This window comes from Hydrogenophaga sp. (assembly GCF_018780075.1).
GTDB lineage: Bacteria > Pseudomonadota > Gammaproteobacteria > Burkholderiales > Burkholderiaceae_C > Hydrogenophaga.
This window is the reverse complement of the sequence record NZ_JADMKB010000098.1, coordinates 1-55163: the sequence shown is the minus strand read 5'-3', so window position 1 is coordinate 55163 and position 55163 is coordinate 1. Positions and strand designations below refer to the sequence as shown.

57 protein-coding genes are annotated in these 55163 nt (G+C 70.1%); 50 read left to right on the top strand and 7 right to left on the bottom strand.

Annotation, left to right across the window (positions count from 1 at the left end; translation table 11 throughout):
* Nucleotides 1–8: 8 nt before the first annotated feature.
* Together IV088_RS16090 and IV088_RS16085 are read left to right on the top strand one after the other, a co-directional pair.
* A complete protein-coding gene (locus IV088_RS16090) occupies nt 9–548 on the top strand; it encodes a helix-turn-helix transcriptional regulator (protein ID WP_291104138.1) in 540 nt (179 codons plus the stop codon).
* A gap of 11 nt (nt 549–559) precedes the next feature.
* Nucleotides 560–979, top strand: coding sequence for a VOC family protein (locus tag IV088_RS16085; RefSeq protein WP_291104179.1), 420 nt, complete (start codon nt 560–562; stop codon nt 977–979).
* Nucleotides 980–1011: 32 nt separating this feature from the next.
* On the opposite strand, the gene IV088_RS16080 is transcribed toward IV088_RS16085, so the two are convergent.
* A complete protein-coding gene (locus IV088_RS16080) occupies nt 1012–1947 on the bottom strand; it encodes a LysR family transcriptional regulator (RefSeq protein WP_291104135.1) in 936 nt (311 codons plus the stop codon).
* Nucleotides 1948–2161: 214 nt separating this feature from the next.
* Here IV088_RS16080 and IV088_RS16075 point away from each other — a divergent pair, with 214 nt between their 5' ends.
* The 15 genes from IV088_RS16075 to IV088_RS16005 all read left to right on the top strand — a co-directional run bounded on the left by IV088_RS16075 (nt 2162) and on the right by IV088_RS16005 (nt 18652).
* On the top strand, nt 2162–3826 hold the full coding sequence (locus IV088_RS16075) for a DUF1302 domain-containing protein (RefSeq protein ID WP_291104132.1): 1665 nt from the start codon (nt 2162–2164) through the stop codon (nt 3824–3826).
* A 14-nt stretch (nt 3827–3840) separates the two neighbouring features.
* Nucleotides 3841–5193, top strand: a complete 1353-nt coding sequence (locus IV088_RS16070) for a DUF1329 domain-containing protein (RefSeq protein ID WP_291104129.1) — start codon at nt 3841–3843, stop codon at nt 5191–5193.
* Between the two features lie 12 nt (nt 5194–5205).
* Nucleotides 5206–6243 (top strand): hypothetical protein, encoded by a 1038-nt coding sequence (locus IV088_RS16065; protein ID WP_291104126.1) that lies wholly within the window; start codon nt 5206–5208, stop codon nt 6241–6243.
* The gene (locus IV088_RS16060) at nt 6240–8711 is read left to right on the top strand and encodes an MMPL family transporter (protein ID WP_291104123.1); all 2472 of its coding nucleotides are present in this window, start codon (nt 6240–6242) and stop codon (nt 8709–8711) included. The genes IV088_RS16065 and IV088_RS16060 overlap by 4 nt, the downstream gene beginning before the upstream one ends.
* Nucleotides 8708–9205 carry a nuclear transport factor 2 family protein gene (locus IV088_RS16055; protein ID WP_291104120.1) on the top strand — a complete coding sequence of 166 codons (498 nt, stop codon included), beginning with the start codon at nt 8708–8710 and terminating at the stop codon, nt 9203–9205. Before IV088_RS16060 ends, IV088_RS16055 begins: the two co-directional genes overlap by 4 nt.
* A 5-nt stretch (nt 9206–9210) precedes the next feature.
* A complete protein-coding gene (locus IV088_RS16050) occupies nt 9211–10377 on the top strand; it encodes a prolyl oligopeptidase family serine peptidase (protein ID WP_291104176.1) in 1167 nt (388 codons plus the stop codon).
* A gap of 26 nt (nt 10378–10403) precedes the next feature.
* A complete protein-coding gene (locus tag IV088_RS16045; RefSeq protein ID WP_291104117.1) occupies nt 10404–11312 on the top strand; it encodes a VOC family protein in 909 nt (302 codons plus the stop codon).
* Between the two features lie 237 nt (nt 11313–11549).
* Nucleotides 11550–11900: a Rieske (2Fe-2S) protein gene (locus IV088_RS16040; protein WP_291104114.1), complete on the top strand. Its 351-nt coding sequence runs from the start codon at nt 11550–11552 to the stop codon at nt 11898–11900.
* Nucleotides 11897–13027: an FAD-dependent oxidoreductase gene (locus tag IV088_RS16035; protein WP_291104111.1), complete on the top strand. Its 1131-nt coding sequence runs from the start codon at nt 11897–11899 to the stop codon at nt 13025–13027. The genes IV088_RS16040 and IV088_RS16035 overlap by 4 nt, the downstream gene beginning before the upstream one ends.
* Nucleotides 13028–13126: 99 nt before the next feature.
* Nucleotides 13127–14281 carry an MFS transporter gene (locus IV088_RS16030; protein WP_291104108.1) on the top strand — a complete coding sequence of 385 codons (1155 nt, stop codon included), beginning with the start codon at nt 13127–13129 and terminating at the stop codon, nt 14279–14281.
* Nucleotides 14278–15081, top strand: a complete 804-nt coding sequence (locus IV088_RS16025; RefSeq protein WP_291104105.1) for a cyclase family protein — start codon at nt 14278–14280, stop codon at nt 15079–15081. The genes IV088_RS16030 and IV088_RS16025 overlap by 4 nt, the downstream gene beginning before the upstream one ends.
* Nucleotides 15082–15103: 22 nt before the next feature.
* Nucleotides 15104–16042: an MBL fold metallo-hydrolase gene (locus IV088_RS16020; RefSeq protein WP_291104103.1), complete on the top strand. Its 939-nt coding sequence runs from the start codon at nt 15104–15106 to the stop codon at nt 16040–16042.
* A gap of 30 nt (nt 16043–16072) precedes the next feature.
* A complete protein-coding gene (locus IV088_RS16015; protein WP_291104173.1) occupies nt 16073–16663 on the top strand; it encodes a cupin domain-containing protein in 591 nt (196 codons plus the stop codon).
* 37 nt (nt 16664–16700) lie between these two features.
* Nucleotides 16701–17693, top strand: a complete 993-nt coding sequence (locus IV088_RS16010; protein WP_291104100.1) for a fumarylacetoacetate hydrolase family protein — start codon at nt 16701–16703, stop codon at nt 17691–17693.
* The gene (locus tag IV088_RS16005; RefSeq protein ID WP_291104098.1) at nt 17693–18652 is read left to right on the top strand and encodes an NAD-dependent epimerase/dehydratase family protein; all 960 of its coding nucleotides are present in this window, start codon (nt 17693–17695) and stop codon (nt 18650–18652) included. The genes IV088_RS16010 and IV088_RS16005 overlap by 1 nt, the downstream gene beginning before the upstream one ends.
* Before the next feature lie 9 nt (nt 18653–18661).
* Here IV088_RS16005 and IV088_RS16000 read toward each other — a convergent pair whose 3' ends face one another.
* Nucleotides 18662–19168 carry a low molecular weight protein-tyrosine-phosphatase gene (locus tag IV088_RS16000; protein WP_291104095.1) on the bottom strand — a complete coding sequence of 169 codons (507 nt, stop codon included), beginning with the start codon at nt 19166–19168 and terminating at the stop codon, nt 18662–18664.
* Nucleotides 19169–19354: 186 nt separating this feature from the next.
* Here IV088_RS16000 and IV088_RS15995 point away from each other — a divergent pair, with 186 nt between their 5' ends.
* Nucleotides 19355–20215 carry a hypothetical protein gene (locus tag IV088_RS15995; protein ID WP_291104092.1) on the top strand — a complete coding sequence of 287 codons (861 nt, stop codon included), beginning with the start codon at nt 19355–19357 and terminating at the stop codon, nt 20213–20215.
* Between the two features lie 9 nt (nt 20216–20224).
* On the opposite strand, the gene IV088_RS15990 is transcribed toward IV088_RS15995, so the two are convergent.
* The 3 genes from IV088_RS15990 to IV088_RS15980 form a co-directional block, all read right to left on the bottom strand.
* Nucleotides 20225–20611, bottom strand: a complete 387-nt coding sequence (locus IV088_RS15990; protein ID WP_291104089.1) for a VOC family protein — start codon at nt 20609–20611, stop codon at nt 20225–20227.
* 28 nt (nt 20612–20639) lie between these two features.
* Nucleotides 20640–21092 (bottom strand): NADAR family protein, encoded by a 453-nt coding sequence (locus tag IV088_RS15985; protein WP_291104086.1) that lies wholly within the window; start codon nt 21090–21092, stop codon nt 20640–20642.
* Nucleotides 21093–21158: 66 nt separating this feature from the next.
* Complete coding sequence (locus tag IV088_RS15980; RefSeq protein WP_291104083.1) at nt 21159–22073, bottom strand: LysR family transcriptional regulator; 915 nt, start codon at nt 22071–22073, stop codon at nt 21159–21161.
* A gap of 144 nt (nt 22074–22217) precedes the next feature.
* Here IV088_RS15980 and IV088_RS15975 point away from each other — a divergent pair, with 144 nt between their 5' ends.
* From IV088_RS15975 to IV088_RS15955, 5 genes are all read left to right on the top strand, one after another.
* Nucleotides 22218–23888 carry a GMC family oxidoreductase gene (locus IV088_RS15975; RefSeq protein ID WP_291104081.1) on the top strand — a complete coding sequence of 557 codons (1671 nt, stop codon included), beginning with the start codon at nt 22218–22220 and terminating at the stop codon, nt 23886–23888.
* 180 nt (nt 23889–24068) lie between these two features.
* Nucleotides 24069–24797: a response regulator transcription factor gene (locus tag IV088_RS15970; RefSeq protein ID WP_291104078.1), complete on the top strand. Its 729-nt coding sequence runs from the start codon at nt 24069–24071 to the stop codon at nt 24795–24797.
* Nucleotides 24794–25975, top strand: a complete 1182-nt coding sequence (locus tag IV088_RS15965) for an ATP-binding protein (protein WP_291104076.1) — start codon at nt 24794–24796, stop codon at nt 25973–25975. Before IV088_RS15970 ends, IV088_RS15965 begins: the two co-directional genes overlap by 4 nt.
* 178 nt (nt 25976–26153) lie before the next feature.
* Entirely contained in the window at nt 26154–26810 is a 657-nt protein-coding gene (locus IV088_RS15960; protein ID WP_291104073.1) for a hypothetical protein, read from the top strand.
* Nucleotides 26811–26846: 36 nt separating this feature from the next.
* Nucleotides 26847–27689, top strand: coding sequence for an intradiol ring-cleavage dioxygenase (locus IV088_RS15955; RefSeq protein ID WP_291104071.1), 843 nt, complete (start codon nt 26847–26849; stop codon nt 27687–27689).
* Between the two features lie 66 nt (nt 27690–27755).
* Here the strand turns inward: IV088_RS15955 and IV088_RS15950 are convergent, their stop codons facing one another.
* Nucleotides 27756–28076 (bottom strand): hypothetical protein, encoded by a 321-nt coding sequence (locus IV088_RS15950; RefSeq protein WP_291104068.1) that lies wholly within the window; start codon nt 28074–28076, stop codon nt 27756–27758.
* A 96-nt stretch (nt 28077–28172) separates the two neighbouring features.
* Nucleotides 28173–30095: a tetratricopeptide repeat protein gene (locus IV088_RS15945; RefSeq protein ID WP_291104065.1), complete on the bottom strand. Its 1923-nt coding sequence runs from the start codon at nt 30093–30095 to the stop codon at nt 28173–28175.
* Nucleotides 30096–30634: 539 nt separating this feature from the next.
* Here IV088_RS15945 and IV088_RS15940 point away from each other — a divergent pair.
* From IV088_RS15940 to IV088_RS15810, 27 genes are all read left to right on the top strand, one after another.
* Nucleotides 30635–31723, top strand: a complete 1089-nt coding sequence (locus IV088_RS15940) for a hydrogenase small subunit (protein WP_291104170.1) — start codon at nt 30635–30637, stop codon at nt 31721–31723.
* Between the two features lie 24 nt (nt 31724–31747).
* Nucleotides 31748–33619 carry a nickel-dependent hydrogenase large subunit gene (locus tag IV088_RS15935; protein WP_291104062.1) on the top strand — a complete coding sequence of 624 codons (1872 nt, stop codon included), beginning with the start codon at nt 31748–31750 and terminating at the stop codon, nt 33617–33619.
* Nucleotides 33620–33645: 26 nt separating this feature from the next.
* Entirely contained in the window at nt 33646–34248 is a 603-nt protein-coding gene (locus tag IV088_RS15930; protein ID WP_291104059.1) for a HupE/UreJ family protein, read from the top strand.
* Nucleotides 34249–34289: 41 nt separating this feature from the next.
* The gene (cybH, locus tag IV088_RS15925; RefSeq protein WP_291104056.1) at nt 34290–35021 is read left to right on the top strand and encodes a Ni/Fe-hydrogenase, b-type cytochrome subunit; all 732 of its coding nucleotides are present in this window, start codon (nt 34290–34292) and stop codon (nt 35019–35021) included.
* A 118-nt stretch (nt 35022–35139) separates the two neighbouring features.
* On the top strand, nt 35140–35481 hold the full coding sequence (locus tag IV088_RS15920) for a HigA family addiction module antitoxin (RefSeq protein WP_291104053.1): 342 nt from the start codon (nt 35140–35142) through the stop codon (nt 35479–35481).
* A 22-nt stretch (nt 35482–35503) separates the two neighbouring features.
* Complete coding sequence (locus IV088_RS15915; protein WP_291104051.1) at nt 35504–36166, top strand: HyaD/HybD family hydrogenase maturation endopeptidase; 663 nt, start codon at nt 35504–35506, stop codon at nt 36164–36166.
* A 2-nt stretch (nt 36167–36168) separates the two neighbouring features.
* Nucleotides 36169–36474: a HypC/HybG/HupF family hydrogenase formation chaperone gene (locus tag IV088_RS15910; RefSeq protein WP_291104048.1), complete on the top strand. Its 306-nt coding sequence runs from the start codon at nt 36169–36171 to the stop codon at nt 36472–36474.
* A 31-nt stretch (nt 36475–36505) separates the two neighbouring features.
* Entirely contained in the window at nt 36506–37006 is a 501-nt protein-coding gene (locus IV088_RS15905; protein ID WP_291104045.1) for a hydrogenase, read from the top strand.
* Between the two features lie 29 nt (nt 37007–37035).
* On the top strand, nt 37036–37917 hold the full coding sequence (locus IV088_RS15900; protein ID WP_291104042.1) for a hydrogenase expression/formation protein: 882 nt from the start codon (nt 37036–37038) through the stop codon (nt 37915–37917).
* Nucleotides 37918–37919: 2 nt separating this feature from the next.
* The gene (locus tag IV088_RS15895) at nt 37920–38162 is read left to right on the top strand and encodes a rubredoxin (protein WP_291104039.1); all 243 of its coding nucleotides are present in this window, start codon (nt 37920–37922) and stop codon (nt 38160–38162) included.
* 1 nt (nt 38163) lies between these two features.
* The gene (gene hybE / locus IV088_RS15890; protein WP_291104037.1) at nt 38164–38748 is read left to right on the top strand and encodes a [NiFe]-hydrogenase assembly chaperone HybE; all 585 of its coding nucleotides are present in this window, start codon (nt 38164–38166) and stop codon (nt 38746–38748) included.
* Nucleotides 38745–39923 carry a hypothetical protein gene (locus IV088_RS15885; protein WP_291104034.1) on the top strand — a complete coding sequence of 393 codons (1179 nt, stop codon included), beginning with the start codon at nt 38745–38747 and terminating at the stop codon, nt 39921–39923. Before hybE ends, IV088_RS15885 begins: the two co-directional genes overlap by 4 nt.
* Complete coding sequence (locus IV088_RS15880) at nt 39916–40266, top strand: hydrogenase maturation nickel metallochaperone HypA (RefSeq protein WP_291104032.1); 351 nt, start codon at nt 39916–39918, stop codon at nt 40264–40266. Before IV088_RS15885 ends, IV088_RS15880 begins: the two co-directional genes overlap by 8 nt.
* A gap of 158 nt (nt 40267–40424) precedes the next feature.
* Nucleotides 40425–41501 (top strand): hydrogenase nickel incorporation protein HypB, encoded by a 1077-nt coding sequence (gene hypB / locus IV088_RS15875; protein ID WP_291104030.1) that lies wholly within the window; start codon nt 40425–40427, stop codon nt 41499–41501.
* 4 nt (nt 41502–41505) lie between these two features.
* Nucleotides 41506–42657: a carbamoyltransferase HypF gene (locus IV088_RS15870; RefSeq protein ID WP_291104027.1), complete on the top strand. Its 1152-nt coding sequence runs from the start codon at nt 41506–41508 to the stop codon at nt 42655–42657.
* Nucleotides 42648–42887, top strand: a complete 240-nt coding sequence (locus IV088_RS15865) for a HypC/HybG/HupF family hydrogenase formation chaperone (protein ID WP_291104025.1) — start codon at nt 42648–42650, stop codon at nt 42885–42887. The genes IV088_RS15870 and IV088_RS15865 overlap by 10 nt, the downstream gene beginning before the upstream one ends.
* Nucleotides 42884–44050, top strand: a complete 1167-nt coding sequence (hypD, locus tag IV088_RS15860; protein WP_291104022.1) for a hydrogenase formation protein HypD — start codon at nt 42884–42886, stop codon at nt 44048–44050. Before IV088_RS15865 ends, hypD begins: the two co-directional genes overlap by 4 nt.
* Nucleotides 44047–45159, top strand: coding sequence for a hydrogenase expression/formation protein HypE (hypE, locus tag IV088_RS15855; RefSeq protein WP_291104019.1), 1113 nt, complete (start codon nt 44047–44049; stop codon nt 45157–45159). Before hypD ends, hypE begins: the two co-directional genes overlap by 4 nt.
* Before the next feature lie 158 nt (nt 45160–45317).
* Complete coding sequence (locus IV088_RS15850) at nt 45318–45836, top strand: hypothetical protein (RefSeq protein ID WP_291104008.1); 519 nt, start codon at nt 45318–45320, stop codon at nt 45834–45836.
* A gap of 7 nt (nt 45837–45843) precedes the next feature.
* On the top strand, nt 45844–47595 hold the full coding sequence (locus IV088_RS15845; protein ID WP_291104005.1) for an enoyl-CoA hydratase-related protein: 1752 nt from the start codon (nt 45844–45846) through the stop codon (nt 47593–47595).
* A gap of 157 nt (nt 47596–47752) precedes the next feature.
* A complete protein-coding gene (locus tag IV088_RS15840; RefSeq protein ID WP_291104002.1) occupies nt 47753–49198 on the top strand; it encodes a sigma-54 dependent transcriptional regulator in 1446 nt (481 codons plus the stop codon).
* A gap of 95 nt (nt 49199–49293) precedes the next feature.
* Entirely contained in the window at nt 49294–51156 is a 1863-nt protein-coding gene (locus tag IV088_RS15835; RefSeq protein ID WP_291103999.1) for an NAD(P)H-dependent oxidoreductase subunit E, read from the top strand.
* On the top strand, nt 51153–51857 hold the full coding sequence (locus tag IV088_RS15830) for a 2Fe-2S iron-sulfur cluster-binding protein (RefSeq protein ID WP_291103996.1): 705 nt from the start codon (nt 51153–51155) through the stop codon (nt 51855–51857). The genes IV088_RS15835 and IV088_RS15830 overlap by 4 nt, the downstream gene beginning before the upstream one ends.
* On the top strand, nt 51854–52381 hold the full coding sequence (locus tag IV088_RS15825) for an NADP oxidoreductase (protein ID WP_291103993.1): 528 nt from the start codon (nt 51854–51856) through the stop codon (nt 52379–52381). The genes IV088_RS15830 and IV088_RS15825 overlap by 4 nt, the downstream gene beginning before the upstream one ends.
* A 4-nt stretch (nt 52382–52385) precedes the next feature.
* Entirely contained in the window at nt 52386–53906 is a 1521-nt protein-coding gene (locus tag IV088_RS15820; RefSeq protein WP_291103990.1) for a Ni/Fe hydrogenase subunit alpha, read from the top strand.
* Complete coding sequence (locus tag IV088_RS15815) at nt 53903–54379, top strand: hydrogenase maturation protease (protein ID WP_291103986.1); 477 nt, start codon at nt 53903–53905, stop codon at nt 54377–54379. Before IV088_RS15820 ends, IV088_RS15815 begins: the two co-directional genes overlap by 4 nt.
* Nucleotides 54376–55163 (top strand): HupU protein (locus IV088_RS15810; protein ID WP_291103984.1); only part of this gene is annotated, 788 nt, incomplete at its 3' end. The genes IV088_RS15815 and IV088_RS15810, both read left to right, overlap by 4 nt.

The following is a 55163-nucleotide window of genomic DNA, read 5'->3' as shown; positions in this document are numbered from 1 at the left end:
TGAAGGTCATGCCGCCCCGCGAAGCTCCTGACGCGGCGCCCCCGGCCGCGCCGGACGCGGGCGGGCTTCAGGACCCGGCCCTGCTGCGGCGCCTGCTGCGGGCCAAAGACCGCATGGACGCCGCGTCGCACGAAGCCTGGCCCGTGACGCGGCTGGCCGAGGTGAGCGGGGTGTCCGAAGCCCATTTCGCGCGCTCGTTCAGGCAGGCCTTCGGCATCCCGCCGCACCGCTACCTGCTGACGCGACGCATCGAGCAGGCGAGCACGCTGCTGCGCGACACCGGGCTGCCCATCACCGAGATCGCCTTCGCCACCGGCTGGGAGAGCCTGGGCACCTTCGGGCGGGTGTTCCGCGACATCACCGGCCAGAGCCCGAGCGCCCTGCGCCGGCACGCCAGGGCCGCGGCGGGGCCGCTCGACCGCGTGCCCGCCTGCGTGCTGAAGGCCGCGCAGCGGCCGGACCTCACCACAGCAGTTTCGGAGAAGCGGCGCCGCGCGGCGACGGGTACAAACCGGCCATCCCTCAAGGATTCAACCAAGGAGATGTGATGAGCCAGGGTATCAACCAAGGTATCAATGTGGTGGGCTTGTACGTGAACGACCAGGACGAGGCGCTGGCGTTCTATGTCGGCAAGCTCGGTTTTTGCGTGCACACGGACGTGCGCAATGGCGCCTACCGCTGGCTGACGGTGCAGTACCCGGAGCAGCCGTCGTTTCAGCTCGGCCTGTTCACCCCGGGACCGCCCGTGCACGACGAGGCGACGGCGCAGACGCTGCGCGCCCTGGTGGCCAAGGGCGCGATGCCGCCGCTGGTCCTGACCGTGGCCGACTGCCGCGCCGCCCATGCGCGGTTGCAGGCCCTGGGGGTGGAGTTCACGCAGGCGCCGGAGGCGCGGTACGGCAGCATCGACGCCGGTTTCCGCGACCCGGCGGGCAACGGCTGGAAGATGATCCAGGCCGCCGCGGGGAGCGCGACGTGAGCGGCGGTCTCCCGGGCGCCTGACGGGCGACGTCAGTCGCCGCCCGGCTCGCCGGGGCAGGGGCCCATGCCGGCGGCGGCCTCGCGCAGCAGGTCGCGCAGCCAGATCAGGCCCGGGTCGCGGCTGCGGTACTTGTGCCACTGCATGGACTGCTGCAGCTGTTTCATCGACATCGGCACCGGCCGCAGCGCGATGGGCAGCATGCCCTGCAGCAGGTGCGCGAGCCGCGCGTGCGCGGTGGCGATCAGGTCGGTGCCGACCACCAGGTGCAGCATCGCGCTGAAGTTGTAGGTGGTGAGGCCGATCTCGCGGGTCACACCGTGGTCGTTGGCCAGCCAGGTGTCGAACACCGGCAGGCTGCCATCCGACGGAACCATCGCCACGTGGCGCGCCTGCAGGTAGCGCTCCATCGTCAGCGCGCCCTGCGCCAGCGGGCTGCCCTGCCAGACCGCGCACACGAAACGGTCGTCGTACAGGGGGTCCAGCGGGTGGTCCGGTGAACAGAAGTTCGACGGGATGATCAGCAGATCGGCCTCGCCGCGCTCCAGGTTGCGGTGTGGCGGTCCCACCTGCTGCTTGAAGTTGAAGCGGGTCCGGCTGCCGCGCTGGTGGGTCAGCGCCAGCATGGCCGGGATCAGCACCGCCATCGAGTAGTCGGACACGAACAGCGTGAACTCGCGGTCCGACTCGGTCGGGTCGAAGGCCGGCCGCGCGGCCACCGTGGTGTCGATGCGCACCAGCACGTCGCGCACCGCCTCGTGCAGCAGCTCGGCCCGCGGCGTCAGCTCCATGCGGCCCCCCACCTGCACCAGCAACTCGTCGTCGAAGTACTGGCGCAGCCGCGAGAGCGCGTTGCTCATGGTGGACTGGCTCAGGAACACGCGCTCGCCGGCCCGCGTGACGTTTTTTTCGGTCAGCAGGGCGTCGAGTGCGACGAGCAGGTTGAGGTCGAGTTTCTTGAATCGCATGGTGGGGGCGGCGGCTAGTGTGCATCAGCCCCGGTGTGGCGCCGGGCCGTGCGCGCCGGGGGCAAGGGTTTGCCCTGATATTTCAAAAGTGGATGGAAAGGATCAGAACAACCCATTTCCCAGGGCCTGCCCTTCTCCCTAAAGTCGCGGCTCGTTTGATCTGGATCAAGTGGCCCGGATCGACGAGGACCCCACACCTACAAGGAGACAAGCCATGCCCGTTCGAGCGTTTGCCCGACAAGCCACTGCGCGCAGGTCCGCCGCACGCCCCGCGTTGTCCTGCCTGTGTCTGGCGCTGCTGGCGGCCCAGTCGGCCCAGGCGATCGAGATCGATACCGGCAACCCGGACTGGACCCTGCGGTGGGACAACACCGTGAAGTACAGCGTGATGCAGCGCCTGAAAGACGCCTCGCCCACGCTCTCGGCGCAGATGCCGCTGACCGCCAACCAGGACGACGGCGACAACAACTTCAGGAAGGGCCTGGTGTCCAACCGCCTGGACCTGCTGACCGAGCTCGACCTCGCCGGCCCGGGCTACGGCGCGCGCCTCAGCGGCGCCGCCTGGTACGACAGCGTCTACAACGGCCAGACCGACAACACCGGCTTCACCGCCAACCACCGACCGGGCAGCGCGTTCGCCACCGAAACCCGCGACCTCATGGGCCGCAAGGCCGAGCTGCTCGATGCTTTCGTGTACGGCAAGTTCGACCTGGGCGAGCGCCCGGCCTCGGCCCGCCTGGGCCGCCACACGCTGCTCTGGGGCGAGAGCCTGTTCTTCGGTGCCAACGGCATCGCCGGCGGCCAGGCGCCGCTGGACCTGATCAAGCTGCTCTCGGTGCCCAACGCGACCTTCAAGGAGGTCGCCATGCCCACGGGCAAGCTCTCGGGCCAGGTGCAGCTCAACCCCGACGTGTCGCTGGGTGCCTACCTGAGCTACGAGTGGGAGAAGACGCGGCTGATGCCGGCGGGCGCCTACCTCTCCAGCAGCGACTCGCTGGGCCCGGGCGCCGAGCGCATCCAGGCCGGCCCCACCGCCGCCTTCGTGCGCCAGCCCGACCTCGACGCCAAGGACAGCGGGCAGGGCGGTGTGCAGCTGCGCTTGCGCGCGCCGTCCATCGACACCGACTTCGGCCTCTACGCCATCCGCTACCACGCCACCACGCCGAGCAACATCAACACCGTGCTCACCGGTGTGCCGCCCGCGCTGGTGCCCAGCAGCTACCGCTGGATGTACCACGAGGGCGTGCGCGCCTTCGGCGCCAGCTTCGCCAAGTCGGTCGGCGAGTGGGGGCTGGCGGGCGAGGTCTCGGTGCGCCAGAACACGCCGCTGGCCAGCTCCGGCCAGGCCTCGCTCTCGACCATCCGCGTCAACACCGGCCTGAACAACAACAGCAACCCGGGCTACGCGGTGGGCGAGACGGCGCACGCGCAGGTGTCGTGGATCGCCTCGCTGGGGCCCTCTTTCCTGTCGCGGGAGTCGTCCTTCGTGGGCGAGGTGGCGTGGAACACGCGCATGAAGGTCACCCGCAATCAGCAGATGCTCAACCCCAATGCCGACAAGTCGGCGGTGGCCACGCGCATGGTGTTTTCGCCCAGCTACCGCCAGGTGCTGCCGGGCTTGGACCTCTCGCCCACGATCGGCCTGGGCTACACCAAGGGCAAGTCCTCGGCCGTCGGGCCGGGCTTCGGGGTCGACGGCGGCGGCGACATCAGCCTGGGGCTGAGCGCCGTCTACCTCGGGTCGTGGAACCTGGGCGTGAACTACGTGCATTTCCTGGGCAAGGCCGCGCCCACGCTCGACGCCAACAACAACGCCGTGTACCAGCAGGCGCTGAAAGACCGGAACTACCTGACCGTGTCGCTGCGCACCACTTTCTGACCGAGGAGACCCCCATGAACCCCATCACCCATTGGGCCCCGGCGCTGTTGTGCGCCCTGGTGGCCACGACCACCGCCCACGCCGGCGTGACCGCCCAGGAGGCCGCCCGCCTCAAGACCGACCTCACCCCGCTGGGTGGCGAGCGCGCCGGCAACAAGGACGGCAGCATCCCGGCCTGGACCGGTGGTTACACCACGGCCATCCCCGGCTTCAAGAACGGCGGCCGCCGCGGTGACCCGTTTGCGAACGAGAAGCCGCTCTACAGCGTCACCGCCGACAACCTGGCGCAGCACGCGGCCAAGCTGACCGAAGGCACGCAGGCGCTGCTGAAGAAGTACCCCAAAACCTTCCGCGTCGACGTCTACAAGACGCACCGCACGGCCGCCGCGCCGCAATGGGTCTACGACAACACGCAGAAGAACGCCACCAACGCCAGGATCGAAGGCGACGTGGTCACCGGCGCCTACGGCGGCATCCCGTTCCCCATCCCCAAGACCGGGCAGGAGATCATGGCCAACCACGAGCTGCACTGGCGCGGCGAGGCCTGGCAGGCCGATTTCCGCGGTTACCTTGGCACGGCCAGCGGCCAGCGTGTGCTGTCCGTCGAAGGGCGGGGTGACTTCCAGATGCCGTATTACGCCGAAGGGCAGGCCGACAAGTTCAACGGCGAGCACTGGCAGATCCGTCTGGTCAACAGCGGCCCGCCGGTGCGTGCGGGCGAAGCCATCACCGGCAGCATGAACCTGGACCAGGACAAGAGCGCTTCGTGGGTCTACCTGACCGGCCAGCGCCGCGTGCGCAAGCTGCCCAACGCCTGCTGCGACACGCCCACGCCGGCCAGCGCCGGGGTCGCCAGCTTCGACGAAGTCGATGTCTTCGGCGGCCGCAGCGACCGCTTCGACTGGAAGATCGTGGGCAAGCAGGAAATGCTGATCCCCTACAACAGCAACCGCCTGCACACCCCGGCCAAGGACGGCGATGTGCTGCTGGCCAACCACCTGAACCCGGACCACGTGCGTTGGGAGCTGCACCGCGTCCACGTGGTCGAGGCCACGCTCAAGGCCGGCCAGCGCCACCAGGCGCCCAAGAGCCGCTACTACGTCGACGAAGACACCTGGGTGGCCGTGCTGGGCGACCGCTGGGACGCCAAGGGCCAGCTCTGGAAAACCATCTGGTCGCACCCGGTCGTCATGGCCGATCTGCCGGCCACCACACCGCAGCAGCAGTGGGGTTTCAACGACCTGATCTCGGGTGCCTGGTACGCCAGCGGCGTGGTCAACGAGCGCAACCAGCAGTACAAGATCGTGCCGCGCCGCCCGGACAGCTTCTTCACCCCTGAAGCCATGGCCGGCGACGGCGTGCGCTGAGCGGACCACCCCATGCGTCTGTCTCTTCTCATGGCGGCGGTGTGCGCGGTGGCCGGTGCGGGTCCTGCCCTTGCCCAGACCCCGGTGAGCGATGCGCTGCAGCGCCCTGCGCTGGCGGTCAAGGCGCCGCAGCGGGCCGTGCTGCTCGCCGCGGCCCAGGCCGGCGCCCGCACCGTGGCGGTGGGGGAGCGCGGCATCGTGGCCCTGAGCGACGACCGCGGCGCCACCTGGCGCCAAGCCCCGAGCCCGGTGAGCGTGACGCTGACCATGGTGCGCTTCGCCGACGATCAACACGGCGTGGCGGTGGGCCACGGCGGCACGGTGCTGAGCACCGACGACGCGGGCGCCAGCTGGCGCCTGCGCCTCGATGGCCGGCGCCTGGCCGGGCTGGCCCAGGCAGCCGCCACCACACCCGCCGCGCAGCAGGACGCCGAGCGCCTGCTCGCCGACGGACCCGACAAACCGTTCCTCGATGTGCTGCAGTGGGACGCCAAACGCCTGCTCGCGGTCGGCGCCTACGGGCTCGCCTTCTACAGCGCCGACGGCGGCGAGAGCTGGGCGCCCTGGATGGACCGCCTGCCCAACCCCAAGGCCCTGCACTGGTACGTGGCGCGGCGCGCGGGCAACACCCTGCTGCTGGCCGGCGAACAGGGCCTGCTGGCACGTTCCGACGACGGCGGCCAGACCTTTCAGACCATGAACACGCCCTACAAAGGCAGCTGGTTTGCTGGCGAACTGCGCGCCGACGGGCAGACCGTGCTGGCCGGGCTGCGCGGCAACGTGTGGCGCTCCACCGATGGCGGCGCGCAGTGGGCCCAGCTGGCCTCTCCCGTGCCGGCCACCATCACCGCCATGGCGGTCGACGCCAAGGGCGGGCTGCTGCTCGCCAGCCAGGCCGGCGTGGTGCTGCGCCTGCAGGGCGACGCGCTGGTGCCGCTGAAGGCACCCCCGGTGCCCATGCCTTCGGCCCTGCTGCCGCTGCAGGGCGGACCGCTGCTCACGCTCGGTGTGGCCGGTGTGGTGCCGGTGGACGCGGGAGCGCTTCAATGAACGCGCCGGCCTTTGATCCCCGCTCGGGCTCGCTGATCGAGCGCGCGCTGTTCAACCACCGCGCCGTCGTGGTGCTGCTGTGCGCGCTGGTCACGCTGCTGCTGGGCTGGCAGGCCACGCGCCTGCAGCTCAACGCCAGCTTCGAGAAAACCATCCCCACCAGCCACCCCTACATCCAGAACTACCTGGCGCACCAGGCCGAGCTGAGCGGGCTGGGCAACGCGGTGCGCATCGCGGTGGCGCGGCCCGATCCTGCGGCGCCGGGCCGCTCCCCAGCGCAGGGGCGCCCCTTGGGGGCCGACGCCGAAGGCGTCTTGGGGTCGTCAGCTTCGATCTACGACGCGAAGTACCTCGACACGCTGAGGCGCCTGTCGGACGAGGTGTTCCTGCTGCCCGGCGTGGACCGCGCGCGCATGAAGTCGCTGTGGACCCCCAGCACGCGCTGGGTCGGCGTGACGGAAGACGGCCTCGAAGGTGGGCCGGTGATTCCCGACGGCTTCGACGGTTCACCGGCCAAGCTGCAGCAGCTCGCCGCCAACGTGGCGCGCTCGGGCGAGATCGGCCAGACCGTGGCGCGCGACGCGAAGTCGTCGGTGATCTTCGTGCCGCTGCTCGCCAAGGACGCCGAGGGCCGGGCCATCGACTACGCACGCCTCTCCGCCCAGCTCGATGCGCTGCGCGACAAGTACGAGGCCGAAGGCGTCACGGTGCACATCACCGGCTTCGCCAAGATCGTGGGCGACCTGATCGATGGTGTGAAGGCCGTGCTGGTGTTCTTCGCCATCGCCGTGGCCATCGCCACCGCCATGGTGTTCTGGTACACGCGCTGCGTGCGCTCCACGCTGCTGGTGGTGCTGGCCTCGCTGATCGCGGTGGTCTGGCAGCTGGGCCTGCTGCCGTTGCTGGGTTACGCGCTGGACCCGTACTCCATCCTCGTGCCCTTCCTCGTGTTCGCCATCGGCATGAGCCACGGCGCGCAGAAGATGAACGGCATCATGCAGGACGTGGGACGCGGTGTGGACCAACTCGTGGCCGCGCGATTCACCTTCCGCCGCCTGTTCCTGGCCGGGCTCACGGCGCTGCTGGCCGACGCGGTGGGCTTCGCGGTGCTGCTGGTGATCGACATCCAGGTCATCCGCGAGCTGGCCATTGCAGCGTCCATCGGCGTGGCGGTGCTGATCTTCACCAACCTGATCCTGCTGCCGATTCTGCTGAGCTACACCGGCGTGAGCGCCAAGGCCGCCGCGCGCAGCCTGCGCGCCGAGCAGGCCGACGCATCCGGCGCGGCCAAGCACCCGATGTGGGCCTTGCTCGACCGCTTCACCCGGCGCCCCTGGGCCACGGGGGCCGTGGTGGCCGGGCTGTTGATGGGGCTGGGCGGCTTCGCGGCCAGCACGCAACTCCAGATCGGCGACCTGGACCCGGGCGCGCCCGAGCTGCGCGCCGACAGCCGCTACAACCGCGACGTGGCCTTCATGAACGCCGCCTACGGTGCCGGCAGCGACGTGCTGGCCGTGATGGTCAAGACGCCCGAAGGCCAGTGCTCGGCCTACGACACGCTCAACAAGGTCGACGCGCTGGAATGGGCGCTGCGCCAGATCGACGGCGTGGAAAGCACCAACACGCTGGCGCTGCTGAACCGGCGCGTGCTCTCGGGCCTGAACGAAGGCAACCCGCGCTGGTACGAATTCCTGCCCAACCAGGACATGCTCAACACGGTGACGGCCAGCGCGCCGCGCGGGCTCTACAACGACGCCTGCGGCCTGCTCACGGTCTACGTCTACCTGCGCGACCACAAGGCCGCCACGCTCAGCCAAGTGGTGGACCATGTTGAAGCCTTCGCCCGGGTCAACAACACCGCCGACACGCAGTTCCTGCTGGCCGCCGGTTCGGCCGGCATCGAGGCGGCCACCAACATCGTCGTCAAGGACGCGTGGCGCACCATGCTGCTGCTGGTCTACGGCGCCGTGGTGCTGCTGTGCTTCATCACCTTCCGCTCCTGGCGCGCGGTGGTGGTGGCGGTGCTGCCGCTGGTGGTGACCTCGTTCCTGGCCGAGGCGCTGATGGTCGCCCTGGGCATGGGCGTGAAGGTGGCCACGCTGCCGGTGATCGCGCTGGGCGTGGGCATCGGCGTGGACTACGCGCTCTACATCCTGTCCATCACGCTGGCCCAGCTGCGCGAAGGCAAGAGCCTGTCTGAAGCCTATTACCGCGCCCTGCTGTTCACCGGCAAGGTGGTGATGCTCACCGGCGTCACGCTGGCCATCGGCGTGATCACCTGGGTGGCTTCGCCCATCAAGTTCCAGGCCGACATGGGCCTGCTGCTGGCCTTCATGTTCCTCTGGAACATGCTCGGCGCCCTCGTGCTGCTGCCCGCGCTCGCGCACTTCCTGCTCAAACCCCAGGCCCGGACCGCCGTCGCCCCGGCACCCGCGCCTGCCCCTTTTCACATGAGGACTTCACCATGATCCCTGCTGTGCTCCGCCGTTCGCTGCTGGGCCTGTCCATCCTGGCCGGCGTGTCCGGCGCCGGGGCCGCGGCGTCGCCCGACGCCGTGTTCGACCGCTACGTCACCGCCGTGCACGCGGGCGACATGGCGACGGTGCGCGCCCTGATCGCGCCCGACGTCGAGCGCTCCGACTACGTCGGCTGCCGCCCCGAGATGGACAACCCGGCGTGCCTCGCGCACTACATCGAGACCACCGTCGTGCAGCCGAAGGCGCGGTTCACCCTCCTGCGCCGCCAGCTTGACGGCGACACCGTCAGCGCGCGGCTGGAGGTGCGCAGCCCCTGGCATTCCAAGGCCGGCATCGACCGCATCGTGGGCACCGACGTCGTCCGCGTGCGCAACGGCCTGATCCACGGATTCCGCTTCGTGCCCGACTTCGGCGATGAGTCCACCGCCATCTTCTTCGGCTCGTTGGGCATCGGCCCGCGCGCCGCCCAACCCCCTTCCAAGTGAGCACCATGTTCAAGTACTTCCCCACCAACTACGTCTGGAACCTCTCCGTCAATCTCGCCATCGAGATGGGCGCGCGCATCGGCGAGATCGAGCAGATGTGCGCCCCGCTGCAAGAGGCCGCCAAGGCGCCCGACGCCGCCGGCACCGCGGCCTTCCGCGAGACCTGGGTGAGCATGGCCGACCGCCTCTGTGGCCTGGCCGAAGAAGACGAGGCCAAGGGCCGCCTGTTCTCGGCCGGCGAAAAATACCGCCGCGCGGCTGGCTACCTGATCACCGCCGAGCGCCTGCAGGCGCACAACGCGCCGGGCCGGCTGGCGATCTACCAGCGCGCGCTGGCGCTGTTCCTTCAGGGCTCGCGCCTGGTGGGCGACCGGGTCCAGCGCGTGGAGATTCCCTACGAGGGCCAACACCTCGCGGCCCTGTACTACCCCGCCGACGGCCTGAAGCCCGGCGAACGCGCGCCGCTGTGCGTGCAGCTCAACGGCCTGGATTCGAGCAAGGAGATGAAGGTGCTCGTGGGCCTGCCGGCCTGGCTCGCGAAGCGCGGCGTGTCCTCGCTGGTGGTGGACCAGCCGGGCACCGGCGAGGCGCTGCGCCTGCAGGGCCTGACCGCGCGCTTCGACGCCGAGCACTGGGCCAGCCGCGTGGTCGACTGGCTGGAGCAGCACCCCGCCGTGGACCCGACACGCATCGGCTGCGAAGGCGTCTCGCTGGGTGGTTACTACTGCCCGCGCGCCGTGGCGATGGAGCCGCGTTTTGCCTGTGGCGTGGCCTGGGGCGCCAACCACGACTGGCGCGACGTGCAGAAGCGCCGGCTGGAGAAAGAGGGCGACTTCCCGGTGCCGCACTACTGGGCCCACGTGTGCTGGGTCTGGGGCGCCAAGGACGTCGACGACTTCATGCGCATCGCCGAAGACGTGCACCTGGACGGCGTGGTCGAGAAGATCAAGGTGCCCTTCCTGGTGACGCACGGCGAGCGCGATTCGCAGATCCCGCTCAAGTGGGCGCACCGCACCTACGAGCAGCTGGTCAACAGCCCCAAGCGCGAACTCAAGGTCTTCACCGACCGCGAAGGCGGCGTGCAGCACGCCAGCTTCGACAACAGCATCAACGCCGGTCACTACATCGCCGACTGGATCGCCGAAACCCTGGGCGGACGCACGGCCGCCTGAACCATCACGAACCTAGGGACACCAACATGAACATCATCGGACTCGACGCCCTGGTCTTTGGCGTGGACGACCTCGCCGCCTGCCGCCAGTACCTCGTCGACTACGGCCTGCGCGACGCCGGCCACGACCGCTTCGAAGCGCTCGACGGCACCGCCGTCGTGATCCGCGCGAAAGACGACGCCTCGCTGCCGCCCGGCCTGGGCACCGCCAGCATGCTGCGCGAAACCGTCTACGGCGTGGCCGATGCGGCCACGCTGCAGGCCATCGCCACCGAGCTCTCGCGCGACCGCAGCGTGACGCAGCAAGACGGCGTGGTGCGCGCGCTGGACGACATGGGTTTTGCGCTGGCCTTTCAGGTGAGCGTGCGCCGCCCGCTGAACCTGCCCGCCGAAACCGTGAACGCGCCGGGCGCGCCGGTCCAGCGCCCGGCGAACACCGTCGCTGTGGACCAGAACGCGCCGGCCCTGCCGCGCTCGCTGTCGCACGTCGTGTACTTCGTGCCCGACACCGCGAAGGCCGAGGCCTTCTACCAACGGCTGGGCTTCGTCTGCACCGACCGCTTCACCGGCGTCGGCCCCTTCCTGCGGCCCGCCGGCACGCACGAGCACCACAGCCTCTTCATGATCCAGACGCCGCCCTTCATGAAAGGCTGCGAGCACTTCACCTTCCACATGGGCGGTCCCACCGAGGTGATGCTCGCCGGCACGCGCTTTCTCGAAAAGGGCTACCAGAGCTTCTGGGGGCCGGGGCGCCACAAGTTCGGCAGCAACTGGTTCTGGTACTTCAACTCGCCGCTGGGGTGCCACATCGAGTACGACGCCGACATGGACCTGCACGACGACAGCTGGACCGCGCGCGCAGTGCCTCTGGACGCCGACGCCTCGCAGCTGTTCCTGTTTCAGCACCGCGAGAAGTGGGCGCCAACAGGCCCGTGAAATGCAACACCCCCGCGCCGCTTCGCGTGCCTTGCAGGCCGCGGCATCGTCGGAGCCGATGCCTCTTCGTCCCGTCCAAGCCTGCGCAGGCAGGCTTGGAGCCGCGGTCCTCAGCCCCCCTCAAGGGGGGCGGCACTGGCCGTCCGGCAAAGCCGGCCCGGCGGTGCCTCTGGGTGGCGTTGTTTCATGCGCTGCGGATGGCGCTCCGGCGCCGTGGACCACTGAATGCCACAGACCATGAAGCTTTGCCACATCGACCACCTGCCCGACGGTGCATCAAGGGGCTTTGACCCGCACCAGGTCGGTCAGGACACGGTGCTCGTGGTGCGCCAGGGGGCCCGGCTGTTCGCCTACCGCGACGCCTGCCCCCACCACGACACCCCCATGGCCTGGCGCAAGGACGCCTACCTCGACGGCACGGGCCAACACATCGTCTGCGCGGCCCACGGCGCGCAGTTCGAGATCACGACCGGCCTGTGCACGCTCGGGCCCTGCCTGGGCGAATCGCTCACCCCCGTGCCCCTGCTGATCCACCACAACGGCGAGGTCCACCTCGCTTCCAACAACATCCTGGAGACACCCACATGACCCGCTCAGCATCCCGCATCCTCATCATCGGAGGGGGCTTCTCCGGCATGTCCGCCGCGATCCAGCTGCGCAAGCTGGGCGCCGAGGTCGACCTGGTCGAGATCGATCCCGGCTGGCGCAGCTACGGCGCCGGCATCAGCCTGGGCGGCGCCACCCTGCGCGCCTTCCGCACCCTGGGCGTGCTGGACGCGTTCCTGGCACACGGCCACGCCGCCGACGGCGTGCAGCTGTGCCTGCCCCACGGCCCCCGGGTCGCCGAGCTGCCCACGCCGCGCATCGCGGGGGCCGACGTGCCCGGTGGCGGCGCCATCATGCGGCCGGTGCTGGCCCGCATCCTGGCCGACGCCACGCGGGCCTCGGGGGCCAACGTGCACCTGGGCTGCACCTTCACGAAAATCGAACAGGACGCCGAGGGCGTGGACGTGAGCTTCACCGACGGCCAGCAGCGCCGCTACGACCTCGTGATCGGCGCCGACGGCCTGTACTCCAAGGTGCGCGAGGAGGTGTTCCCGCAGGCGCCGAAACCGCAGTACAGCGGGCAGGCCGTCTGGCGCGCCGTGCTACCCAGGCCGCCCGAAATCGAGACCTGCGTCATGTGGATGGGCCCGCAGGTCAAACCCGGCGTGAACCCGGTCTCGAAGACCGAGATGTACCTCTTCGTCACCGAGCCCCGGCCCAGCAACGAGCACCTGGACCCGGCCACGTTCGCGGCCCACCTGCGCGGCCTGCTGGCCGACTTTCCCGCCCCTGCGCTGCAGGCCATCCGCGACCAGATCGGCCCGGATTCGCAGATCGTCTACCGCCCGCTCGAAGGCCTGCTGATGCCGCGCCCCTGGTCCAGCGGTCGCGTGGTGCTGATCGGCGACACGGTGCACGCCACCACGCCGCACCTGGCCTCGGGCGCCTGCATCGGCATCGAGGACGCGCTGGTGCTGGCCGAGGAGCTGGGCCGCGCGACCGAGGTGAGCGAGGCCCTGGCCGCTTTCGAAACCCGGCGCTGGGAACGCTGCCGCATGGTGGTGCAGAACTCGGCCCGCCTGGGCGAGATCGAGGTCGCCGGCGGCGACAAGGAAGAACACGGTCGCATCATGCGCGAGTCCCTGATGGCGCTGGCCCAACCCATCTGACCCAGGAGATGCCATGAACCCCCACGCTCGAAACGTCGTTGTCTCGCTGCCCCCCGAGGGGGCGAATGCCTCCTTTGAGGCGGCTCGGCAGGAGGCACCATGACCACACGCCCCACCAGCACCTTCGGCCATGTGGCCCTGATCGTCGCCCACTGCGCCGGCATGGTCGATCTCGTCGCGCTGCCGGTCTGGGTCGGCACCCTGATCCAGCATTACCAGCTCGACCCCCAGCAGGCCGGCGGCCTGGCCACCCTGTTCCTGATCGGCGCGGTGCTGTCCAGCGTCTTCCTGGCCTCGCGCTTCCAGCGCGTCAAGGGGCGCTGGGTGGCGGCGGGCGGCTACGCGCTCGCGGCCACCTGCTTCGGCGTGCTGTCGCAGCCGCAGGACTACGCCACCATGGCCTTGCTGCACGGGCTCGGCGGCCTGGCGGCCGGGGCCGCGCTCAGCGTCACCCACGGCACCATCGCGCGCAGCGCCAACCCGCACCTGAAGTTCGCCATCGTGGGCATCGGCCTGGGCGTGTTCGCGGTGCTGTTCCTCGGCGCCTCGCCCAAGATCATCGCGGCCACCGGCGGCCACATGCTGTTCGTGCTGTTCGGCGCGGTGATGCTGGTGGCCTCGCTGGTCTGCGCGGCCGGTTTTCCAGAGCCCGAGCGCGAGGCCTCGGCGGTGGACGCGCCGGTCGCGCGCATCCCGCGCGCCGTCTGGTTCGGCATCGTGGGCATCAGCGCCATGGCCCTGGTGCAGTCCATGACCTTCAGCTTCCTGGAGCGGGTCGGGTCCGACCGGGGCTACAGCCTGGGCCTGATCACGGGCGTGTTCGTGGTGATGGGCCTGGTCAACCTGCTGCCCGCCGCGCTGGCGGCGATGCTGGAGAAACGCTGGAATCCGCGCAGCGTGCTGCTGGCCGGCCCGGTGATCCAGGTGCTGCTGGCCGCGGTGATCATGAACGCGCCCAGCTTCTACCCCTATGCCGCCGCGGCCTCGGTGTTCGCGGCCGTGATGATCTTCACCCACACCTTCGCCTTCGGCCTGCTGGCGCGGCTCGAACCCAGCGGCCGCGCCATGGCCGCCACGCCCGCGATGCTGATGGTCGGCGCCGCCATCGGCCCGGTGCTCGGCGGCACGCTGGTGAAGACGGCCGGCTACGGCAGCCTGGGCCTGGCGGCGCTGCTGATCGGCTGTCTGGCCGTGCTGTGCATGTCCCGGCTGCCGGGGCAGGCGCCCGCGCTGCTGCAGCAGGAGGCCGCATGAAACCGCAACGCCGCTTTGTCGACCTCTCCATCTACCTGGAGAACGACGTGCTGTCCGACCCGCCCCCGCTGGCGCCGAAGATCACCTACCAGCAGCACGCCGACACCCTGCCCGAGTTCATGGCCATGATCCCCGGCACCCGGCCCGAGGACTACCCCGACGGCGAGGCCGCCGCCGCCGAGTGGGTGACGCTGACCACGCACAGCGGCACCCACCTGGACGCGCCCTGGCACTTCCACTCCACGCAGGACGCGAAGAACGGCGGCAGCAGGCCCTCGATCACCATCGACGAGGTGCCGCTGGACTGGTGTTTCCAGCCCGGGGTGAAGCTCGACTTCCGGCATTTCCCCGACGGTCATGTGGCCACCGCCGCCGACGTCGAGGCCGAGCTGGCCCGCATCGGCCACACGCTGGAGCCACTGGACATCGTGGTCGTGAACACCCGGGCGGGCTCGCGCTACGGGCACAACGACTTCGTGAACGCGGGCTGCGGCATGGGTTACGAAGCCACCATGTATTTGCTGGAGCGCGGCGTGCGCCTGACCGGCACCGACGCCTGGAGCTGGGACGCGCCCTTTGCCTACACCGCGCAGAAGGTGGCCGAGACCGGCAACAAGGCGCTGATCTGGGAAGGCCACAAGGCCGGCCGCGACATCGGCTACTGCCACCTGGAGAAGCTGCACAACCTCGAAGCCCTGCCGGCCACGGGCTTCACCATCAGCTGCTTCCCGCACAAGATCCGCGGCGCTTCGGCCGGCTGGACCCGCGCGGTCGCGATCTTCGAAGACCGGCCGGACTGACCCCCAGACAAAGAGACACACCATGACATTCTTGAACGGCATGGCCGCGGCAGCGCTGGGCCTGTTGATGCTGGGCGGCGCCCAGGCGCAGACCCGCGTGATCACCCTGGGCACGCAGGGCGGCCCCTTCCCGAGCCCCACCCGCGCCCAGCCCGCCAGCGCGCTGGTGGTGAAAGACCGGGTCTACCTGATCGATGCCGGCAACGGCGTGAGCCAGCAACTGGTGAAGGCGGGCCTGGACCACCGCCGGGTCGGGCAGATCTTCATCACCCACAACCACGACGACCACAACGCCGACTGGGGCACGCTGATGGGCCAGCAGTGGGCCACCGGCCGGCGTCAACCGACCCATGTGCACGGCCCCGCCGGCACCGAAGCCATGCTGCAGGGCTTCCTGGCGTACTTCAAGCCCAACGCCCGCATCCGCATGGCCGACTCGAAAGGCATGGCGCCGCCGGACCAGCTGTTCATGGCCCACGATTACGCCGGCAACGGCGAGGTCTACCGCGACGACCTGATCACCGTCACGGCGGTCGAAAACTGCCACTTCGGCAAGGAAGGGGCCGGGGCCAGCGGCCTGGACCATTCCTACTCCCTGCGCTTCCAGACACCCGACAAGGTGATCGTCTTCAGCGGCGACACCGGGAACTGTGCGCCGGTGCAGGCCCTGTCCAAGGGCGCCGACCTGATGATCCACGAGGTGATCGACCTGGACCTGATCGAGAAGGCGATGCTGGCCCAGCTGCCGGCGGCGTTGGCACAAGGCTTCATGCGCCACATGCGGGACGAACACACCACGGCCGAGGATGTCGGCCGCCTGGCCAAGGCCGCGGGCGTGAAACAGCTGGTGTTCAACCACGTCATCCCGGGCAAGGACGAGCCCGACAGCGTGTACCTGGAGCCGGCCCGCCAACACTTCGACGGCCCCATCACGGTGGCGCGCGACCTGATGTCTTTCTGATCAACCTGTGGCCGGAGGCCTGGAATGCCCATGCATGCGAACCCGTCTTTTCCTGCGATCCACCGCGTCGTCACCGGCCACGATGCCGACGGCAAGGCCATCGTCGCGCACAACGGCCCGTTGCCCACCGTGGTCGAGATCGCCGCGATCCCGGGCACGGTGTTCCACGAGGTCTGGAGCACCACGGCCACCCCGGCGCCGGTGGACAACGGCGCCGACCCGACGCTCGGCCCGCTGATGCTGCCGCCGCCCCAGCAGGGCACGCGCATGCGCTTCGTCGACATCCCGCCCGACACGGCCGAGTTCCTGTCCCAGGGCGCGGGGAAGATGAAGGACGCCTTCGCGCAGATCGGCGACGAGAAGGCCTCGACCGTGAAAGCCCACTCGCCGCACCCGCTGATGCACCGCACCGAGTCGGTCGATTACGGCATCGTGATCGAGGGCGAGATGACCCTGGTGCTCGACGACAGCGAGGTGCTGCTCAAGGCCGGCAGCGTGGTCGTGCAGCGCGGCACCAACCACGCCTGGGCCAACCGCTCGGGCCGGCCCTGCCGCATGCTGTTCGTGCTGCTCGACGGCGCCTACGACCCGGCGATCGCCCAGGCGCTCGCGGCGCGCTGAGCCGGGACCAACGTTTCAACAACCCCAGGAACAACCGATGAAATTTGCGACCTTGCGTGACGGCAGCCTCGATGGACAACTGCTGCTGGTCTCGCGCGACGGGCAGCGCGCCGTGCGCGCCGGCGCCGTGGCGCCCAGCCTGATCGAGGCCCTGCAGCGCTGGGACGAGGTGCAGGCGCCGCTGTCCGACCTGTGCGCGGCGCTCAACGCCGGCAGCGCCCCCGGCGCTTTTGACTTCGACCCCGCCGCCTGCACGGCGCCCCTGCCGCGCGCCCCGCAGTGGCTCGACGGTTCGGCCTTCCTGAACCACGGCCGCCTGATGGAACAGGCCTTCAACACGCCGGCGATCCCGCTGTTCGACAGCGTGCCGGTGATGTACCAGGGCGCCAGCGACGACTTCCTCGGCCCGCACGACGACGTGCCCCTGCCCACCGAGGCCGACGGCATCGACTTCGAGGGTGAGTTCGGCGTGGTCACGGGGCCGGTGCCCATGGGCGCCTCGCCCGAGGCCGCGCTGGCCTGCGTGCGCCTGGTGGTGCAGGTCAACGACTGGAGCCTGCGCGCGCTGGGCCCGCACGAGATGAAGACCGGCTTCGGCTTCCTGCAGGCCAAACCCTCCACCGCCTTCGCGCCCGTGGCCGTCACGCCCGACGAACTCGGCAGCGCCTGGCGCGACGGCCGGGTGCAGATGCACCTGCACCTGCGGTGGAACGGCGAGCGCTTCGGCGAACCGCACGGCGGCGAGATGAACTTCCACTTCGGCCAGCTGATCGCCCACGCGGCGCGCTCCCGCCGGCTCACGGCCGGCACCATCGTCGGCTCGGGCACGGTGAGCAACGTCGCGCGCAGCGCGGGCTCGGCCTGCATCGCCGAACGCCGTGTGATCGAGAAGATCGACCAGGGCGAGATCCGCACCGGCTTCATGAAATTCGGCGACCGCGTGCGCCTGCAAGCCTGTTTCGAAGACGGTCAGGCCGGCCCGTTCGGCGTGATCGACCAGCGGGTGGTGCCGGCCATCGGGGCGCTCTGATGCGCTGGCTGGTGACGGGCGCCAACGGCTTCGTGGGGCGCGCGTTGGTGCGGCGCCTGCTGTCCCAGGGCCTGCCCGGCGGCCGCGCGCTCACGCAGCTGGCGGTCACGGACTTTGCGCTGGACGACGACGTGGCCGATCCGCGCCTGCTGCGCCTGCCGGGCGACCTGACGCAATCGGCCACCTGGGCCGACGCGTTCGCGGCGCCGCTGGACGGCCTGTTCCACCTGGCCAGCGTGCCCGGCGGTACCGCCGAAGCGCAGCCGGCGTTGGCGCGTGCGGTCAACCTGGACGCCACGCAGGCGCTGCTGGACCAGTGCCGCGCCCAGGTCGAGCGCGGTGGCGTGGCGCCCCGGCTGGTGTTCGCCAGCACCATCGCCGTCTATGGCGCGGCGCTGCCCCCCGAGGTGAACGACCACACGCCCGCGGCGCCCCACATGGTGTACGGCGCGCACAAGCTCATGGCCGAGATCGCCGTGGCCCACGCCAGCCGGCGCGGCTGGCTCGACGGCGTGTCGCTGCGCCTGCCCGGCGTGCTGGTGCGGCCGCCCGCGCCCACCGGGCAGCTCTCGGCCTTCATGAGCGACTTCATCCGCGAGCTGGCCCAGGGCCGATCGTTTGAGTGCCCGACCTCGCCCGGCGCCACCACCTGGGCGTCCTCGCTGCCCGGCGTGGTCGACAACCTGCTGCACGCGGCCGTGGTGGACGCCGCGCGCCTGCCGCCCTCGCGCAGCCTGCTGCTGCCCACGCTGCGCTTCAGCATGGCCGAGCTGGCCGAGGCCATCGCCCGCGTGTGTGCCGTGCCCGCCCCGGCGCGGGTGCGCTGGTCGCCCGACGAACGCATCGAAGCCCTGTTCGGGCGCTTTCCCCCGCTGCGCACCGACGCGGCCGAACGCGCGGGCTTTGTCAGCGACGGCGATGGCGAGACGCTGGTGCGCCGGTCGCTCGCGCTGTCCTGAGTGGACGGGTCAACCGGGGGCGGCGAGCACCCGCTGCACATGCGCCAGCAGCCCCGCGCTGCCGTCCTCCACCAGGTCCAGTACCGCCTCGAAGCCCTTGGGGCCGCCCTGGTACGGGTCGGGCACGACCGGGCTGTCGTGCTGCTGAAAGAACTCGGCGAAGCGCCGCAGCTTCTTCGCGTGCACCGGCGGGCACAGCCGCTCGGCCAGCACGAAGTTCTCCCAGTCCATCACCAGCACCAGGTCGAACACCTCAAAATCCTGCGCCGTGAGCTGGCGCGCGCGCTGGGTCGAGAGGTCGTAGCCGCGCTGCAGCGCGTGTTTCTGGCTGCGCGCGTCGGGCGGTGCGCCCACGTGGTAGCTGTGCGTGCCGGCCGAATCGACCTGCACCCGGTCGGCCAGCCCGGCCTCCAGCACCTTGGCCTCGAACACGCCGTGCGCGGTCGGGCTGCGGCAGATGTTGCCCATGCAGACGAAGAGGACGCGGAAGTCCGGCGGGGTGTGGGGGGTGTTCATGAGGGGCATTGGACCGCAAACCGCCCTGCAACGAAATGCACCCAGCGTGCGAACTGACCGGTTTTCGGGGGCTTTTCCGCGCTTCGACCCCCGGGGTGCTGGCACTATGCTGTCCACTGGGCACGGTCCGCCGGTCGCCGCCAGCGACCTCGGGCCCCTTTGACCTCTTCTCACCCCGGAACCGACATGGCCAGTGATCTGGATACGGTGCGCGTGCTTCGTGCACTGTTCAACGACATACCGCGCGCGCCGCAAGGCCTCTCGCACGAGGCGACGATGGAGTGGATCCAGCGCTCGATGACCGACTTTCCGGGCGGCGAGGTCGCCTACATGATCGAGCACGTGACCCGCAATTCGATGGTGGACATCGTGCTGCGCCTGCGCGAAGACGGCTACCTCAAGGACGACCAGCAGTTCGACGAGACGCTGAAGCAGATCTCGACCCCCGAAGGCCGCAAGACCTTCATGGACTGGTGCATCACCGCGCAGAAGAGCGTGGACGCGACCGCGCGCCTGCTCAACCGCGCCAAGCGCGCCTGGCGCGAGCCCGAGCCGCTGTTCGTGGCCGACCCGGTCGCCGTGCAGCGCTTCATCGACGGCCAGCCCACCGGCCCTGGCGTGCTGTTCGCCGAGTTCGCGATGCGCGACGACGTGCGCGAGATCGGCCTCTTCGGCACCGAACCCGCCGCCATCCATGAATTCGACTGGGGCTTCATCACCGAAGACCGCGGCGAGTGGAACGTCTACGTGACCGAGGTCTGGCGGCGCGGCACGGTCGGCCATTTCGACCGCATGCTCGGCGCCTGGCGGCTGGAGACCACGCACGCGCTGCCCGAAGGCCAGCTGCGCGCGCCGCACGTGCCGCCGGGGCTGACGGAAGACCTGGGCATCACGCGCTTCAGCGCCCTCACGCTGCACACGAACGACGACCCCGCCGTGCGCCGCTGGGTCGGTGAGGTCTTCATCACCCACATGCTGCCGGTCATGGCCGCGCGCTCGCTGGACGAGAACTACGATTTCCCGGCGAAGGTGATGGAACTCAACTGAACGGCGGCCTTAGCCCGCCTCGTACAGCTCCAGCGGCAACCCGTCCGGGTCGCTGAAAAACGTGAAGCGCCGCCCGGTGTATTCGTCCACCCGCACCGGCTCGACCGCGACACCTTGAGCTTCCAGCTGCGCCTTGCACGCGGCCACGTCCTCGACCACGAACGCCAGGTGCCGCAGGCCCTGCGCCTCGGGGTAGGACGGCCGCGGCGGCGCGCCGGGGAAGGAGAACAGCTCCACCTGCGACCCGTCGGGCAGGCCCAGGTCGAGCTTCCAGGAGTTGCGTGCTTCGCGGAAGTGTTCGGCGACCACCTTCAGGCCGAGGATTTCGGTGTAGAAGCGCTTCGACCGCTGATAGTCGGAACAGATGATGGCGGCGTGGTGGATGCGTTGGAGCATGGTTGTCGTGTGTGGATGGGTGCGCGAATCAGGTCGCGGCTGGTGCGGCGAGCTTTTGGCGCACCTGCTCAAGCAAATGCCCGAGGCGATTTTGTCCAGAGCCGTCCTGGCCGGCACCCCAGAAGTGATCGAACGGAGATGCTTCGGCCAAGGGTCGTGAGCCTGTGCTGAGCAAGAGAGCCTGTAGCTCCCGACGTTGGAACTTCAGGCACAGTGCCTTGAGCATCAGCTCTTCGCGGACGGCGTCCCAGTCAGATCGGATGGGAACGGCACGACTCTGGCCCAGCGTGCGTGCCTCCCTTGGGCCGGCGGCCAGTCGAATGCGCTCCCTATAGATGGGATCTGTGAATTTCTGGGCCTGGAAAAAGTGCTCGACCGTCGGCCAGTACACGCCCTCGGATTCAAGACCATAGGGAGCGAAGTTCGACAACTCGTAGAACGGGTCGTTCTTTGTGTAGAAGTAGATGGGCTCTTCGTTCATGCTTGCATCGTTTGGCGAAGCTGTCTTGCGCGTCTGGCCGAGACGGGTTTTGCTCTGGATAGATTGTCACCCCCACACCGCGTCCAGCGCCCCCAGCGCCGCCGCGATCACCGGTTCGCCCGCCCGCTCCGCGAGGCAGATGAAGCTCAGGTCGCATTCCAGCGCCACCTGATCGGCCACCACCAGCCCGTGGGCCTGGGCCTCGCGCATCGCGATCGCGTCGCGCACGAGGGACAGCCCCACGCCGCTTTTCACGAGGTCGAGCATCGAGGCCTCCTGATCGACCAGCGCCACGCGGCGCGGCTCCAGGCCGGTGAGTGAGCCGGGGCCGAAGACGCGGCGCTGCAGCCGGTGGTGCGCGCTGGCCGGCGGGGTGGCGAGCCAGGGCAGGGCGGCCAGCGCCTTCCAGTCTTTGCCTTTGACCTGCGGTCCCCAGCCGGCGGGCGCGAGCACGCGGTAGGTGAAGCGGGTGAGGGCGCGCAGCCGGTAGGGCGGGCCCAGCGGGTCCTGCGGCAGGTCGAGGAAGAAGCCGACGTCGAGCTCGCCGCGCCCGATGCGGGCCAGCACGTCGCCGCTCATGCCCTGGCCCAGCTCGGTGCCAATCTGCGGCGCGGTTTCCACCAGTTGCTTGAGGAAGGCGCCCAGGCGGGTGAACTCGGGGTCGAGGATGGTGCCGATGCGCAGCGTGCCGCGCACGGTGTCGTGCAGGCCGGCGGCGGCCTGGCCGAAGTCGGCCAGGGCGGCGAGGGCGCGGTCGGCCAGCGGCAAGAGGGCGGCGCCGTCGCGCGTCAGCGCCATGCCCTGCGGCGTGCGCGTGAACAGCTGGAGCCCGGTGGCCTCGGCCAGGGCCTTGAGCTGCAGGCTCACCGCGGGCTGGCTCAGGTGCAGGCGCAAGGCCGCGCGCGAGACGTTGCCCTCGCGCGCGACGGCGACGAAGGCGCGCAGGGTCTGGGGGTCGGTGGTGGGCAGGCGGGCGGTCATGGCGGCTTCATTATTTGCCGAACTTATACCTTGGCTTGCTCGATTTCATTGTAAAACCGGCGCCCGTTCCGGCACAGTGCACGCTCAATCGGGCGCTGCGCCATGAGACCGACAAATGAACACAAGACACAAGGAGACCGCTGCATGAACGACACCGCCTTTGATTACGTGATCGTCGGCGCCGGCACGGCCGGCTGCCTGCTCGCCAACCGCCTCTCGGCCGACAGCAGCAAACGTGTGCTGCTGATCGAGGCGGGCCGCACGGACGACTACCACTGGATCCACATCCCGGTCGGCTACCTCTATTGCATCGGCAACCCGCGCACCGACTGGCTCTACCAGACCGAGGCCGACCCGGGGCTGAACGGGCGGAAGTTGCGCTACCCGCGCGGCAAGACGCTGGGCGGCTGTTCGAGCATCAACGGCATGATCTACATGCGCGGCCAGGCGCGCGACTACGAGCAGTGGGCGCAGCTGAGCGGCGACAGCGACTGGCGCTGGGAGCGCTGCCTGGCCGACTTCCGCGCGCACGAAGACCACCACCGGCTCGACGGCGGCAGCGACAGCCTGACGAACCCCGCCTTCGCCCAGCTGCACGGCAACAAGGCCGTGGGCAGCAGCGGCGAGTGGCGCATCGAGAAGCAGCGCCTGCGCTGGGACGTGCTCGACGCCTTCGCGCAGGCCGCGCAGCAGGCCGGCATTCCCGCCACCGACGACTTCAACCGCGGCGACAACGAGGGCGTGGGCTACTTCGAGGTGAACCAGAAAGCCGGCTGGCGCTGGAACGCGAGCAAAGCCTTCCTGCGCCCGGTGATGCAGCGGCCCAACCTCACGGTGTGGACCGAGACGCAGGCCGAGCGCCTCACGCTGGCGCGCGATCCGTCGGGCGCGCTGCGCTGCACCGGCGCCGAGCTGCGGCGCGGCGGCCAGCGCGTGGCGGTGACGGCCGCGCGCGAGGTGGTGCTGAGCGCGGGCAGCATCGGCTCGGTGCAGGTGCTGCAGCTCTCGGGCATCGGCCCCACGGCCGTGTTGCAGGCGGCGGGCGTCGCCGTGCAACACGATCTGCCCGGCGTGGGCGAGAACCTGCAAGACCACCTGCAGATCCGCTCGGTCTACAAGGTCCAGGGCGCGAAGACGCTCAACACGCTGGCCAACTCGCTCTGGGGCAAGGCGGCCATCGGCCTCGAATACGCGCTCCGGCGCAGCGGGCCCATGAGCATGTCGCCGAGCCAGCTCGGTGCCTTCACGAAGAGCGACCCGGCCCAGCCGCACGCCAACCTCGAATACCACGTGCAGCCGCTCAGCCTCGACGCCTTCGGCGAGCCGCTGCACCCCTTCCCGGCCTTCACCGCCAGCGTCTGCAACCTCAACCCCACCAGCCGGGGGCATGTGCGCATCAAGACGCCGCGTTGCGACGACGCGCCGGCCATCGCGCCAAATTACCTGTCCACGGCGGAAGACCGCCAGGTCGCCGCCGACAGCCTGCGCGTGACGCGGCGCATCGTGGGCCAGCCCGCGATGGCGAAGTACCGGCCCGAAGAGTTCAAGCCCGGCGTGCAGTACCAGAGCGACGAAGAACTCGCGCGGCTGGCGGGCGACATCGCCAGCACCATCTTCCACCCGGTCGGCACCACGAAGATGGGGCCGGACAGCGACCCGCTGGCCGTGGTCGACAGCCACCTGCGCGTGCGCGGCGTGGCGGGGCTGCGCGTGGTGGACGCGGGCGTGATGCCGACCATCACCAGCGGCAACACCAACTCGCCGACGCTGATGATCGCGGAGAAGGCGGCGCGCTGGATCGTGGCCGGAGTGTGACCCCCACGCTCCGCCGCTGCGCGGGTCGCTGCCCCCGTGGGGGGCTGATCCGCCTTGGGACGGCCCGGCGGCGGATCGTGTCCACTGCGTAAAGAACCCGACACACAGCCTTCAGGCCGTCCACGTTGCCTACACTGACAGGTTGAGCGCTTTTCCCGGCACCCATGGCGGTGTGGCCCCATGCCCGAGACCCCTTCTTCCCCTTCCCCCCTGATCCATTGCCTGCTGGTTGATGACGACCCGGACATCCGCGAGTTGCTCACCGGGTTCCTGCGGCCCTTCGGCATGGTGCTCGACACCGTGGCCGACGGCGCGGCGCTGCGCCAACGCCTGCCGGCCGGGGGGGTGGACGTGCTGCTGCTCGACCTGATGCTGCCCGGCGAGGACGGGCTGAGCCTGTGCCAGTGGCTGCGGCCGCGCTGGCCCCGGCTGCCAGTGATCATGCTCACCGCGCAGGGCGACATGCACTCGCGCGTGCTCGGCCTGGAGCTGGGCGCCGACGACTACCTGCCCAAGCCCTTCGAGCCGCGCGAGCTGGTGGCGCGCATCCGCGCGGTGCTGCGCGGCGGCCCCGGGCCGGCCGTGCCGCCCGTGCGCCACCGCATCGGTGGCTGGACCTTTGACCGTGTGCAACGCCGCCTGCAGTCGCCCGAGGGCGTGGTCACCCCGCTGTCGGCCGCCGAGTACCGCCTGCTCGTGGCCTTCATCGACCACCCGGGCCAGGCACTCTCGCGCGAGCGCCTGCTCGAACTCAGCCGCGCGCCGGGCGTGGACGCCAACGAACGCAGCATCGACCTCGCGGTCTCGCGCTTGCGTGCGAAGTTCGGCGGCACCGACGGCCTGTCAGGACCGATCCGCACCCTGCGCGGCATGGGCTATGTGTTCCAGCCACTGGAGGGCTCGCGATGATGAAGCGCTGGCGTGAACGCCTGGGCCGCCTGGACTCGCTGTTCCTGCGACTGTTCCTGTTGATGTGGGTGACACTGGTGCTCAGCCAGCTGGTGGCGTTTTCCGTGGTGTCGCCGGTCGGCACCCAGTGGGTCGGTCGCCTGTCCACCGATGGCGCCGCCGCCCTGCCGCCGTTGCCGTCGTTGCCGCCGGGCAACCCGCTCACGGGCGATGGCTTGCGGCCCCCGGGACTGGCGTGGCGACCGTCCGTGCCCCCTATGTTCGGGCCTGACGGCGAACGCCTGCCGGACGGCGAGGGCATGCCGGCGCGTGCGCTGTGGCTGGACTACGCGCTGCGGGCGCTGCTCATCGGTGTGGGCGCGGCCATCGGCGCGCGCTGGCTGTCGGTGCCCATGCGGCGCCTCGCGCAGGCCTCGACCACGCTGTCCAAAGGCCTGGCCGAGGGCCGCGATCTGCCCGCGCTCGACGACGCGCACGGCACGGTGGAGGTGCGCGATTCGGCGCGCGCCTTCAACCGCATGGCCCAGGCCCTGAAACACCAGTTCGACCAGCGCAGCCTGCACATGGCGGCGGTCTCGCACGACCTGCGCACGCCGCTCACCCGGCTGCGCCTGCGGCTGGAGCAGCTGCCGAGCGACGCGGCGCGCGCGGCGGGCGCCGACATCCGCGCCATGGACGAGCTGATCGACGCGTCGCTCGCGGTGGTGCGTGAGCAGGCCACCGGCACCGGGCCCGCGCTGCTCGACCTGGGCGCGCTGCTGCAGTCGCTCACCGACGACCTGGCCGAGCAGGGGCTGCCGGTCACGCTCGCGGGCGATGCTGAGGTCGCCCCGGCCCTGCGCGTGCGGGCGCACCCGGCCTCGCTGCGCCGGGTGGTGGACAACCTGGTGGACAACGCCTTGCGCCATGGCGGTGTGGCGCGGCTGGGCTGCTGGCGGGTCGGTGGCTGGGCCGAGGTCACGGTGGACGACGACGGGCCGGGCATCGCGCCCGCGCAGCTGGAGCGCGTGTTCCAGCCCTGGGTGCGCCTGCCGGACGGCCCCGGCGCGAACAGCGGCGGCAGCGGCCTCGGGCTCGCCATCGCGCGCGACCTGGCGCAGCGCGAAGGCGGCACCCTCACGCTGGCGAACCGCGCCGAAGGCGGGCTGCGCGCCCGCCTTCAGTTGAAGGTGGAGTGACCCCCCGCAGCGCTGCGCGCTACCCCCCAGGGGGCGGCACTGGCCGTCCGGCAAAGCCGGCCCGGCGGTGCCCAGCCAGCACCGGGTCTGATCCGCACGGCGTGCTGTGTGTCCAACCGTACACATACCGCAGAAGCGGGGTTCACAGGCGCTGAACAGAATGCGGCGCATGCACCCCATGGCCACTGTCCTGCCCACCGCCCTCCCGCCCGGTCGAGAGGCCGAGGCCGAGCCCCCGCTGCTGCTGCAGGTGCGGCCCACACGCCGCCCCTACCCGCTGCCGGAATTCCTGGACGCATCACCCGAGCTGCGCAGCGACCTGGCGCCGCCGGGCCTGGGCGTGCCGCTGACGCTGGCGCTGCGCCTGCACGACGGCGCGGGTCAGGCGATCCAACGCGCGGCGGTCTACATCTGGCACTACGACCCCTGCGGCTGGCTGTTTGACGCCGGCGACGACGAGCTCCGGGCCGTGGCCATGATGCGCGGCGTGCAGGTCAGCGACGCCGACGGCTGCGTGCGTTTTCACACCGTGTACCCGGGCCGCTACCGCGACCACACCGTGCCGGTGTACCTGCAGATCTATTTCAACGACGGCCGCCACGTGATCGCGCGGGCCGACGCCTGCCTGCTGTTGCCGGCGCTGGCGGTGGGCGCGGTCGAGGAGTTGTCGGTGGCGCCGCCCGCGCCGCCCAGCCTGCGCAAACCGAGCTTCAACACCGCTGGCGACGCGCAGACGCTGTCGCCCGACCGACTCGTGGCCGACCCCGACAGCGGCGGCCTGCGCGCCGAGCTGTCGATCGGGATCTCACTCGATCAAGCTCACCCCACACACTGACCCGCCTTGACTTCTTTCCCCGGCCACCGAGCCCCCATGCATCCCCACGGACTTTCCCACGATCTCGACACGCTGCTGCGCCAGCAGGCGCAACGCCGCCAGACCCTGCGCTGGCTTTCGGGCGCCGCGCTGCTCACCACCTCCCCGCTGGCACTCGTGGCCTGCGGCGGCGGCGATCTGGAGGACAGCGAGACCTCGGCCGTCTCGGCCAGCGGCGACACCTGCAGCACCATGCCCAGCGAGACCGCCGGGCCCTACCCGGCCGACGGCAGCAGCGCCTCGGGCCAGCGCCTGAACGCGCTCGCGCTCTCAGGCATCGTGCGCAGCGACATCCGCCGCAGCATCGCGGGCGCCGACGGCACCGCACTGGGCGTGCCGCTGACGGTGCGGCTCACGCTGGTGGACGCCTCGTCATCGTGTCTGCCGCTGGAGGGTCTGGCGGTCTACCTCTGGCACTGCACGCGCGACGGCGGCTACTCGATGTACTCGGGCGGCCACACGCAGGAGAACTACCTGCGCGGCGTGCAGGTGAGCGACGCCAGCGGCCAGGTCAGCTTCACCACCATCTTCCCCGGCTGCTACAGCGGGCGCTGGCCGCACATCCACTTCGCGATCTACGACAGCCTCACGTCCGCCATCGACGACGGCCTCGTGGCCGACCACGAAAAGGTCTCGCAGTTGGCCCTGCCCGCCGAGGTCTGCGAACAGGTCTACGGCGTGGCCGCGGGCTACAGCGCCAGCGTCCGCAACTTCGCCGACATCTCGCTGGCCAGCGACAACGTGTTCGGCAACGACAGCGCCGCGCAGCAGCTGGCCGACGTGACGGGCAGCGCCGGCGCCGGGTTCGTTGCCAGCCTCCAGATCGGCTTGAGCACCTGAACGTGTCGCCTTCGTGAGCAAGCCGGCCCTGGAGCGGGGCGCGCAGCGCGGCGGGGGGTGATTGGTTCAGCGCAACCTGCCGATGTAGCGCGTGTCAAGGTCGGCCGGGACCGCCGGCGCCTTGAGCTTGCCCTCGATCACCGTCAGCAGCGGAACGGAGGGCGTCGGGGGTTTTCGTGCCGGCATCACCAGCGCCTCCAGCCGTTCGGCCAGCGGCAGCAGGTCGTCGTGACCGTCTTCGCTCGCCTTGTCGCGCGCGAAGCGGACGATGGCCTGCGCGTATTCAAAGTTGCTGACCATCCACTCGGTGTCGGTCACCCGACCGGTCTTGCGCCTGAGCAGCACATGCAGGTGCGCTGCGGCGGCGAACGCCTCGTTTTGCGACATGGTTTTTCCTTTTCCAACGACAGGGCGGGCGCTGCATTTCCCGTGCCATGCCTTGCAGGCGCCATCGGGGCGCCTGCCTGCACCATCGCAGGGCCTTTATGGCGTGTGGTCGCTGCACGCGCGGCGCAGCAGGGCCTCGAAGTCGCGCGCGAAGGCGTCGGCGTCAAAGAGCGGGCTGTGGCGCGCGGTCTCTCGCAGCGTGCCCCGCAGGTGGGTGAGCGTGCGCAGGGTCTGCGCGCGGTCGTGGGCGAGGCCGACGGCGCGCGCCACGTAGGCGTCGTCGCTGTGCGTGACCCAATCGTCCAGCCCCAGGCTGTGCAGCATGGCCTGGCCCTGCCGGCCGAGCATGCCCGGTGTGGCCAGCGTGAGCGTGGGCACGCCCATCCACAGGGCCTCGGCGGTGGAGGTGCCGCCGGGGTAGGGGAAGGTGTCGAGCAGCAGGTCCACCTCGGCGTATTGCGCGAGGTACTCGCCGCGCCGGGCGGGCTTGCGCAGATCCACCCGCGCGAGGTCGATGCCGCTCTCGGCCAGCAGCCGGTCGAAGGCCGCGCGGGTGTCGCGCTTGCCCATCTGCCGGCTTTGCAGCAGCAGGGTGGCGTCGGGCGCGCCGTCGAGGATGCGGCGCCAGGCGGTGAGCACGCGGCGGTTGAGCTTCTGCAGGTTCTGGAAGCAGCCGAAACGCAGGCCCGGCCGGCTGGCCAGGGGCGGGAACGGCGGCACGTCAGGCGCGTGGGCCGGGGCGCTCATGCACAGCCGGGTGTGGGGCATGTGGAACAGGCGCTCACTGAAGAAGCGCGTTTCGGCGGGCGGCACGCAGTGCGGGTCGGCCACCACGCCGTCCACCGCCGGCAGGCCCAGGGTGCCGAAATAACCGAGCCAGCTCAGCTGCAGGGGCGCGGGCCGCTGCATCAGCGCGCCCAGGCGGTGGTGGTTGGTGTAGCCGCTCAGGTCGAGCAGCACGTCGAGCCGGTCGGCGCGGATCTGGCGGGCGAGCTCGGTGTCGGTCAGCGCCGCCACCGGCCGCCAGGTGTGGGTGCTTTTCTGCAGGCGGCGCGTGACGGCGTCGGTCTTGTCGACGTTGGCGTAGGCGAACACGTCCACCGGCCGCCGGTGCAGGGCCTGCAGCACCGACTCCAGGAAGTAGGCCACCGGGTGGTCGCTCAGGTCGCCCGAGACCATGCCCACGCGCAGGCGCTCGCCCGTGGGCGGTGCGCTGGGGCGCGGCGGCGAGCCGGCCTGTTCGTGCAGCAGGCGCCCGTGGTGTTCACCCAGGCGGCGCAGGGCGTCGAGGTCGGGCTCGGGCAGGCAGTGGGCGCCGAACAGGCTGGCGCTGAGGGACTTGAGGTGGCAGGGGTCGATGGCCAGCGCCTGCCGGTAGGCCTGCAGGGCGCCTTCCGGGTCCAGCAGGTCCATCCGTGCGCGGCCGATGGCGAAGTGCAGGTCGGGGTGGCCGGCGTGGGCGGCCAGCGCGGGCTCCAGCACCGAGAGCGCCAGGCGCGGGCGCTGGTAGTTCTGGCGCAGCAGGCTGGCGAGGTTCAGGCGGGCGGGTTCAAAGTCGGGCCAGCGGCGCAGCAGGTCTTCGAGCCGCGCGCGGGCGTCGGCGTGGCGCTCGCAGCGCACCAGGGCGGCGGCATGGCCGTTGAGGGCGTGGGGGTCGTCGGGCTGGGCCTGGCACACGGCGTCCCAGAGGGCCTCGGCCTCGGCCCAGCGGTGGGTCCGGTACAGCACGGTGGCCAGGCTGTGCTGTGCGCCCGGCAGCGGGGGCTGGCTCCGCACCAGGTCGCGCAGCAGCACCTCGGCCCCGGCGAAGTCCTGCGCGCGGACCATGGCCTGCGCCTGGGCCAGGCGGACCCTGGGGGCATGGGGGAGGGCGATCTGGCCCTGACGGGTGCGCGGCGCGGCGGCGGGCGGTGGTACGGGCGGTTGGGGGCGCACGCGCTGGAGCGGGATCCGGCCGGTGATGGTGCCCTGCCGCGCGGGCGTGCCGGCCGGTGCCGGCGGTGTTGGCTTGTCGCTCATGAGCCCTCCCTTGCAGGCCCCCCGGCCTGTTCTCCGGCATTGTCGGCGATGCCCCACCCCGGCCCCCCAATGGGTTGCCATCCAAGGGAAAGCCCGGATGCACAGGGCTGGTGCGGACGGCTATATTTCCGTCACTCGCAAACGGCGCACAGCGCCGGTGACCGCGGGGGACCGAGGAGACAACCCAGTCCAACAAAAAAATCCTTCAGCGTCCCGAGAGATGCAAACATCACAAACCGACCCCACAAGGGTCGGTTTTTTTTCGTCCCTTGCCCGGTGATGGGTCCGAACCCGGCTGGATGAATGCTTTCCGGTTTGTTCTGTCAACTGGAAACTTGACTGATCCCTTGGGCAGGGGAGATCCGCAAGACGGTTGCAATCTCTGTAAAAAACTGTTGTGAAACAAGGTCTTGCAAAGGCCTGTTGGTGTTTTCCCTTGGTGGGTCGTTCATGGCCCGTGGTTTGCAGACGGTCACACACCTGCCTGCATCGGCGGGACCCGGTTCTGCCCCACAACAGCCAACGGAGACAAACCCATGATGGAAACCTTTTACGAGGTGATGCGCCGCAAGGGCATCTCGCGCCGCAGCTTTCTGAAGTACTGCTCGCTCACCGCCACCTCGCTGGGGCTGGCGCCCTCGTTCGTGCCGCAGATCGCGCACGCCATGGAAACCAAGCCGCGCACCCCGGTGCTCTGGCTGCACGGTCTGGAGTGCACCTGCTGCACCGAGTCGTTCATCCGCTCGGCGCACCCGCTGGCCAAGGACGTGGTGCTGTCGATGATCTCGCTGGACTACGACGACACCCTGATGGCCGCCGCCGGCCACCAGGCCGAGGCCATCCTCGAAGAGATCATGACCAAGTACAAGGGCCAGTACATCCTGGCCGTGGAAGGCAACCCGCCGCTCAATGAAGACGGCATGTTCTGCATCCAGTCGGGCAAGCCCTTCATCGAAAAACTCAAGCATGTGGCCAAGGATGCCAAGGCCATCATCGCCTGGGGTTCGTGCGCCTCATGGGGCTGCGTGCAGGCCGCCAAGCCCAACCCCACGCAGGCCACGCCGATCCACAAGGTCATCACCGACAAGCCCATCATCAAGGTGCCGGGCTGCCCGCCCATCCCCGAGGTGATGACGGGCGTGATCACCTACATGCTGACCTTCGACAAGATCCCCGAGCTGGACCGCCAGGGCCGCCCGAAGATGTTCTACAGCCAGCGCATCCACGACAAGTGCTACCGCCGCCCGCACTTCGACGCCGGCCAGTTCGTCGAGGCCTGGGACGACGAGTCCGCGCGCAAGGGCTACTGCCTCTACAAGGTCGGCTGCAAGGGCCCGACCACCTACAACGCCTGCTCCACGGTGATGTGGAACGAGGGCACCAGCTTCCCGATCAAGGCCGGCCACGGCTGCATCGGCTGCTCGGAAGACGGCTTCTGGGACAAGGGCTCGTTCTACGACCGCCTGACCGACATCCACGCCTTCGGCATCGAAGCCAACGCCGATGAGATCGGTGGCACGGCGGCCGGTGTGGTGGGTGCCGCGGTCGCGGCGCACGCCGCCATCTCGGTGGCCAAGCGGGCACGCGACAAGGCCGTCGAGGCCAAAGCGGCGTCCACCAACAGCTGATCCAGACACACGAGGAAGAACACCATGGGTGCTTACGAAACACAGGGCTTCAAGATGGACAACACCGGCCGGCGCATCGTCGTCGACCCGGTCACGCGCATCGAGGGCCACATGCGCTGCGAGGTCAACCTCGACAGCAACAACGTGATCCGCAACGCGGTCTCCACCGGCACCATGTGGCGTGGTCTGGAGGTGATCCTCAAGGGCCGCGACCCGCGCGACGCCTGGGCCTTCGTCGAGCGCATCTGCGGCGTCTGCACCGGCTGCCACGCGCTGGCCTCGGTGCGCGCGGTGGAAGACGCGCTGGACATCCGCATCCCGCTCAACGCGCACCTGATCCGCGAGATGATGGCCAAGACGCTGCAGGTGCACGACCACGCGGTGCACTTCTACCACCTGCACGCGCTGGACTGGGTCGACGTCGTGTCCTGCCTGCAGGCCGACCCGAAGAAGACCAGCGACCTGCAGCAGATGGTGTCGCCCGCGCACCCCATGTCGTCGGCCGGCTACTTCCGCGACGTGCAGAACCGCCTGAAGAAATTCGTTGAAAGCGGCCAGCTCGGGCCGTTTGCCAACGGCTACTGGGGCAGCAAGGCCTATGTGCTGCCGCCCGAGGCCAACCTGATGGCCGTGACGCACTACCTGGAAGCGCTGGACCTGCAGAAGGAATGGGTCAAGGTGCACACCATCTTCGGTGGCAAGAACCCGCACCCCAACTACCTGGTGGGCGGCGTGCCCTGCGCCATCAACCTCGACGGCAACGGCGCCGCCGGCGCCCCGATCAACATGGAGCGGCTGAATTTCGTGCAGGCCCGCATCCAGGAAATGATCGACTTCAACAACAACGTCTACATCCCGGACGTGCTGGCCATCGGCACCATCTACAAGAACGCCGGCTGGCTCTACGGCGGTGGTTTGAGCGCCACCAACGTGGCCGACTACGGCACGTATGAAAAGGTGCCTTACGACCACAGCACGCACCAGCTGCCCGGCGGCGTGATCCTCGACGGCAACTGGGACAAGATCCATCCCATCGACCCGCGCGACCCCGAGCAGGTGCAGGAGTTCGTGAGCCACAGCTGGTATACGTACGGCGACAAAAACGGGGATGACAGCAAGGGCCTGCACCCCTGGGACGGCGTCACCGAGGCCAACTACGCCCCCGAAGGCCCCAACTTCAAGGGCACGCGCACCAAGATCGAGAACCTCGACGAGAGCGCAAAGTACTCGTGGATCAAGAGCCCGCGCTGGCGCGGCCACGCGGTCGAGGTCGGTCCGCTGTCGCGCTACATCCTGGGCTACGCCCACGCCATGCAGGGCAACAAGCACTGCCAGCGCGTGAAGGAGCAGGTGGACGGCGCGGCGGTGGCGATCAACAGCGCGATCCCCAAGGCCCTGGGCCTGCCAGAAACCAACTTCTCGCTCAAGCAGCTGCTGCCCACCACCATCGGCCGCACCCTGGCCCGCGCGCTGGAGAGCCAGTACGCCGCCGAGATGATGATGGACGACTTCAAGCAATTGATCGGCAACATCAAGGCCGGCGACACCAGCACCGTCAACGCCGAGAAGTGGGACCCGTCCACCTGGCCGAAAGAGGCCAAGGGCGTGGGCACGGTCGCCGCACCGCGCGGCATGCTGGGCCACTGGATCAAGATCAAGGACGGGAAGATCGAGAACTACCAGTGCGTGGTGCCCACCACCTGGAACGGGTCGCCGCGCGACACCAAGGGCCAGATCGGCGCCTTTGAAGCCTCGCTCATGAACACGCCCATGGTCAACCCCGAGCAGCCGCTGGAGATCCTGCGCACGCTGCACAGCTTCGACCCCTGCCTGGCTTGCTCGACCCACGTGATGAGCGAAGACGGCCAGGAAATGGTGCGTGTCACTGTCCGTTGAACACCCCAGACCACGAGGAGAAACACATGCAATCGAAAAACATCCGCCGCCTGACCGCCGCCGCGCTGCTGACCGGTCTGGCCGGCGTGGCCCAGGCCCACCCGGGCCACGGTGCCACCAGCCTCATGGAAGGCCTGTCGCACCCCTTCGGCCTCGACCACCTGCTGGCCATGGTGGCCGTGGGCGTGTGGTCGGTCTGTGCCCTGCCGCAGGGCAAGGCCTGGCAAGGCCCGGCCACCTTCCTGCTGGCGCTCGTGGCCAGCGCGGCGCTGGGCGCAGCGGGCGTGAGCCTGCCGTTCCTGGAGCAGGGCGTGGCGCTGTCGGTGGTGCTGTTCGGCGCCATGCTGGTGCTGGCCCGCCAGCCGATGCCGACCGCGATCGGCCTGGGGCTGGTCGCCGCGGCGGCCTCGCTGCACGGCCTGGCGCACGGCGCTGAAACACCGGCCACGGGCTTCGCGGGTTACGCCGCGGGCTTCCTGCTGACCACGGCCGCGCTGCACACCGGCGGCGTGGTCGCGGGTCTGGGCATCCGCCGGGCACTCGCCGGGCGCAGCGGCTGGGCGCTGGGGGGCCTGGGCGCGCTGCTGGGCACCGCCGGCCTGGTGCTCTTCGGTCAGCTGGCGGCCTGACGGCCACCCCGATCCACGGCAACCGTTATTTGGAGGCCACCATGTCCACCACGTCCCCCGAACAGCTCATCGACGCCACCGGCATCGACGAAAGCGCCGTCTCGCACGGCCAGACCACCAAGTCGGTCTATGTGTACGAAGCGCCCGTGCGCCTCTGGCACTGGATCAACGCGGCGTCCATCACCGTGCTGGCCCTCACCGGCTACTTCATCGGCAGCCCGCTGCCGACCATGCCGGGCGAGGCCAGCGCGCACTACCTCATGGGTTACATCCGCTTCGCGCACTTCACGGCGGGCTACCTGCTGGCCGTGGGCCTGATCGGCCGCACCTACTGGGCGCTGGTGGGCAACCACCACGCGCGCGAAATGTTCTGGGTGCCGGTCTTCCAGAAAGCCTACTGGAACGAGGTGCTCACCATGCTCAAGTGGTACGCCTTCCTGATCCCGCGGCCGGGCCGCTACGTGGGCCACAACCCGCTGGCGCGCTTCGCCATGTTCTCGGGCTTCCTGATGCTCACGCTCTTCATGATCGTCACGGGGTTTGCGCTCTACGGCGAAGGCGCACAGATGGGTTCGTGGCAAGAGCGGCTGTTCGGCTGGGTGATCCCGCTGATGGGCCAGAGCCAGGACGTGCACACCTGGCACCACCTGGGCATGTGGGCGCTGATCATCTTCATCACGCTGCACGTGTACGCCGCGATCCGCGAGGACATTATGGGGCGGCAGAGCATCGTGTCCACCATGATTTCCGGCCGCCGAACGTTTAAAGATTGACCCCCCGCGCCGCCTTCGGCGTCACCCCCCAGGGGGCGGCGCTGGAGGCCCGGCAAAGCCGGTTCCTCGGCGCCCTGAGTAGATACCTTTTCTCCGATCCCATTTCCTCATTTGCACCATGTCGCTCTCTGGTCGTCCCCGTTGGCTCGCTGCTGCTTCGGCCCTTCCGCCGATGGGCGTGCCGGTGCGCACGCCCATGCACCCGGGGCGGCTGCTGGCGCGCACCTGCCTGGCGCCGCTGGGCCTGAGCCAGAGCGAGGCCGCGCGGGTGCTGGGCCTGTCACGCCGCCGGCTGCACGAGCTGGTGCACGGCCAGCGGGCCATGTCACCCGACACCGCCATCCGCTGCGCGCGGCAGTTCGGCATCGACGCCGGCTTCTGGCTCGCGCACCAGGCCGCCTGGGACAGCTTCCACGCCTGGAAGCGCCTCTGCGCGCCGACGCCTTCTTCCTCCCACTGACCGTTTGACGGGACCACCCACCATGAGCCTTCTTCCGTCTGAAACCACCTGTCACCCCTCGGGTGACAGCCCGCGTTCGATCTGTGTGCTCGGCATCGGCAACCTGCTCTGGGCCGACGAGGGCTTTGGCGTGCGCTGCATCGAAGCGCTGCAACGCCGTTTCGAGTTCGCCGACCACGTCAGCCTGATCGACGGCGGCACGCAGGGCCTGTATTTGATCCAGCACGTGCAGGCGGCCGACGCGCTGCTGATCTTCGACGCCATCGACTACGGCCTGGAGCCCGGCACGCTGAAAGAGGTGCGCGACGACGCCGTGCCGCGCTTCATGGGCGCCAAGAAGATGAGCCTGCACCAGACCGGTTTCCAGGAAGTGCTGATGCTCGCGCAGCTGACCGAGCAGTATCCCGAGCAGGTGCTGCTGATCGGCTGCCAGCCGCAGGAGCTGGAGGACTACGGCGGCAGCCTGCGCCCGGTCGTGAAGGCCGCGATGGAAGAGGCGCTGGCCCTGGGCGTGGAGCAGATCGCGCGCTGGGGCGGCGAGCCCGTACCACGCCGCACGCCGCTGGGCGAACGCGAGGCGGTGACCATGGACGAACTCGCGCTCGTCGCCTACGAAACGCAGCGCCCGGCACCCGACACCGCCTGCCGGATCGGCGACGACCGCTTCATGCCAAAGGACCTCTGATCATGTGCATCGGCATGCCCATGCAGGTCACCGCCACCGAGCCCGGCCACGCCTGGTGCGAAGGCCGCGGCGAGCGCCGCCGCGTCACCACCGCGCTGGTCGGTCCGCTGGCGCCGGGCGACTGGTTGCTGGTGTTCCTGGGTGATGCGCGCGAGCGCATCGACGCCACCCGCGCGGCGGAAGTCAACAGCGCGCTGGACCTCGTGCTCGGCGCCATGCAGGGCTTGGATGCCAGTGGCGACGCGGGCTTTGTGCTGCCCTCACAGATGACCGCCGAGCAGCTGAAGCAGCTCTCTGGACAGCACTGACATTCAACCGGACAAACACACAGGAGACCCCATGAACACCGCCACAGAAACCCCCAGCCGCGCCTTTGCGCTGCCCGTGCCCGACACCAACCCCGCGCCGCCGCTGGTGATGCGCCTGGCGCGCGACTTCGGTGCCGCGTGGGTCGAAGAGACCACCGTGGCCGCGTGGAGCGCGGGCGGCGGCGACCGCGTCGTGCTGCTGGCCGGCGACCCGGTGCGTTTCCCCGAAGGCCAGGACGTGGCGGCCGTGTTGCCCGAACTCCTGAAGACCTTCGCCCACCGCTTCCAGATCGCCGTGGTGCCGCGCGACCACGAGGACGCGGTGGCGCGCCGCTACGGTTCACAGCGCTGGCCCACGCTGCTGTTCTTCCGCGACGGCCACTACGTGACCGCCATCGCCGGCATGCAGGACTGGGACGTGTACCTGAGCGGCGTGGCCGCCGCGCTCACCATGCCGCCCTCGCGCCCGCCCACCATCGGCATTCCCGTGGTGAGCCAGGGCGCCGCGGCCAGTGACAGCGGATGCCATTGAAAAGACCGACCGACAGACAAGGACACCCCATGAAAGACTTCCCCATCCCCCTCGTCGCCCTCGGCCCGGGCACCCAGTCCGAAGATGAATCGCTGGACTACCTGCCCATGCCCAAGGACATGGACACCTACCGCCCGCCGGTGCTGCCCGAGCCCGAAGAGCTGGCCGGACGCGACGCGGCCCGCTCGGTGCTCGGCCAGGTGCTGGCGCTGCTCGACCGCACTGCCGAGCGTGGCCCCGGTGGCCAGGTGTCGCTGACCGAATTGCCCGCGGCCGACCTGCGGCTGGTCAACCAGATCCTGGGCGAAGGCGAGGCCAGCGCCCTGGTGCGCGAAGAGGACGGCGCGCTCGAAGTGCGCATCCAGGAGGCGGTGCTGGCAGGCGTGTGGCGCCTCATCACCTTCCGCACCGTGGACGGCGAGCGCACGCTGATCGACGACGTGATCGAGGTCGGCCCGGTGCCCGCGCTGCTGCGCGCCATCGCGGTGAACGACGTGTGGCCCCAGGGCACCCAGCCGCAGTGGGCCGGCCCGCTGCCGCCCAACGTGCAGAACGCGCCCCTGCTGGTGGAAGAAATTCGCGACCAGGTCGCGGGATGGAAACCCGGCCAGGTGTCGCACGTGGTCAACCTCACGCTGCTGCCGGTCACGCCCGAAGACATCGGCTTTCTGGACCACCACCTCGGCACCGGCCGCGTGCTCATGCTCTCGCGCGGGTACGGCAACTGCCGCATCTCCAACACCCGCTTGCCGAACTGCTGGCGCGTGGTGTACTACAACTCGATGGACAAGGTGATCCTCAACACGGTCGAGGTCGTGGACATGCCCGAGGTGGCCATGGCCGCCCCCGAAGACCTGCGCGATTCGCACGAGCGCCTGGCCGACGTGATGAACTATCTAGAGGGCGTTTGATCATGGCTGGCGCGGACCACTCCCAAGGGTTTGAAGGTTTTGAAGGCTCGTACCTGGGCAACCGCGACGTGCTCCGCCCCGGCTCGCGCCTCGAATGCAAGATCTGCTGGTGGGTCTACGACCCCGCGCTCGGCGACCCGCAGTGGCAGATTGCCCCCGGCACACCGTTCGCCGATTTGCCCGCGCACTGGCGCTGCCCGAACTGCGATGGCGATGCCGAGCAGTTCCTGATGCTGGAGGATTGACATGGACCCCCTGCGCCGCTCCGCGTCTTCCCCCTCGCAGGGAGACCCCACCAGCAGCCCGGCAGCGCCGGTTCTGCGGTGTGTGCGGGACATGCGCGTGCAGGCCCTGGTGGACTTCTACCGCCACGTGCAGACCGAGCGCATGCAGGGCATCCCCTTGCTGAACCCGGCGCTGTCGGTCGAGGCGGTGGGCTTCGAGTGGGCCGAAGGCGAAGAGGGTGCCGGGCCGGTGGCCGAAGGCGTGCTCGTCACACCCTGGTTCATGAGCCTGCTGCGCCTGCCTTCGGTGAACCTCCCCCACGGCCACCGCGTGGGGCGCAAGGCCGTGCGGAACTTCGGCAGCGAACGGTTTGACTTCATCGGCGCACACGATCCCGCCATCGGCTACCACGAGACCTGCGCGCTGTTTTCCCCCATGAACGGCTTCACCGGACAGGACCTGGCGCGCGAGACCGCGCTGGCTTCGCTGGCGCTGGTCCGTCACCAGCCCGAACCCGACGCGGTGCCGCCCGTGGCGGCCGAGCCGCTGCCGCCGCGCCGCGGATTTTTCATGGCCCGCCGGCCGGGCGCGGGAGCACCCGCATGAACCTGGCCACCCCGGTGAACGATCTGTCCGCGCTGGCCGGCCGCCTGCGCGTGGTGCCGGGCGCGTCGCTGCCGCTGGCCCTGCAGAGCAGCCGACAGGATTGGGCGCCGCGCCTGGCCCGCGGTCAGGCCGTGTGCGCTTTGCCCGGCCTGATGGCCAGCCTGTTCAACCTCTGCAGCCACGCGCACCGCCTGTGTGCCCAGCTCGCCATCGACGCCGCCGCGCCCGGCCTGCTGCCTGCGCCGCAACAGGTGGCGCAGCGACTGCGCACCGAGACCGCGCAGGAGCACGTCCGCCGCATCGGCCTGGACTGGCCGCGCCTGCTGGCCGCCGACGCTCAGGGGGCGTGGGCGGCCCCGGCACAGGCCGCGCTGCAGGCCTGTCCGCTGCTCGCGCCTGCGGCCGCCGCCGCGGCCGACCCCTGGCCCGCCACGCTCGCCTGGCTGGAGGATCAGCTGCTGCAGATGCCGGCCACCACCTGGCTTCGCGCCTGGCAGGCCTGCGGCGCCGACTGGCTGCTCGACTGGAGCCACCGCCACACCGGCTGGCTGCCCACGCTGCTGCGCGCCGCGCGCGAGGCCGACACCGGGGTCCTGCTGGACCCGGCCACCGCGTTGCGTGCCCACGCGGACGTTGCGGGTCAACGCAGTGTGTCCGCTGCGCTGGCGCTCACGTCCGGCTTCGCGTTGCACCCCTTGTGGCACGGCTCACCTGCTCATACCGGCCACTGGACGCGCCTGAACGACCTGCCCGGCGGCCTTCCGCTCACGCCATGGGCGCTGCTGGGCAGCCGCATCGCCGAACTGATCCGCCTCTGCAAGCCCGATGCGCCAGGGCAGGGCGGCGCGGGTTGGCTGTCCTTCGGGTCGCTGAACACCGGGCCGCATCAGGGCATGGCGTGGGTGGAAATGGCGCGCGGCCTGCTGGTGCACGAGGTGGAGATCGACCGCACGGGTGGCGAGGCGCGCGTGGCCGCCTGCCGCGTGCTCGCACCGACCGAATGGAATTTCCACCCGCAGGGTGTGGTGGCGCAATACATCGCTGCATTGGACGCCACCGAGCCCACCGCGACCGTGGAGCGCCGCGTGCGCCTGCTGATGGCCGCGTTCGATCCCTGCGTGCCGTTTGATGTGACGCACGATGTACCAACCGTGAAGGAGGCACAACATGCATGAAGCCAGCCTCGCCGGCGGTGTGTTGCAGCTCGTCGAAGACACGGCGGTGAGCGAAGGCTTTTCTCGTCTGCTGTCGCTGCGGCTCGAAGCCGGCCAGCTCGCGGGCGTGGACGTGCGCGCCCTGCGTTTCGCGCTGGAGAGCCTGGCGCCTGGCACCGTGCTCGAAGGGGCATTGATCGAGATCGAAGAACCGCCCGGCCAGGCCTGGTGCATGGGCTGTGCCCAGACCGTGGCCATCAACCAGCGCGGCGATGCCTGCCCGGCCTGTGGCAGTTACCAGCTGCAGCCGACCGGTGGTCAGGAGCTGAGGGTGATTGACATGCAAGTCAGTGATGATGGATAGGAAGCACCCCCTGCGCCGCTTCGCGGCTTCCCCCTCTCTCGCCTTCGGCGGGAGGGGGACCGCTCCTGCGGCCCGGCGAAGCCGGTTCCGCGGTGCGACTGGGCAGCTGCCCTTGGCTTCGGACGGTGTTTCGATGAACAGAACAAAGGAGAACCAACATGTGTGTCGTTTGCGGATGCAGTGACAACAGCCCGGGCCATGCCCGACATATCCAGACCCACGGGGGCGAAGCCGGCGTGGTGCAGGTGAACCCCGGCAACGGCGACCTGCACTTCGGCGCGGGTGCGGCCCGGGTCTCGGTGCCTGGCATGAGCCAGGCGCGCGCCATCAAGCTGGAGACCGACATCCTCGGCGCCAACAACCGCGTGGCCCAGCAGAACCGCGCGCACTTTGAAGCGCACGGCGTGACCGCGCTCAACCTCGTGTCCAGCCCCGGCTCGGGCAAAACCACGCTGCTGTGCGCGACCATCGAAGCGCTCAAGGTCCACGCGCCCGGCCTGCACGTCGCCGTGATCGAAGGCGACCAGCAGACCAGCTTCGACGCCGACCGCATCCGCGCGACCGGCGCGCCCGCGATCCAGGTCAACACCGGCAAGGGTTGCCACCTCGACGCGCCCATGGTGAGCGAGGCCTTCGCGCAACTGCACAGCCACGACCACCACGATCACGGGCACGGTCATTCGCACGACCACCATCACAACGACGGCCATAGCCTGCTGTTCATCGAGAACGTGGGCAACCTGGTCTGCCCCGCCGTGTGGGACCTGGGCGAGGCCGCCAAGGTCGCCATCCTCTCGGTCACCGAGGGCGAAGACAAGCCGCTCAAATACCCCGACATGTTCGCGGCAGCGCAGCTGATGATCCTCAACAAGACCGACCTGCTGCCGCACGTGAAGTTCGACGTCGCGCGCTGCATCGAACTGGCCCGGCGTGTGAACCCCGCCATTGAAATCATTCAGCTCTCGGCCACCACCGGCGAAGGCATGGACGCCTGGTTGCACTGGCTCGACCACGCCATGGGCCATGGGCACCACCACGAAGAGCCCGCACCCTCGGCGTCCGAAGCGGCGCTGCGGGACCGTGTGGCGCAGCTCGAAGCCGAGCTTGCAAAAGCCCGCGCAGCATTGAACCCCCACGCTCCGCCGCTTCGCGGGTCGCTGCCCCCCGAGGGGGCTGGTTTCGCCTTGGGGCGGCCCGGCGGCGAAACCCCCCTCTCCGCCGACGCCGCGCTCTGACGCCATGAACACAGCGCCTTTGCCCTCCGTGCTCGCCTGCGGCGCCTGGCTGAAAAATGCCGCCTGCCTGCTGGTGGACGGCCGACCGCTGTGGTCGGCGGTGCACGGCGACCTCAGCGACCCCGCCGCCTGCGCCGCGCTCGACACCTGGGTGCAGGCCCTCCTGGCCGGCCACGGCGCGCCCATCGCGGCGGTGGCGCACGACCTGCACCCCGACTTCTTCAGCACCCAGCTCGCGGTGCGGCTCGCCGCCGCGCTCGGTGTGCCCGCCATCGGCGTGCAGCACCACCACGCGCACATCGCTGCCGTGGTGGCCGAACACGGCATCGAAGGTCCTGTGATCGGCCTCGCCCTCGACGGCGTGGGCCTCGGAACGGACGGCCAAGCCTGGGGCGGTGAACTGCTCTGGATGCACGGCGCACAGTGGCAGCGCCTGGCCCACCTGATGCCACTCGCTTTGCCCGGCGGCGACCGCGCCGCGCGCGAGCCCTGGCGCATGGCGGCGAGCGCGCTGCACGCGATGGGCCGTGGTGAGCAGATCGCTTCACGTTTCGCGCCGCAGGTCGGTGAGGCCGTGGCGTCGGGTGTGCAGCAGATGCTGGTAAAAAACCTGAACTGCCCAACCACCAGCAGCACCGGCCGCTGGTTCGACGCCGCGGCCGGCGCGCTGGGCCTGAGCGTTCGACAGACCGACGAGGCCCAAGCCGCCATCGCGCTCGAAGCCGCCGCCACGCGCTGGCTCGCCCAACACCCCGACACCGCGGCGCTGCCCGGCGCCATGATCGACCCGCACAACCGCCTCGACCTGCGCGGCCTCCTGCCCGCGCTGTTCGACGCCACCGCCGAGGGCGTGGACGCCGCCGCCGCGGGCTTCCACCTTGCGCTGGCCGACGCGCTGGCCGACTGGGCCACACAGGCCGCCCACGAACGCGGCAGCCGCGACGTGTGCCTCGGCGGCGGCTGCTTCTTCAACCGCATCCTGCGCGAGCGCGTGACCCTGCGCCTGCAGGCCGCGAGCCTGCGCGTGCACCGGCCGCTGGACAAAGGCTGCGGCGACGCTGGTCTCGCGCTCGGCCAGGCCTGGGTCGCCGCCCAGCAACTGGCCGTGATCGCTCCACAAGAACAAACCACGAAGGAAACAGAACCATGTGTCTAGCCATTCCCGCCCAGCTGGTGGAGTTGCGCCCCCACGACCAGGCCGTGGTCAACCTCGGCGGCATCCGCAAAGAGATCTCCATCGCGCTGGTGGAGGGGGTGCAGGTGGGCGACTACGTGATCGTGCACGTGGGCCACGCCATCGGTGTGATCGATCCGGAGGAAGCGGCGAGGACCCTGGCCTTGTTCGCTGAGATGCAGGCGGTTGCCGGCGCGGAGGTCCAGCCATGAAATACATCGACGAATTCCGCGACGGCGACCTCGCCCGCCAGATCGGCGCCCGCATCGCCGCCGAAGCCCACCCGGACCGCCACTACAGCTTCATGGAGTTCTGCGGCGGCCACACGCACGCCATCAGCCGCTACGGCGTGCTGGAGCTGCTGCCGCCCAACGTGCGCATGATCCACGGCCCGGGTTGCCCGGTCTGCGTGTTGCCCATCGGCCGCATCGACCTCGCGATCCGCCTCGCGCTGGAGCGCAACGCCATCGTCTGCACCTACGGCGACACCATGCGCGTGCCGGCGTCAGACAGCCTGTCCTTGATCAAGACCAAGGCGCGCGGCGGCGACATCCGCATGGTCTATTCGGCCGCCGACGCCATGGCCATCGCGCGCGCGAATCCGCAGCGCGAGGTGGTGTTCTTCGCCATCGGTTTCGAGACCACCACGCCGCCCACGGCGCTCGCCATCCGCGACGCGGCGCGCGAAGGCCTGGCCAACTTCAGCGTCTTGTGCTGCCACGTGCTCACGCCCTCGGCCATCACCCACATCCTCGAATCGCCCGAGGTGCGCCAGCTCGGCACCGTGCCCATCGACGGCTTCATCGGCCCGGCGCACGTGAGCATCGTCATCGGCTCCGCGCCCTACGAGCACTTCGCCGAGGAATACCGCAAGCCGGTGGTGATCGCCGGCTTCGAGCCGCTGGACGTGATGCAGGCCATCCTGATGCTGGTGCGCCAGGTCAACGAGGGCCGCGCCCATGTGGAAAACGAGTTCACCCGCGCCGTCACGCCCGAGGGCAACCTCAAGGCGCAGGCCCTGGTGTCCGAGGTGTTCGAGCTGCGGCCGAGCTTCGAGTGGCGCGGCCTGGGCGAGGTGCCCTACAGCGCGCTCAAGATCCGCGAGGCCTTTGCCGCCTTCGACGCCGAGCGCCGCTTTGACCTGAGCTACACGCCCGTGGCCGACAACAAGGCCTGCGAGTGCGGCGCCATCTTGCGTGGCGTGAAGAAGCCGACCGACTGCAAGATCTTCGGCACCGTCTGCACGCCGGAAAACCCGGTCGGTTCCTGCATGGTGTCGAGCGAAGGCGCCTGCGCCGCGCACTATACCTACGGCCGTTTCCGCGACATCCCCATCGTCGCCGCCGCCCCTGCCACCGAAGAGGCCACCCCATGAGAACCGACATCGAACAAGCCGCCGGTGGCGAGGCGCCAGCGCCCAGGCCGGTGAAGAAGAACTACATCCGCCCGCTCGACATCAAACACGGCCGCATCGACATGGGCCACGGCGCGGGCGGCAAGGCCGCGGCGCAGCTGATCGAGGAGCTGTTCCTCGCGGCCTTCGACAACCCATTCCTGCGCCAGGGCGACGACGGCGCGGTGCTGACGTTGCCGGCCTTCGAACCGGCGCAGGGCCGGCTCGTGATGGCGACCGACGGCCACGTGATCTCACCGCTGTTCTTTCCCGGTGGCGACATCGGCTGCCTCTCGGTGCACGGCACGGTGAACGACGTGGCGATGTCGGGCGCGAAGCCGCTGTACCTGAGCGCCAGCTTCATCATCGAAGAAGGCTTCCCGCTGATCGACCTGCAGCGCATCGTGAAGTCCATGGCCGCCGCCTCGCGCGAGGCCGGTGTGCCCGTGGTCACGGGCGACACCAAGGTGGTGGAAAAAGGCAAGGGCGACGGCGTGTTCATCAGCACCACCGGGGTCGGCGTGCTGCCGCCGGGCGTGTCGATCAGCGGGCGCCACGCGCGAGCGGGTGATGTGGTGCTGCTCTCGGGCAGCATCGGCGACCACGGCGTGGCCGTGCTGTCGCAGCGCGAATCGCTGGCCTTCGAGACCACCATTGAAAGCGACACCGCCGCGCTGCACACCCTGGTCGCCGCCATGCTCGCGGCCGCCCCGGGCGCCGTGCGCGTGCTGCGCGACCCGACGCGCGGCGGCCTCGCCACCACGCTCAACGAGGTGGCGCGCCAGTCGGGCGTGGGCATGCTGCTGCAGGAGGCGGCGATTCCCGTGAAGCCGCAGGTCGACGCGGCCTGCGAGCTGCTGGGCCTGGACCCGCTCTACGTGGCCAACGAAGGCAAGCTGATCGCGGTGGTGGCGCCCGAGTTCGCCGATGCAGTGCTTGCCGCGATGCGCGCGCACCCGCTGGGGCAGGACGCGGCGCGCATCGGCGAAGTGACGGCCGACCCGCACCACTTCGTGCAGATGGCCACGCGCTTCGGCGGGCGGCGGGTGGTGGACTGGCTGAGTGGGGAGCAACTGCCGAGGATCTGTTGACTCCCCCGCGCCGCCTTCGGCGTCACCCCCCAGGGGGCAACGCTGGCGGCCCGGCGAAGCCGGTTCCGCGGCGTTCTGGGTTGGGGCACTTCGCGTCGGGTGATGAGAGCCATATCGTTGAGGTCGGGGCCCATAACAAAAGAGACGAGGAGACGGGCATGTCGAGTGGGGTGTTTCAGAAGACCGAGAGCGGCAAGGCCGAGATCGCCCGTCGGCAGGCGGGGCTGTCGCCCGCCACGCGCACGGTGCTGATCATGGTGAACGGCAGCGATGCGGTGTCGGCGCTGATGGCGCGTGGCCTGCCGCAGCTGCAGGGGCATCTGGACACGCTGCTGGCACTGGGCTTGATCGAGCCGGTGGTGGCGCGTGCCACGCCGGTGGTCTCAGCACCTCCGGCCGTCACGCCACCGCCCGTGGCGCCCCCCGCGAGCGAGCGGCGGCCGAACGCCGCGCCACCGGCCGCCGTGCCCCACCTCGACACCCTCCGCCGCAAGGCCATGGTGCATCTCGGGAACCATTTCGGACCCGACACGCCCCTCGTGGCGCAGGCCCTGCTGGCCGCGCGCACGGCCGCCGAGTTCAACGCGGCGCTGGACGGCATCGAGTCCAAACTCGCCATCTACCTGGGGCGCAAGCAGGCCGCGCGCGAGCTGCTGGCGCTGCGCCCCGCCACCTGAAGACCCGATGAACCCGCTGCGCATCCTCCTGCTCTGCCACAGCTTCAACAGCCTCACCCAGCGGCTGTTCGCCGAGCTGCGCGCGGCGGGCCACACCCTGAGCGTGGAGCTCGACATCGCCGACAGCGTGACCGAAGAGGCCGTGGCCCTGTTCCGGCCCGACCTGGTGCTGGCCCCGTTCCTCAAGCGCCGCATCCCGGCCACCGTGTGGCAGCGCGTGACCTGCCTCGTGGTGCACCCCGGCCCGCCGGGCGACCAGGGGCCGTCGGCGCTGGACTGGGCGGTCTGGCGCGGCGAGCCGCACTGGGGGGTGACGGTGCTGCAGGCCAACGGCGATTTCGACGCCGGCCCGGTCTGGGCGCACGCGGCATTTCCCATGCGCGAGGCCACCAAAGGCAGCCTGTACCGCCGCGAAGTCACGCAGGCCGCGCTGCAGGCCACGCTGGCCGCCGTGCATCGCTTCGCCGGTGGTGAGCGCGAGGCGCCGATCTGGACCGACGGGGCACCGCTGGTGCGCTGGCAGCCGTTGCTGCGCCAGAGCGAACGCGCGATTCACTGGGCCGACGACAGCACCGCCACCGTGCTCGCCAAACTCCGCAGCGGCGACGGCCAGCCCGGCGTGCTCGACACGCTCTGGGGCCAGCCCTGTTACCTGGGCGATGCCCACCCGGCCAGTGCCGCAACGATGGCCGAATTCGCAGGCACCGCGCCCGGCGCCCCGCTGGCCGTGCGCGACGGCGCGCTGCTGCGCCGCACCGTGGACGGCGGCGTCTGGATCGGCCAGGCCCGCCGCGCCGACCCGCCCGGCACGCCGCCCGCGCAGGGCAGCTTCAAGCAGGTGGCGGCCGAGCTGTTTGCGCTGGAGGCCGCGGGCCTGCCGCAGCGACCGGTGTCGCTGGAGCGCTCGCCCGACGAGTGGGGCGAACTGCGCTACACCGAACACGGCCCCGAGGGCGCGCGCGTGGGCTGCCTGAGCTTCGACTTCTACAACGGCGCCATGTCCACCGCGCGCTGCGAGCGCCTGCGCACCGCGCTGCAACAGGTGCGCGAGCGCGACACGCAGGTGCTGCTGCTGATGGGCGGCGAGGGCTTCTTCAGCAACGGCATCGACCTCAACAGCATCGAGGCCGCCGCGCACCGTCCGGGCGACAGCGCGGCCGACGCCTCGTGGCGCAACATCCACGCCATGAACGATGTGGCGCTCGCGGTGCTGCAGACCACCGACCGGCTCACGGTCAGCGTGCTGCGCGGCAACGCGGGCGCGGGCGGTGCCTTCCTCGCGCTCGCGGCCGACCAGGTGTGGGCGCATGGCAGCGTGGTGCTCAACCCGCACTACAAGAACATGGGCAACCTCTACGGTTCCGAGTACTGGACCTACCTGTTGCCGCGCCGCCTGGGCGAGGCCGGTGCGAAGGACCTGATGGCGCAGCGCCTGCCGCTGCTGGCGGCAGAAGCGCAACGCATCGGCCTGATCGACCACAGCGACGAGGGGCCGCGAGACGGCTTCGAAACACGTTGTCTGCGGCGCGCGCTGGCCCTGGCCGGCTCCTACAATGAGAGCGGGGAGCCAGAGGCCAAACAGGCCCGGCGCGAGCAGGACGAGGCCCGCCGTCCGCTGGCCCATTACCGCGAACAGGAACTGGCGCGCATGCACCGCAACTTCTACGGCTTCGATCCCAGCTACCACGTGGCGCGCCACCACTTCGTGCACAAGCAGCCGCACGCGTGGACGCCGCGGCACCTCGCGGTACATCGATGACCCCCCGTTGCTTGCTCACTGCGTGTAGCCGCATACCCCCCAGGGGGCAACACCTGTCGTCCGGCAAAGCCGGCCCGACGGTGTTCGCCGATGGAGGCACTTCGTTCGTGTGGCTCGTGCGCTCTGGAAAGATGCGTTGACCGTGACACCTCCCCTCATGTCAGATGCCCTGCCCACCGTGCTCGTGGTGGACGACGAGGTGCGTTCGCAGGACGCGATGCGGCGCACGCTGGACGAGGACTTCACGGTGTTCACCGCCAGCAGCGCCGAGGAGGCGCGCGGCCTGCTGGAGCGCCAGCCGGTGAGCGTGATCCTGTGCGACCAGCGCATGCCGGGGGTCACCGGGGTGGCCTTTCTGAAAGAGGTGCGCGAGCAGTGGCCGGAGACCGTGCGCATCGTGATCTCGGGCTACACCGACAGCGAAGACATCATCGCCGGCATCAACGACGCCGGCATCTACCAGTACATCCTCAAGCCCTGGGCGCCCGACCACCTGCTCGACTCGGTGCGCAACGCGGTCGAGGCGCAGGTGCTGCAGCAGCAGACCGCGCGGCTGGATCTGGAGCTGCGCACCAGCACGCGCGTGCTGCGCCAGCGCACCGCCAGCCAGATGGCGCAGGCGCGCAGCCACTTCGGGTTTGACCGCATCGTGCGCGCGCCGGGCAGCCCGCTGGACCTGGTGTGCGAGATGGCCCAGCGCGTCGCGCGCTACGACATCCCGGCGCTGGTGCTGGGCGAATCCGGCACCGGCAAGGAGCTGCTGGCGCGCGCCATCCATTACGCCTCGCGCCGCCTGTCTGGGCCGTTCGTGGTCGAGAACTGCGCCGCCATCCCCGACTCGCTGCTCGAATCCGAGCTCTTCGGCCACAAGCGCGGCGCCTTCACCGGCGCCTTCGAAGACCACCTGGGCCTGTTCCAGCGCGCCAGCGGCGGCACCGTGTTCCTCGACGAGATCGGCGAGACCTCGCCGGCGTTTCAGGTCAAGCTGCTGCGCGTGCTGCAGGAGGGCGAGGTGCGGCCCGTCGGCGGCGCGCGCCCGGTGCCGGTGGACGTGCGGGTGATCGCCGCCACCCACCGCCACCTGGAACAGCGCGTGCGCGACGGCCTGTTCCGCGAAGACCTCTACTACCGCATCGCCGGCATCACCATCACCGTGCCGCCGCTGCGCGAGCGCATCGCCGACATCCCGCCCATCGCGCGCCAGATCGCGCTGGACGTGGCGGCCGAGCTGGGCCACCCCGGCGCCAGCCTGCCCGACGAGACCCTGGCCTGCCTGCTGGCCTACCCCTGGCCCGGCAACATCCGCGAGCTGCGCAACGAGATCGCGCGCGCCATGGCCTTGCACGAGGGCGCGCAGCTGCCGCCGGCGGCCTTCTCGCCGCGCGTGCTGCAGGGCCGCGCCGCAGGGGGCGCCGACAACCTGGCCGCCGCCATCCCGAGCAGCGGCACGCTCACCGAGCGGCTGGACGTGATCGAGGCCATGTTGCTGCGCGAAACCCTGCTGCGCCAGCGCTGGAACAAGACCCGCGCGGCGCAGGAACTGGGCCTGTCGCGCGTCGGTTTGCGCAGCAAGATGCAGCGCTTCGGACTGGACAAGCCGTGACATCGGGCCCCCAAGCGCCTTCCCACCTGCGGTGCGAATCCGGGGCTCCACCGCTGCGCGGGTCGCTGCCCCAGGAGGGGGATGGGCCCCGGTCCATGCCGGGGCCGGGGGCTGATCCGGCTTGGGGCGGCCCTGCGCCGGATCGCCTGAGCCCCGATCACCAGGCGCTCGCCGATGTGGTGCTGGCCCGCTGGGGCCACGATCCGCACGCGCTGGTGCAGGTGTTGCGCGAGACGCAGGCGTTGACCCACTGGCTGCCGCGTGGCCTGCTGGCGCACATCGCGCAGGCGCTGGGCCTGCCGCTGGCCCAGGTCGAAGGCGTGGCCACCTTCTACCGTTTCTTTCACACCCGGCCCGTGGGGCGGCTGCGGGTGCTGTTCTCCGGCAACATCACCGACCGTTTGTTGGGCAGCGAAGCCCTGTTGTTCCGGCTCTGCGAACGTCTGGGTGTGGCGCCGGGCGAGACCGACGCCCAGGGCCGGTTCAGCGTGGACCGGTGCTCGTGCACCGGCCTGTGCGACCAGGGGCCGGCGCTGCTGATCAACCACCACCAGGTCATCACCCGCCTCGACGCCGACCGGGTGGACGCGCTCGCCGCGCTGATGTTGTCCGAGGTGCCGGTGGGCGATTGGCCCGCCGACTGGTTTCATGTGGACAACACGGTGCACCGCGCCGATGCGCTGCTGAGCGGCCTGCCGGTGGACGCGCCGGCCTTGTCCGCTGTGATCGCGCGCGAGCCACAGGCCCTGATCGACGAGCTGACCCGCGCCGGCCTGCGCGGGCGCGGCGGTGCCGGCTTTCCGACCGCGCGCAAGTGGCAGGCCTGTCGCGATGCCAGCGGCCCGCTGCGCTGCGTGGTCTGCAACGCCGACGAAGGCGAGCCCGGCACCTTCAAGGACCGTGCCCTGCTCAGCGACCACGCCGACGCGGTGTTCGACGGCATGACCATCGCCGCGCGCGCCGTGGGCGCGCAGCAGGGCTGGCTCTACCTGCGCGGCGAATACCGCTACCTGCTGCCGCACCTGCAAGCGGTGCTGGAGCGGCGCCGTTCGCAAGGCTTGCTCGGCGCCTCGGTGGGTGGTGTTCCGGATTTCTGCTTCGACATCGGCATCCACCTCGGCGCCGGCGCCTACGTGTGCGGCGAGGAGTCGGCGCTGATCGAATCGCTGGAAGGCAAACGTGGCGCGCCGCGCATCCGCCCGCCGTTCCCGGTGGAGCGCGGTTACCTGGGGCGCCCGACCGTGGTCAACAACGTCGAGACCTTTGTGGCGGTGGCCCACATCGCGCGGCGCGGCGGCGCCTGGTGGTCCGGCATCGGCCTGGCGTCGTCCACCGGCACCAAGATCCACTCGGTCTCGGGCGACTGCGAGCGCCCGGGCCTCTACGAATACCCGATGGGCACGCCCATTGCGCAGATCCTGGCCGACTGCGGCGCCCGGGACGCCCAGGCGGTGCAGGTGGGCGGCCCCTCGGGCCGCTGCGTGCCCGCCTCGGGCTTTCACCGGCGCATCGCGTTCGACGACGTGCCCAGCGCCGGCGCCTTCATGGTCTTCAACCCATCGCGCGACCTGTTCGAGGTGGCGCGGCATTTCGCGCGCTTCTTCGCGCACGAAAGCTGTGGCCTCTGCACGCCCTGCCGCGTGGGCACCGAGCTGGTGGTGCGGCGGCTGGACAAGCTGGCCCACGAACGCGGCGCCGGGCGCGGCTCCGCCTTCGACCTGCAACGCCTGCACGAGCTGGATGAGCTGCTGCACAGCGGCACGCACTGCGGCCTCGGCGCCTCGGCCTGCAACCCGCTGCGCGACACGCTGACCCACTTCGGAGAGGTCTACACATCGCGCACGGGCACGCCGCAGTTCGAGCCCGAGTTCGATCTCGACGCCGAGCTTTCGGCTGCGCGCCGCGTGACCGGCAGGACCGATCTCGGCGCCCACCTGCACACGGAGCACAAGCCATGACTGGACCGCGCAACGACACCCCGGCGGTGTTCCAGTTCGACGGCCAGCCGGTGCCGCTGCAACCCGGCGACACCATCCTGCAGGCCGCGCAGCGCGCGGGCCACGAGGTGCCCCACCTGTGCTGGCACCCCGAGGTCTCGGCCAGCGCTTCCTGCCGGGTCTGCACGGTGCACGTGGACGGCAGGCCAGTAGCAGCCTGCACCACGGCCGCCGCCGCGGGCCAACGCGTGGACTGCCACACCGCTGATCTGCGGGGGCAGCGGCTGCGCCTGCTGCAGATGCTGTTTGTCGAAGGCAACCACTTCTGCCCCGGCTGTGAAAAAAGCGGCGACTGCCTGCTGCAGCACCAGGCCGAACGCGCCGGCATGACCGACCTGCATTTCGAAGCGCTCAACCCCGAACGCCCGGTCGACGCCAGCCACCCCGACGTGCTGTTCGAACCCAACCGCTGCATCCTCTGCCAGCTCTGCGTGCGCGCCAGCGACGAGCTCGACGGCAAGCAGGTGTTCGCCATCGGCGGCCACGGCATCGCCACGCACCTGCTGATCAACAGCGCCAGCGGCCGCCTGGGCGACAGCGCGCTGTCGGTGCATGACCGCGCGGCCCACATCTGCCCGGTGGGCGCCCTGTTGCCCAAGCGGGTCGGCTTTGCGGTGCCCATCGGCCAGCGAACCTTCGACGATGAGGAGACGCGCGGATGAACACAGACACCTCTGCCCCCCGCAAGCTGCGCGTGGCCACGGTCTCGCTGGCCGGCTGCTTTGGCTGCCACATGTCCTTTCTCGACATCGACGAGCGCCTGTTCGAGCTCATCGAACACATCGAATTCGACCGCTCGCCGCTGACCGACATCAAGACCGTGGGGCCGTGCGACATCGGCCTGGTCGAGGGCGGCCTGTGCAACGCCGAAAACGTCGAGGTGCTGCGCGCCTTCCGCGCCAACTGCCGTGTGCTCGTGGCGGTCGGCGCCTGCGCCATCACCGGCGGCCTGCCCGCCTTGCGCAACCACCTCGATGTCGGGGACATGCTGCAGGCCGTCTACGGCACGGTGCCCGACGACCCCGAACTCCCGCTGCCGCTCAACAAGGTGCACCCCATCCATGAGGTGGTGCGCATCGACCACTCGCTGCCCGGCTGCCCCCCGTCGGCCGATGCCTTCTGGCAGTTCTTGCAGGACCTCATCGCCGGGCGCGAGCCAGCGCATGGCCTGATTCGTTACGACTGAGACCATGACCACCCCTTCGCTCGAAACCGCCGCCGACCCGCAGGGCCTGCGCCGCATCGTGATCGATCCGGTCTCACGCGTCGAGGGCCACGGCAAGGTCACGCTGCTGCTGGGCGAGGACAACCGCATTCAGCAGGTGCGGCTGCACATCGTCGAGTTCCGCGGCTTCGAGCAGTTCATCGTCGGCCGGCCCTACTGGGAGGTGCCGGTGATGGTGCAGCGCCTGTGCGGCATCTGCCCGGTCTCGCACCACCTGGCCGCCACCAAGGCGTTGGACCGCGTGGTCGGCGGCTGGCCGGTGCCCGAAGCCGCCGACAAAATCCGCCGCCTCATGCACCACGGCCAGATCGTGCAGAGCCACGCGCTGCACTTCTTCCACCTGTCCTCGCCCGACCTGCTGTTTGGCTTTGATGCCGACGTCGCTCAGCGCAACATCGTCGGCGTGGCGATGGCGCACCCGGAGGCCGCGCGCCAGGGCGTGATGCTGCGCAAGTTCGGCCAGGAGGTGATCCGCATCACCGCCGGCAAGCGGGTGCACGGCACCGGCTCCATACCCGGTGGCATGAACCGCGCGGTGGACCCGACCGAGCGCGACACCCTGCGCGCGCAACTGCCCGAGGTGCTGGCCTGGGCCGAGGCGGCCGTGGACCTGGCCGAGCGCCTGCACACCGGCTTGCCTCAGCACCTCGTCGGCTTTGCCGAGACACCGGCGGCCATGATGTCGCTGGTCGGCCCCGGCGGCGCGATGGAGTTCTACGACGGCACGCTGCGGGTGCGCGAGGCCGACGGTCGCATGGCTGTCGACGGCTTCGAGGACCAGCGCTACCGCGAGCTGATCGGCGAGGGCGTCAAGCCCTGGACCTACATGAAGTTCCCCTACCGCCTGGCCCTGGGGCCAGACGCCGGCTGGTACCGCGTCGGTCCGCTGGCGCGGCTGCAGAACTGCGACTTCATTTCAACCCCTCGCGCCGAAGCGCGGCGCCAGGCCTTCGTCGCGGCGCACGGCGGCCGGCCGGTGCACGCGGTGCTGGCCACCCACTGGGCGCGCATGATCGAGCTGCTGCACGGTGTGGAAGTGGTGGCCGACCTGCTGAATGACCCGGCCATCCTCGGGGGTCCGCTGCTCGCCACCGGTGAGCGCCAGCGCAGCGGTGTCGGCATCATCGAAGCGCCGCGCGGCACGCTGATCCACGAGTACGAGGTGGGTGACGACGACCTCGTCACGCGCTGCAACCTGATTGTCTCGACCACCCACAACAACCAGGCCATGAACGAAGCCGTGCGCTCGGTCGCGCTGCAGTACCTCGACGGCCAGACCATTACCGAGCCGCTGCTCAACCACATCGAGGTGGCCATCCGTGCCTACGACCCCTGCCTGTCGTGCGCCACGCATGCGCTGGGCCAGATGCCGCTGGCCGTCACGCTGCGCGATGCAAAGGGCGAGGTGCTCGACCACGTGCACCGTTCGTCCAGCGGCGACACCGTGCGCGGTACCCGGCCGCACTCGGCGGAGGCGGCGCTGTGAGCACCACGGTGGCGCAGCTGCTGGTGTTCGGCTGGGGCAACCCGGGCCGGGGCGACGACGCGCTGGGACCGCTGCTGGCCGAACAACTGGCCGGATTGGCGCAGATGCCGTCGGGCCGGCTTGAGTGCCTGACCGACTTCCAGCTGCAGGTCGAACACGCGCTCGACCTCGTGGGCCGAGAACGGGTGCTGTTCGTGGACGCCGCCTTCGGCCTGCAGACCCCGTTTGTTGTGAGTACCGTGAAGCCCGCACCGAATGCTGGCTTCACCACCCACGCACTCGCGCCCGAGGCGCTGCTGCAGGTCTACCGCGAGCTGGAGCGCGCCGAGCCGCCGCCTTGCACGCTGCTCGCCATCCGCGCGCAGCGCTTCGAACTCGGCGAGGCACCGGGCGAACAGGCGCTGGCCGATCTGGCCTTGGCCCTGGCCTGGGCCACCGAGTGGGCACAGCTGCCCGAGGAGGTTTCCACATGAATGTGCTCTGGCTTCAAAGTGGCGGCTGCGGCGGTTGCAGCATGTCGCTGCTGTGCGCCGATACCACCGATTTCCAGGGCCACCTGCGCGACGCGGGCGTGCACCTGCTGTGGCACCCCTCGCTGTCGATGGCGAGCGGCGAAGAGGTGATCGCGCTGCTGCACTCGGCGCTGGACGGCGGCACCCGGCTCGACGCGCTGTGCGTCGAAGGCTCGCTGCTGCGTGGCCCGAACGGCACGGGGCGTTTCCACATGCTGGCCGGCACCGGCCTGCCCATGATCCACTGGGTGCGCGAGCTGGCGGCGAAAGCACAACACGTGCTGGCGGTCGGCAGCTGCGCGGCCTGGGGTGGCATCACCGCCGGCGGCGACAACCCCACCGACGCCTGCGGCCTGCAGTACGAGGACGACCGCATCGGTGGCCTGCTCGGCGCGGACTTTCGCTCAACCAGCGGCCTGCCAGTGATCAACATCGCGGGTTGTCCGACGCACCCGAGCTGGGTGATCGACACGCTCATGGCGCTGGCCGCCGACGGCTTCGAGGCCGACGACCTCGACCCGCTGAACCGCCCGCGTTTCTACGCCGACCAGCTGGTGCACCACGGCTGCACGCGCAACGAGTACTACGAGTTCAAGGCCAGCGCCGAGAAGCCGTCCGACCTGGGCTGCATGATGGAGCACATGGGCTGCAAGGGCACGCAGGTGCACGCCGACTGCAACACCCGCCTGTGGAACGGCGAGGGCAGCTGCACGCGCGGCGGCTACGCCTGCATCGCCTGCACCGA

Excerpts from the sequence above, each read along its gene's own strand:
- IV088_RS16090 (WP_291104138.1), top strand. The coding sequence starts at position 9 with ATGCCGCCCCGCGAAGCTCCTGACGCGGCGCCCCCGGCCGCGCCGGAC.
- IV088_RS16080 (WP_291104135.1), bottom strand. The coding sequence starts at position 1,947 with ATGCGATTCAAGAAACTCGACCTCAACCTGCTCGTCGCACTCGACGCC.
- IV088_RS16075 (WP_291104132.1), top strand. The coding sequence starts at position 2,162 with ATGCCCGTTCGAGCGTTTGCCCGACAAGCCACTGCGCGCAGGTCCGCC.
- IV088_RS16070 (WP_291104129.1), top strand. The coding sequence starts at position 3,841 with ATGAACCCCATCACCCATTGGGCCCCGGCGCTGTTGTGCGCCCTGGTG.
- IV088_RS16065 (WP_291104126.1), top strand. The coding sequence starts at position 5,206 with ATGCGTCTGTCTCTTCTCATGGCGGCGGTGTGCGCGGTGGCCGGTGCG.
- IV088_RS16060 (WP_291104123.1), top strand. The coding sequence starts at position 6,240 with ATGAACGCGCCGGCCTTTGATCCCCGCTCGGGCTCGCTGATCGAGCGC.
- IV088_RS16055 (WP_291104120.1), top strand. The coding sequence starts at position 8,708 with ATGATCCCTGCTGTGCTCCGCCGTTCGCTGCTGGGCCTGTCCATCCTG.
- IV088_RS16050 (WP_291104176.1), top strand. The coding sequence starts at position 9,211 with ATGTTCAAGTACTTCCCCACCAACTACGTCTGGAACCTCTCCGTCAAT.
- IV088_RS16045 (WP_291104117.1), top strand. The coding sequence starts at position 10,404 with ATGAACATCATCGGACTCGACGCCCTGGTCTTTGGCGTGGACGACCTC.
- IV088_RS16040 (WP_291104114.1), top strand. The coding sequence starts at position 11,550 with ATGAAGCTTTGCCACATCGACCACCTGCCCGACGGTGCATCAAGGGGC.
- IV088_RS16035 (WP_291104111.1), top strand. The coding sequence starts at position 11,897 with ATGACCCGCTCAGCATCCCGCATCCTCATCATCGGAGGGGGCTTCTCC.
- IV088_RS16030 (WP_291104108.1), top strand. The coding sequence starts at position 13,127 with ATGACCACACGCCCCACCAGCACCTTCGGCCATGTGGCCCTGATCGTC.
- IV088_RS16025 (WP_291104105.1), top strand. The coding sequence starts at position 14,278 with ATGAAACCGCAACGCCGCTTTGTCGACCTCTCCATCTACCTGGAGAAC.
- IV088_RS16020 (WP_291104103.1), top strand. The coding sequence starts at position 15,104 with ATGACATTCTTGAACGGCATGGCCGCGGCAGCGCTGGGCCTGTTGATG.
- IV088_RS16015 (WP_291104173.1), top strand. The coding sequence starts at position 16,073 with ATGCATGCGAACCCGTCTTTTCCTGCGATCCACCGCGTCGTCACCGGC.
- IV088_RS16010 (WP_291104100.1), top strand. The coding sequence starts at position 16,701 with ATGAAATTTGCGACCTTGCGTGACGGCAGCCTCGATGGACAACTGCTG.
- IV088_RS16005 (WP_291104098.1), top strand. The coding sequence starts at position 17,693 with ATGCGCTGGCTGGTGACGGGCGCCAACGGCTTCGTGGGGCGCGCGTTG.
- IV088_RS16000 (WP_291104095.1), bottom strand. The coding sequence starts at position 19,168 with ATGAACACCCCCCACACCCCGCCGGACTTCCGCGTCCTCTTCGTCTGC.
- IV088_RS15995 (WP_291104092.1), top strand. The coding sequence starts at position 19,355 with ATGGCCAGTGATCTGGATACGGTGCGCGTGCTTCGTGCACTGTTCAAC.
- IV088_RS15990 (WP_291104089.1), bottom strand. The coding sequence starts at position 20,611 with ATGCTCCAACGCATCCACCACGCCGCCATCATCTGTTCCGACTATCAG.
- IV088_RS15985 (WP_291104086.1), bottom strand. The coding sequence starts at position 21,092 with ATGAACGAAGAGCCCATCTACTTCTACACAAAGAACGACCCGTTCTAC.
- IV088_RS15980 (WP_291104083.1), bottom strand. The coding sequence starts at position 22,073 with ATGACCGCCCGCCTGCCCACCACCGACCCCCAGACCCTGCGCGCCTTC.
- IV088_RS15975 (WP_291104081.1), top strand. The coding sequence starts at position 22,218 with ATGAACGACACCGCCTTTGATTACGTGATCGTCGGCGCCGGCACGGCC.
- IV088_RS15970 (WP_291104078.1), top strand. The coding sequence starts at position 24,069 with ATGCCCGAGACCCCTTCTTCCCCTTCCCCCCTGATCCATTGCCTGCTG.
- IV088_RS15965 (WP_291104076.1), top strand. The coding sequence starts at position 24,794 with ATGATGAAGCGCTGGCGTGAACGCCTGGGCCGCCTGGACTCGCTGTTC.
- IV088_RS15960 (WP_291104073.1), top strand. The coding sequence starts at position 26,154 with ATGGCCACTGTCCTGCCCACCGCCCTCCCGCCCGGTCGAGAGGCCGAG.
- IV088_RS15955 (WP_291104071.1), top strand. The coding sequence starts at position 26,847 with ATGCATCCCCACGGACTTTCCCACGATCTCGACACGCTGCTGCGCCAG.
- IV088_RS15950 (WP_291104068.1), bottom strand. The coding sequence starts at position 28,076 with ATGTCGCAAAACGAGGCGTTCGCCGCCGCAGCGCACCTGCATGTGCTG.
- IV088_RS15945 (WP_291104065.1), bottom strand. The coding sequence starts at position 30,095 with ATGAGCGACAAGCCAACACCGCCGGCACCGGCCGGCACGCCCGCGCGG.
- IV088_RS15940 (WP_291104170.1), top strand. The coding sequence starts at position 30,635 with ATGGAAACCTTTTACGAGGTGATGCGCCGCAAGGGCATCTCGCGCCGC.
- IV088_RS15935 (WP_291104062.1), top strand. The coding sequence starts at position 31,748 with ATGGGTGCTTACGAAACACAGGGCTTCAAGATGGACAACACCGGCCGG.
- IV088_RS15930 (WP_291104059.1), top strand. The coding sequence starts at position 33,646 with ATGCAATCGAAAAACATCCGCCGCCTGACCGCCGCCGCGCTGCTGACC.
- cybH (WP_291104056.1), top strand. The coding sequence starts at position 34,290 with ATGTCCACCACGTCCCCCGAACAGCTCATCGACGCCACCGGCATCGAC.
- IV088_RS15920 (WP_291104053.1), top strand. The coding sequence starts at position 35,140 with ATGTCGCTCTCTGGTCGTCCCCGTTGGCTCGCTGCTGCTTCGGCCCTT.
- IV088_RS15915 (WP_291104051.1), top strand. The coding sequence starts at position 35,504 with ATGAGCCTTCTTCCGTCTGAAACCACCTGTCACCCCTCGGGTGACAGC.
- IV088_RS15910 (WP_291104048.1), top strand. The coding sequence starts at position 36,169 with ATGTGCATCGGCATGCCCATGCAGGTCACCGCCACCGAGCCCGGCCAC.
- IV088_RS15905 (WP_291104045.1), top strand. The coding sequence starts at position 36,506 with ATGAACACCGCCACAGAAACCCCCAGCCGCGCCTTTGCGCTGCCCGTG.
- IV088_RS15900 (WP_291104042.1), top strand. The coding sequence starts at position 37,036 with ATGAAAGACTTCCCCATCCCCCTCGTCGCCCTCGGCCCGGGCACCCAG.
- IV088_RS15895 (WP_291104039.1), top strand. The coding sequence starts at position 37,920 with ATGGCTGGCGCGGACCACTCCCAAGGGTTTGAAGGTTTTGAAGGCTCG.
- hybE (WP_291104037.1), top strand. The coding sequence starts at position 38,164 with ATGGACCCCCTGCGCCGCTCCGCGTCTTCCCCCTCGCAGGGAGACCCC.
- IV088_RS15885 (WP_291104034.1), top strand. The coding sequence starts at position 38,745 with ATGAACCTGGCCACCCCGGTGAACGATCTGTCCGCGCTGGCCGGCCGC.
- IV088_RS15880 (WP_291104032.1), top strand. The coding sequence starts at position 39,916 with ATGCATGAAGCCAGCCTCGCCGGCGGTGTGTTGCAGCTCGTCGAAGAC.
- hypB (WP_291104030.1), top strand. The coding sequence starts at position 40,425 with ATGTGTGTCGTTTGCGGATGCAGTGACAACAGCCCGGGCCATGCCCGA.
- IV088_RS15870 (WP_291104027.1), top strand. The coding sequence starts at position 41,506 with ATGAACACAGCGCCTTTGCCCTCCGTGCTCGCCTGCGGCGCCTGGCTG.
- IV088_RS15865 (WP_291104025.1), top strand. The coding sequence starts at position 42,648 with ATGTGTCTAGCCATTCCCGCCCAGCTGGTGGAGTTGCGCCCCCACGAC.
- hypD (WP_291104022.1), top strand. The coding sequence starts at position 42,884 with ATGAAATACATCGACGAATTCCGCGACGGCGACCTCGCCCGCCAGATC.
- hypE (WP_291104019.1), top strand. The coding sequence starts at position 44,047 with ATGAGAACCGACATCGAACAAGCCGCCGGTGGCGAGGCGCCAGCGCCC.
- IV088_RS15850 (WP_291104008.1), top strand. The coding sequence starts at position 45,318 with ATGTCGAGTGGGGTGTTTCAGAAGACCGAGAGCGGCAAGGCCGAGATC.
- IV088_RS15845 (WP_291104005.1), top strand. The coding sequence starts at position 45,844 with ATGAACCCGCTGCGCATCCTCCTGCTCTGCCACAGCTTCAACAGCCTC.
- IV088_RS15840 (WP_291104002.1), top strand. The coding sequence starts at position 47,753 with ATGTCAGATGCCCTGCCCACCGTGCTCGTGGTGGACGACGAGGTGCGT.
- IV088_RS15835 (WP_291103999.1), top strand. The coding sequence starts at position 49,294 with ATGCCGGGGCCGGGGGCTGATCCGGCTTGGGGCGGCCCTGCGCCGGAT.
- IV088_RS15830 (WP_291103996.1), top strand. The coding sequence starts at position 51,153 with ATGACTGGACCGCGCAACGACACCCCGGCGGTGTTCCAGTTCGACGGC.
- IV088_RS15825 (WP_291103993.1), top strand. The coding sequence starts at position 51,854 with ATGAACACAGACACCTCTGCCCCCCGCAAGCTGCGCGTGGCCACGGTC.
- IV088_RS15820 (WP_291103990.1), top strand. The coding sequence starts at position 52,386 with ATGACCACCCCTTCGCTCGAAACCGCCGCCGACCCGCAGGGCCTGCGC.